The organism is Lentzea alba, assembly GCF_047445655.1.
Lineage (GTDB): Bacteria > Actinomycetota > Actinomycetes > Mycobacteriales > Pseudonocardiaceae > Lentzea > Lentzea alba_A.
Genome location: NZ_JAJAEG010000010.1, coordinates 222,701 through 279,718, shown reverse-complemented (window position 1 = coordinate 279,718; position 57,018 = coordinate 222,701). Strand labels below are relative to the sequence as shown.

The 57,018-nt window shown below is 69.7% G+C and carries 52 protein-coding genes (2 of these 52 only partly in view); 33 read left to right on the top strand and 19 right to left on the bottom strand.

Going from position 1 to position 57,018, the window contains the following annotated elements:
- From LFM09_RS18990 to LFM09_RS18945, 10 genes are all read left to right on the top strand, one after another.
- Positions 1-3,097, top strand: the 3' portion of a protein-coding gene (locus LFM09_RS18990; RefSeq protein ID WP_414097807.1) for an amino acid adenylation domain-containing protein. It extends 272 nt beyond the left edge of the window; 3,097 of the gene's 3,369 nt are visible here — the last part of the coding sequence; its start codon lies off the left edge, out of view; the stop codon is at positions 3,095-3,097.
- Positions 3,094-4,233: a hypothetical protein gene (locus LFM09_RS18985; protein ID WP_414097806.1), complete on the top strand. Its 1,140-nt coding sequence runs from the start codon at positions 3,094-3,096 to the stop codon at positions 4,231-4,233. Before LFM09_RS18990 ends, LFM09_RS18985 begins: the two co-directional genes overlap by 4 nt.
- Complete coding sequence (locus tag LFM09_RS18980; protein ID WP_414097805.1) at positions 4,230-7,766, top strand: type I polyketide synthase; 3,537 nt, start codon at positions 4,230-4,232, stop codon at positions 7,764-7,766. The genes LFM09_RS18985 and LFM09_RS18980 overlap by 4 nt, the downstream gene beginning before the upstream one ends.
- Positions 7,763-9,040: an MFS transporter gene (locus LFM09_RS18975; protein WP_414097804.1), complete on the top strand. Its 1,278-nt coding sequence runs from the start codon at positions 7,763-7,765 to the stop codon at positions 9,038-9,040. The genes LFM09_RS18980 and LFM09_RS18975 overlap by 4 nt, the downstream gene beginning before the upstream one ends.
- The gene (locus LFM09_RS18970; RefSeq protein ID WP_414097803.1) at positions 9,037-10,305 is read left to right on the top strand and encodes a cytochrome P450 family protein; all 1,269 of its coding nucleotides are present in this window, start codon (positions 9,037-9,039) and stop codon (positions 10,303-10,305) included. Before LFM09_RS18975 ends, LFM09_RS18970 begins: the two co-directional genes overlap by 4 nt.
- On the top strand, positions 10,302-11,015 hold the full coding sequence (locus tag LFM09_RS18965) for a thioesterase II family protein (RefSeq protein ID WP_414097802.1): 714 nt from the start codon (positions 10,302-10,304) through the stop codon (positions 11,013-11,015). Before LFM09_RS18970 ends, LFM09_RS18965 begins: the two co-directional genes overlap by 4 nt.
- Positions 11,012-11,836, top strand: a complete 825-nt coding sequence (locus LFM09_RS18960) for an SDR family oxidoreductase (RefSeq protein WP_414097801.1) — start codon at positions 11,012-11,014, stop codon at positions 11,834-11,836. Before LFM09_RS18965 ends, LFM09_RS18960 begins: the two co-directional genes overlap by 4 nt.
- A 22-nt stretch (positions 11,837-11,858) precedes the next feature.
- On the top strand, positions 11,859-14,294 hold the full coding sequence (locus tag LFM09_RS18955) for a non-ribosomal peptide synthetase (protein WP_414097800.1): 2,436 nt from the start codon (positions 11,859-11,861) through the stop codon (positions 14,292-14,294).
- Between the two features lie 270 nt (positions 14,295-14,564).
- Positions 14,565-15,770 (top strand): hypothetical protein, encoded by a 1,206-nt coding sequence (locus LFM09_RS18950; protein WP_414097799.1) that lies wholly within the window; start codon positions 14,565-14,567, stop codon positions 15,768-15,770.
- Positions 15,771-15,780: 10 nt separating this feature from the next.
- Positions 15,781-16,572: a pentapeptide repeat-containing protein gene (locus LFM09_RS18945; RefSeq protein ID WP_414097798.1), complete on the top strand. Its 792-nt coding sequence runs from the start codon at positions 15,781-15,783 to the stop codon at positions 16,570-16,572.
- 1 nt (position 16,573) lies between these two features.
- Here the strand turns inward: LFM09_RS18945 and LFM09_RS18940 are convergent, their stop codons facing one another.
- On the bottom strand, positions 16,574-17,179 hold the full coding sequence (locus tag LFM09_RS18940; RefSeq protein WP_414097797.1) for a hypothetical protein: 606 nt from the start codon (positions 17,177-17,179) through the stop codon (positions 16,574-16,576).
- A gap of 144 nt (positions 17,180-17,323) precedes the next feature.
- On the opposite strand from LFM09_RS18940, the gene LFM09_RS18935 reads away from it, so the two are divergent.
- Entirely contained in the window at positions 17,324-18,385 is a 1,062-nt protein-coding gene (locus LFM09_RS18935) for an agmatine deiminase family protein (RefSeq protein WP_414097796.1), read from the top strand.
- A 3-nt stretch (positions 18,386-18,388) separates the two neighbouring features.
- Entirely contained in the window at positions 18,389-18,946 is a 558-nt protein-coding gene (locus tag LFM09_RS18930) for a TetR/AcrR family transcriptional regulator (RefSeq protein WP_414097795.1), read from the top strand.
- On the opposite strand, the gene LFM09_RS18925 is transcribed toward LFM09_RS18930, so the two are convergent.
- Positions 18,938-19,930 carry a helix-turn-helix domain-containing protein gene (locus LFM09_RS18925; RefSeq protein ID WP_414097794.1) on the bottom strand — a complete coding sequence of 331 codons (993 nt, stop codon included), beginning with the start codon at positions 19,928-19,930 and terminating at the stop codon, positions 18,938-18,940. The genes LFM09_RS18930 and LFM09_RS18925 overlap by 9 nt on opposite strands.
- A gap of 202 nt (positions 19,931-20,132) precedes the next feature.
- On the opposite strand from LFM09_RS18925, the gene LFM09_RS18920 reads away from it, so the two are divergent.
- Positions 20,133-20,612, top strand: a complete 480-nt coding sequence (locus LFM09_RS18920) for a hypothetical protein (RefSeq protein WP_414097793.1) — start codon at positions 20,133-20,135, stop codon at positions 20,610-20,612.
- Positions 20,597-21,433 carry a hypothetical protein gene (locus LFM09_RS18915; RefSeq protein WP_414097792.1) on the top strand — a complete coding sequence of 279 codons (837 nt, stop codon included), beginning with the start codon at positions 20,597-20,599 and terminating at the stop codon, positions 21,431-21,433. The genes LFM09_RS18920 and LFM09_RS18915 overlap by 16 nt, the downstream gene beginning before the upstream one ends.
- Here the strand turns inward: LFM09_RS18915 and LFM09_RS18910 are convergent.
- The 4 genes from LFM09_RS18910 to LFM09_RS18895 all read right to left on the bottom strand — a co-directional run bounded on the left by LFM09_RS18910 (position 21,430) and on the right by LFM09_RS18895 (position 23,884).
- Positions 21,430-22,194 (bottom strand): alpha/beta fold hydrolase, encoded by a 765-nt coding sequence (locus LFM09_RS18910; protein WP_414097791.1) that lies wholly within the window; start codon positions 22,192-22,194, stop codon positions 21,430-21,432. The two genes, LFM09_RS18915 and LFM09_RS18910, sit on opposite strands and share 4 nt — an antisense overlap.
- An 82-nt stretch (positions 22,195-22,276) precedes the next feature.
- Positions 22,277-22,750 (bottom strand): hypothetical protein, encoded by a 474-nt coding sequence (locus LFM09_RS18905; RefSeq protein ID WP_414097790.1) that lies wholly within the window; start codon positions 22,748-22,750, stop codon positions 22,277-22,279.
- A 31-nt stretch (positions 22,751-22,781) separates the two neighbouring features.
- Positions 22,782-23,336, bottom strand: coding sequence for a GNAT family N-acetyltransferase (locus LFM09_RS18900; protein ID WP_414097789.1), 555 nt, complete (start codon positions 23,334-23,336; stop codon positions 22,782-22,784).
- Positions 23,333-23,884, bottom strand: coding sequence for a TetR/AcrR family transcriptional regulator (locus LFM09_RS18895; protein WP_414097788.1), 552 nt, complete (start codon positions 23,882-23,884; stop codon positions 23,333-23,335). Before LFM09_RS18895 ends, LFM09_RS18900 begins: the two co-directional genes overlap by 4 nt.
- An 87-nt stretch (positions 23,885-23,971) precedes the next feature.
- On the opposite strand from LFM09_RS18895, the gene LFM09_RS18890 reads away from it, so the two are divergent.
- Positions 23,972-25,186 carry an FAD-dependent monooxygenase gene (locus tag LFM09_RS18890; protein WP_414097787.1) on the top strand — a complete coding sequence of 405 codons (1,215 nt, stop codon included), beginning with the start codon at positions 23,972-23,974 and terminating at the stop codon, positions 25,184-25,186.
- A 9-nt stretch (positions 25,187-25,195) separates the two neighbouring features.
- On the opposite strand, the gene LFM09_RS18885 is transcribed toward LFM09_RS18890, so the two are convergent.
- Positions 25,196-26,854 carry a M14 family metallopeptidase gene (locus LFM09_RS18885; protein WP_414097786.1) on the bottom strand — a complete coding sequence of 553 codons (1,659 nt, stop codon included), beginning with the start codon at positions 26,852-26,854 and terminating at the stop codon, positions 25,196-25,198.
- 104 nt (positions 26,855-26,958) lie between these two features.
- Here LFM09_RS18885 and LFM09_RS18880 point away from each other — a divergent pair, with 104 nt between their 5' ends.
- Positions 26,959-27,681, top strand: a complete 723-nt coding sequence (locus tag LFM09_RS18880; protein WP_414097785.1) for a class I SAM-dependent methyltransferase — start codon at positions 26,959-26,961, stop codon at positions 27,679-27,681.
- 390 nt (positions 27,682-28,071) lie between these two features.
- On the top strand, positions 28,072-28,650 hold the full coding sequence (locus tag LFM09_RS18875; RefSeq protein ID WP_414097784.1) for a DinB family protein: 579 nt from the start codon (positions 28,072-28,074) through the stop codon (positions 28,648-28,650).
- A gap of 19 nt (positions 28,651-28,669) precedes the next feature.
- Here LFM09_RS18875 and LFM09_RS18870 read toward each other — a convergent pair whose 3' ends face one another.
- Positions 28,670-29,740 carry an epoxide hydrolase family protein gene (locus LFM09_RS18870; protein WP_414097783.1) on the bottom strand — a complete coding sequence of 357 codons (1,071 nt, stop codon included), beginning with the start codon at positions 29,738-29,740 and terminating at the stop codon, positions 28,670-28,672.
- Between the two features lie 63 nt (positions 29,741-29,803).
- Here LFM09_RS18870 and LFM09_RS18865 point away from each other — a divergent pair, with 63 nt between their 5' ends.
- Genes LFM09_RS18865 through LFM09_RS18855 form a run of 3 tightly spaced genes read left to right on the top strand, consistent with a single transcriptional unit; the run spans position 29,804 to position 31,814 of the window.
- Complete coding sequence (locus LFM09_RS18865; protein ID WP_414097782.1) at positions 29,804-30,733, top strand: helix-turn-helix transcriptional regulator; 930 nt, start codon at positions 29,804-29,806, stop codon at positions 30,731-30,733.
- The gene (locus LFM09_RS18860; RefSeq protein ID WP_414097781.1) at positions 30,726-31,304 is read left to right on the top strand and encodes a pyridoxamine 5'-phosphate oxidase family protein; all 579 of its coding nucleotides are present in this window, start codon (positions 30,726-30,728) and stop codon (positions 31,302-31,304) included. Before LFM09_RS18865 ends, LFM09_RS18860 begins: the two co-directional genes overlap by 8 nt.
- Before the next feature lie 33 nt (positions 31,305-31,337).
- Positions 31,338-31,814 carry an NUDIX hydrolase gene (locus LFM09_RS18855; RefSeq protein WP_414097780.1) on the top strand — a complete coding sequence of 159 codons (477 nt, stop codon included), beginning with the start codon at positions 31,338-31,340 and terminating at the stop codon, positions 31,812-31,814.
- Between the two features lie 364 nt (positions 31,815-32,178).
- On the opposite strand, the gene LFM09_RS18850 is transcribed toward LFM09_RS18855, so the two are convergent.
- Positions 32,179-33,465, bottom strand: a complete 1,287-nt coding sequence (locus LFM09_RS18850) for a M20/M25/M40 family metallo-hydrolase (RefSeq protein WP_414097779.1) — start codon at positions 33,463-33,465, stop codon at positions 32,179-32,181.
- A gap of 134 nt (positions 33,466-33,599) precedes the next feature.
- Between LFM09_RS18850 and LFM09_RS18845 the strand changes: the two genes are divergently transcribed.
- On the top strand, positions 33,600-34,112 hold the full coding sequence (locus tag LFM09_RS18845) for an RICIN domain-containing protein (RefSeq protein ID WP_414097778.1): 513 nt from the start codon (positions 33,600-33,602) through the stop codon (positions 34,110-34,112).
- A gap of 71 nt (positions 34,113-34,183) precedes the next feature.
- On the opposite strand, the gene LFM09_RS18840 is transcribed toward LFM09_RS18845, so the two are convergent.
- Positions 34,184-35,011: a M55 family metallopeptidase gene (locus LFM09_RS18840; RefSeq protein WP_414097777.1), complete on the bottom strand. Its 828-nt coding sequence runs from the start codon at positions 35,009-35,011 to the stop codon at positions 34,184-34,186.
- Positions 35,012-35,122: 111 nt separating this feature from the next.
- Between LFM09_RS18840 and LFM09_RS18835 the strand changes: the two genes are divergently transcribed.
- Genes LFM09_RS18835 through LFM09_RS18820 form a run of 4 tightly spaced genes read left to right on the top strand, consistent with a single transcriptional unit; the run spans position 35,123 to position 40,108 of the window.
- Positions 35,123-36,814: an ABC transporter substrate-binding protein gene (locus tag LFM09_RS18835; protein ID WP_414097776.1), complete on the top strand. Its 1,692-nt coding sequence runs from the start codon at positions 35,123-35,125 to the stop codon at positions 36,812-36,814.
- On the top strand, positions 36,815-37,765 hold the full coding sequence (locus LFM09_RS18830; protein WP_414097775.1) for an ABC transporter permease: 951 nt from the start codon (positions 36,815-36,817) through the stop codon (positions 37,763-37,765).
- On the top strand, positions 37,762-38,580 hold the full coding sequence (locus LFM09_RS18825; protein ID WP_414097774.1) for an ABC transporter permease: 819 nt from the start codon (positions 37,762-37,764) through the stop codon (positions 38,578-38,580). Before LFM09_RS18830 ends, LFM09_RS18825 begins: the two co-directional genes overlap by 4 nt.
- 4 nt (positions 38,581-38,584) lie before the next feature.
- Positions 38,585-40,108, top strand: a complete 1,524-nt coding sequence (locus LFM09_RS18820) for a dipeptide ABC transporter ATP-binding protein (protein WP_414097773.1) — start codon at positions 38,585-38,587, stop codon at positions 40,106-40,108.
- A gap of 683 nt (positions 40,109-40,791) precedes the next feature.
- On the opposite strand, the gene LFM09_RS18815 is transcribed toward LFM09_RS18820, so the two are convergent.
- A complete protein-coding gene (locus LFM09_RS18815; protein ID WP_414097772.1) occupies positions 40,792-43,539 on the bottom strand; it encodes a BTAD domain-containing putative transcriptional regulator in 2,748 nt (915 codons plus the stop codon).
- Between the two features lie 76 nt (positions 43,540-43,615).
- Between LFM09_RS18815 and LFM09_RS18810 the strand changes: the two genes are divergently transcribed.
- Positions 43,616-44,086 carry a hypothetical protein gene (locus LFM09_RS18810; protein WP_414097771.1) on the top strand — a complete coding sequence of 157 codons (471 nt, stop codon included), beginning with the start codon at positions 43,616-43,618 and terminating at the stop codon, positions 44,084-44,086.
- On the opposite strand, the gene LFM09_RS18805 is transcribed toward LFM09_RS18810, so the two are convergent.
- A complete protein-coding gene (locus tag LFM09_RS18805; RefSeq protein ID WP_414097770.1) occupies positions 44,083-44,466 on the bottom strand; it encodes a cupin domain-containing protein in 384 nt (127 codons plus the stop codon). The two genes, LFM09_RS18810 and LFM09_RS18805, sit on opposite strands and share 4 nt — an antisense overlap.
- Before the next feature lie 52 nt (positions 44,467-44,518).
- Between LFM09_RS18805 and LFM09_RS18800 the strand changes: the two genes are divergently transcribed.
- A complete protein-coding gene (locus LFM09_RS18800; protein WP_414097769.1) occupies positions 44,519-45,502 on the top strand; it encodes a GlxA family transcriptional regulator in 984 nt (327 codons plus the stop codon).
- On the opposite strand, the gene LFM09_RS18795 is transcribed toward LFM09_RS18800, so the two are convergent.
- From LFM09_RS18795 to LFM09_RS18775, 5 genes are all read right to left on the bottom strand, one after another.
- A complete protein-coding gene (locus tag LFM09_RS18795; RefSeq protein WP_414097768.1) occupies positions 45,441-46,514 on the bottom strand; it encodes a GrpB family protein in 1,074 nt (357 codons plus the stop codon). The two genes, LFM09_RS18800 and LFM09_RS18795, sit on opposite strands and share 62 nt — an antisense overlap.
- Before the next feature lie 38 nt (positions 46,515-46,552).
- Entirely contained in the window at positions 46,553-47,407 is an 855-nt protein-coding gene (ligD, locus tag LFM09_RS18790) for a non-homologous end-joining DNA ligase (RefSeq protein ID WP_414097767.1), read from the bottom strand.
- Between the two features lie 19 nt (positions 47,408-47,426).
- A complete protein-coding gene (gene ligD, locus LFM09_RS18785; RefSeq protein WP_414097766.1) occupies positions 47,427-48,872 on the bottom strand; it encodes a non-homologous end-joining DNA ligase in 1,446 nt (481 codons plus the stop codon).
- On the bottom strand, positions 48,873-49,697 hold the full coding sequence (locus LFM09_RS18780; protein ID WP_414097860.1) for a Ku protein: 825 nt from the start codon (positions 49,695-49,697) through the stop codon (positions 48,873-48,875).
- Between the two features lie 130 nt (positions 49,698-49,827).
- Positions 49,828-50,805 (bottom strand): tyrosine-type recombinase/integrase, encoded by a 978-nt coding sequence (locus LFM09_RS18775; RefSeq protein ID WP_414097765.1) that lies wholly within the window; start codon positions 50,803-50,805, stop codon positions 49,828-49,830.
- Positions 50,806-51,183: 378 nt separating this feature from the next.
- On the opposite strand from LFM09_RS18775, the gene LFM09_RS18770 reads away from it, so the two are divergent.
- From LFM09_RS18770 to LFM09_RS18755, 4 genes are read left to right on the top strand one after another with little or no spacing between them, the layout of a single operon-like run.
- A complete protein-coding gene (locus tag LFM09_RS18770; protein WP_414097764.1) occupies positions 51,184-51,849 on the top strand; it encodes a hypothetical protein in 666 nt (221 codons plus the stop codon).
- A complete protein-coding gene (locus LFM09_RS18765) occupies positions 51,846-52,340 on the top strand; it encodes a DinB family protein (protein ID WP_414097763.1) in 495 nt (164 codons plus the stop codon). The genes LFM09_RS18770 and LFM09_RS18765 overlap by 4 nt, the downstream gene beginning before the upstream one ends.
- Positions 52,341-52,355: 15 nt before the next feature.
- A complete protein-coding gene (locus LFM09_RS18760) occupies positions 52,356-53,156 on the top strand; it encodes an LLM class flavin-dependent oxidoreductase (RefSeq protein WP_414097762.1) in 801 nt (266 codons plus the stop codon).
- 36 nt (positions 53,157-53,192) lie between these two features.
- Positions 53,193-53,987 (top strand): LLM class flavin-dependent oxidoreductase, encoded by a 795-nt coding sequence (locus LFM09_RS18755; RefSeq protein WP_414097761.1) that lies wholly within the window; start codon positions 53,193-53,195, stop codon positions 53,985-53,987.
- Here LFM09_RS18755 and LFM09_RS18750 read toward each other — a convergent pair.
- Together LFM09_RS18750 and LFM09_RS18745 are read right to left on the bottom strand one after the other, a co-directional pair.
- Entirely contained in the window at positions 53,976-54,536 is a 561-nt protein-coding gene (locus LFM09_RS18750) for a TetR/AcrR family transcriptional regulator (RefSeq protein ID WP_414097760.1), read from the bottom strand. The two genes, LFM09_RS18755 and LFM09_RS18750, sit on opposite strands and share 12 nt — an antisense overlap.
- A gap of 10 nt (positions 54,537-54,546) precedes the next feature.
- A complete protein-coding gene (locus LFM09_RS18745) occupies positions 54,547-55,422 on the bottom strand; it encodes an SDR family NAD(P)-dependent oxidoreductase (RefSeq protein ID WP_414097759.1) in 876 nt (291 codons plus the stop codon).
- Positions 55,423-55,551: 129 nt separating this feature from the next.
- Here LFM09_RS18745 and LFM09_RS18740 point away from each other — a divergent pair, with 129 nt between their 5' ends.
- Together LFM09_RS18740 and LFM09_RS18735 are read left to right on the top strand one after the other, a co-directional pair.
- On the top strand, positions 55,552-56,070 hold the full coding sequence (locus tag LFM09_RS18740; RefSeq protein ID WP_414097859.1) for a cadmium resistance transporter: 519 nt from the start codon (positions 55,552-55,554) through the stop codon (positions 56,068-56,070).
- A gap of 30 nt (positions 56,071-56,100) precedes the next feature.
- Positions 56,101-57,018, top strand: the 5' portion of a protein-coding gene (locus LFM09_RS18735; RefSeq protein WP_414097758.1) for an NACHT domain-containing protein. 2,010 nt of this gene lie beyond the right edge of the window; only the first 918 of its 2,928 coding nucleotides appear in the window; the start codon lies at positions 56,101-56,103; the stop codon falls past the right edge of the window.

Genomic DNA, 57,018 nt, shown 5'->3' with positions numbered 1-57,018 from the left:
GCTCTCACCCACCCAGCGCGGCATGTGGATGATGGAGAAGCTGCTCGGCGGCTCCACCTACAACCTGGTCTTCACCTGCTTCGTGGACAGCGGCGCACTGGACCGGACGGTGTTCGAGCGCGCGGTCGCGGCGACCGCCGCCCGGCACGCCACGCTGCGCACCGTGTTCCGCGAGCACGACGGCGAGGTGGTGCCGGTCGTGCTCGACGCGCCCACGCCCGTCATCGCCGACGTCGAGCACGACGGAGACCCGGAAGGGTTCGACGAGTTCGTTCGCGCCACCGCCGCCGAGCGCGGCCGGGAGCCGTTCGACCTCACCGCGGCCCCGCCGCTGCGGTACCTGCACCTGTCCAACCCTGAAGGACGACAGGCGGTCGTCCTCGTCGCGCACCACATGATGCTCGACGGCTGGGCGGTCGGCCTGCTGCTCAACGAGACCTTCGCCCACTACAGCGCTCTGGTCACCGGCTCACCCGCCCCGTTCACCGGCTCCGGTCCCACGATGCGAGCCCTGGTCGGCGCGCAGGAGAAGGCCCGCCGGTCAGGACTGTGGGACGACCAGGCGGAGTTCTGGATCAAGCACCTCGACGGCGTTCCCACCGTGCTGGAGGTGCCCACCGACCGTCCGCGCCCGGCCGTGCAGAACCCGGCCGGCGCACGGGTCCCGCTCGACCTCGACGCCGACCTGAGCGCACAGGTCGCCGACCGGGCGCGCGAGCTGGGCATCACGCCGTTCGCGTTGCTGCTCGGCGCTTACGGGCTGGCGCTGAGCCGCTGGACCGGCGCCGGCCGACTGCTGGTCGGTGTCTCGCTGTACGGCCGCGACACCACCGAACTCGCCGACCTCATCGCGGTGGCGGGCAACCTGGTGCCGGTCCGGATCGACGTGGACGACGACGCGGCTCCGGCGGACTTCCTGCGCTCCGTGCAGGAGTCGTTGGCGCGCGGCATCGGCAACGGCGCGCTGCCGTTCGACGAGCTCGTCACCCGGCTCGGGGTCGAACGCGGCCTGGGCGCGCATCCGTTGGTGCAGGCATGTTTCGGCATGCACGACCAGCTCGTGCCGCACCGCGTCCTGGCCGAGGGCGCGGAGATCCGGGTGGAGGAGGGCCACGGCGGCGGCGCGCAGTTCGACCTGTCGCTCCTCTTCGGACGGTCCGAACCGGCGCTGGGCGCGCAGCTGGAGTACGCGACCAGCCTCTGGGACGCCGCCGACGCGCAGGCGTTCCTCGCCGGCTTCACCACCGCCGTGGAAGAGCTGGCCACCGCGGACGGCAGACTCGAGGACCTGCGCTGCCTGTCCGGCGACGGGCACCGCGTCCTCGACGCGCTCAACGCGACCCGCCAGGACTTCCCGGACGCCACCCTCGCCCAGCTGTTCCTCGACACCGCGCGACGCACCCCGGACGCGGTGGCCGTGCGCGACGGCGACACCGAGCTGACCTACGCGCAGCTCGTGGGCGCCGCCGCGGAACAGTCCCGGCGGCTGCGCGAACTCGGTGTCGGCCACGGCGACCGCGTCCTGGTCGCGGTGGACCGCTCGGTCGCCGAGATCGTCGCCGTGCTCGGGGTGACGTGGACGGGCGCGGCCTACGTCGGGGTGGACCTGAACGAGCCGGCCAGGCAGGTGGACCACATCGTCGCCAAGGCCGGGGCTAAGGCCGCACTGGTCTCCTCACCCGACCTCGTCGCGCGCCACGGCCTCCCGGTCTGCCCGACGTGGGACCCGTCGTGGGCACCCGCTGACGGCGAACCCGCCACCGGTGCGCCCGGCGACCTCGCCTACATCGCCTTCACCTCCGGCTCCTCGGGGCTGCCCAAGGGCGTCGCGGTGCCACACCGCGCCGTCGTGCGGCTGGTGCACGACGCCGACTTCGTGGCGCTGGGGCCGGGGGAGCGGATGCTGCGGCTCTCCCCGCTGGCGTTCGACGCCTCCACCCTGGAGGTGTGGGGGCCGCTGCTGGGCGGCGGCGCGCTGGAGATCTACCCGCCGGGCATCCCCTCGCCGACCGAGCTGGGCGGTTTCCTGCTCGACCGCGGGGTCACCGTCGCCTGGCTCACCGCGGGCCTGTTCCGGCTGGTGGAGGAGTTCGCACCGGCGGCGCTGGGCGGGCTGCGGCAGCTGCTCACCGGCGGCGACGTGGTGCCGCACGACCACGTGGCGCGCGCCTTGGCGCGGCACCCCGGCCTGGTCGTCACCAACGGCTACGGCCCCACCGAGAACACCACCTTCACCGCCACGTACTCGGTGTCCGCGCCTTCGGACGTGGACGGCCCGTTGCCCATCGGCACTCCGGTGCCCGGCACGCGTGTCCACGTGCTCGACGAGCGGCGCCGACTCGTGCCGCCGGGTGCGGTCGGTGAGCTGTACGCGGCCGGCGCCGGACTGGCCGACGGGTACGTGGACGACGAGGCCCAGACCGCGAAGGCGTTCGGCCGGTTCTCCCCGGACGTCCCCGAGCGCCTGTACCGCACCGGTGACCTGGTCCGCGTCGACACCTCCGGGAGGCTGCGGTTCCTCGGCAGGAGCGACGACCAGGTGAAGCTGCGGGGGTTCCGCGTCGAGCTCTCCGCGATCACCGACGTGCTGGCCGCCGACCCGCGGGTGCGCGACGCGGTCGTCGTGACGACGGAGGGCGACAGCACCGACAAGCGACTGCTCGCCGCGGTGGTCCCGGCAGGCGACGACCTGCGCACCGAGGAACTGCGCGACCTGCTGGCCGAGCGCCTGCCGTCCTACATGGTGCCGGTGCTGTGGGCCGTGGTGGACCGGATTCCGGTGACGGGCAACGGAAAGGTCGACCGCCGGGCGCTCGCCGCCGGCGCGACGCCCGCCGGGGTGCGGCCCGCGGCGCCGCCGGTGCGGCAGGACCCGCTGGGCCCGGTCCCGGACCTGTTCTCCCGTGCGCTGCAACAGGAAGTGGACCTGGAGGCCGACACCGACTTCTTCACCGTCGGCGGCAACTCGATGGGCGCGGTCCGGCTGATGCGGCTGGTGCGCGACGAGTTGGGCGTGACCGTGCGGCTGCGGGACTTCCTGCACACGCCCACGCCCGACGGCCTGCGCCGGCTCATCGAGAAGGCCGCGCGCTCGTGACCGGTCTGGTGCGCGACGACGTGCGCGGGATGCGGTGGGACGACGACCTGGAGTGCTGGATCGTCTCCGACCCGGAGCTGGCCCGCCAGGTCCTCGGCAACCCCGGTTTCTCCTCCCGCACCTCGCAGCGGCTGGGCGAGCTGTACATGACCGAGGAGTCGCGGCGCGAGTACCACGCGCTCACCGAGTTCCTGCGGCTGTGGTTCGTGCACACCGACGGCGCGGAGCACACCGCGTTGCGCCGGCCCGTGCAGCGCCTCTTCTCCGCCTCCGCGGTGCGCGCGCTCGCGCCGCGCATCACCGAGATCGTGGACGGGTGCCTGGACGACCTCGCGGCGGACGCGCGGCGCGACGTCGTGCCCACCGTCGCCGAGGGCGTGTCGGGCCAGGTGATGGCGCACCTCGTCGGCGTCACGCAGGAACCGTCGGTGCTGCACGGGTGGTCCAGGACCCTGTCGGGGTTCATCGCCGCGATGTACCGGCGCGACCACGCCGCCGCGGCGCACCGGGTGATGCTGGAGATGGAGGAGGCGCTGGCGAGCGCACCCGCCGTCGAGGGCTTCCCCCGCGACACCCCCGAGGACCGGGCCCGCACCACCGCGACGTGGGCGATGCTCCTGTTCGGCGGCCTGGAGACCACCGCGTCACTGCTGGGTTCCAGTCTGCTCGCGGTGCTGGGTGATCCCGCGCTGTGGGCAGCGGTCCGCGAGGACCGGCCCGGCGTCGTGGAGTCGATCGTCGAGTCGGTGCTGCAGCAACGTCCGCCGCTGCGCAACGTGGGCCGGGTGGTCGCCGACGACTTCGAGTTCGCGGGCATGCGGTTGCAGGGCGGCGACCTGGTGCTGGTGTCGCTGGAGGGCGACGGGCTCTTCGACGGCCACCGGCCGGGGCAGGAGCTCGCCCTGCCGCCCGCCGAGGAGCAGGGGCAGCGGCACCTGGTCTTCGGCCACGGCATCCACTACTGCGTCGGCGCGCCGCTGTCCCGGCTGGAGGCGGCGACCGTGCTGCGCCGGTTCGCACTGCGCTTCCCCGACGCGAAGCTCGCGGACAACGCCGCGGTGTGGGGTCCCAACCTGTCCTACGTCGGCCTGGACCACCTGTACCTCGACCTCGGCGACGGGGGACGACGACCGTGACCCCGAGCACGTCACCGAACGCCGTCGCCGTCGTCGGGATGGCCTGCCGCTACCCGAAAGCCCGCGACATCGCCGAGTACTGGGCGAACCTGCGCGCGGGAGTGGAGGGCATCACCCGGTTCGACCCCGCGGAACTGGTGGCACGCGGCGTCGACCCCGGCCGGGCCGCGCGCCCGGACTTCGTGCCCGCCAAGGGATACCTCCCCGCGTCGGAGAACTTCGACTGGTCGTTCTTCGGCTACAGCCGGGCCGAGGCGGCCGGGATCGACCCGCAGCAGCGGGTGTTCCTGGAGTGCGCGTCGGCGGCGGTGGACGACGCGGGCATCGACCCGGTGCGGTTCCCCGGCTGGATCGGCGTGTACGCGGGCGCCGACGTCGTCCCCACCTCCGCCGACGACGGACAGAGCGAGATGTCCAGGGTCATCGGGCTGGAGAAGGACTTCCTGGCCACGCGGGTGGCCTACAAGCTCGGCCTGCGCGGCCCCGCGGTGACCGTGCAGACGGCGTGCTCGACGTCCCTGACCGCTACCCACATGGCGGTGCGTAGCCTGCTGGGCTACGAGTGCGACGCCGCCCTGGCGGGTGGCGTGGCCGTGACCGGCCGCAACGACTGGGGCTACCTCTACGAGCAGGGCGGCATCCTGTCGCCGGACGGCCGGTGCCGTCCCTTCGACGCGCAGGCCGCAGGCACCGTGCCCAGCGAAGGCGTGGGCGTGGTGGTGCTCAAGCGCCTGGAGGACGCGCTGCGCGACGGCGACCGGATCGCGGCGGTCATCCTCGGCTCGGCGATCAACAACGACGGCGCGGACAAGATGGGGTACACGGCGCCGTCGTTGCGGGGGCAGAGCGAGGTCGTGCACTTCGCCCAGCAGGTCGCGGGCATCGACCCCGCGGACATCGACCACGTCGAGGCGCACGGCACGGCCACACGCATCGGCGACCCCGTGGAGGTGCAGGCACTGGCCGACGTGTTCGGCGGCACCGCCACCGGTTCGTGCCTTCTGGGCGCGGTCAAGAGCAACCTCGGCCACACCGGCGCGGCGGCGGGGGTGGCCGGGTTGATCAAGACGGTGCTGATGCTCGAACACCGCGAGATAGTGCCGACGCTGCACTACGACCGGCCCAACCCGTTGCTGGACCTGGATTCCACGCCGTTCCGGGTGGCGGCCGAGACGCAGCCGTGGCCGGACCGCGGGGTGCCACTGGCCGCCGTGAGCGCTTTCGGCGTCGGCGGGACGAACGCGCACGTGATCCTCCAGGCCGCACCGGAACGGACGCGGCCCGCGGCGCCGGGACACCGGGTCCTCGCGCTGTCCGCGGCTTCTCCGCAAGCGCTGGACGGGATCCGCGGCGCGCTCGCCGACCGGCTCCGCTCCACCGACTCGACCGTGGCCGAGGTGGCCCGCACCCTGGCCGACCGGCGCACCCACCGGCACCGGCGGGCCGTCGTCGCGCGGGACACCGCGGACGCCGCCCGGGTGCTGCACGACGACGCCGGGCACGACCAGCTGCCGAGTCCGCTGGGCCGGGCGGTGTTCCTGCTCCCCGGCCAGGGCACGCTCAAGCACGCCGCGGGCGCGGCCGCGCACCGGCTCCTGAGCGGGTTCCGCGCACAGTTCGACGAGATCGCCGACGCCGTCGGCACCGCGCACGGGCTCGACCTGACGCCCGTGGTGACCGACTCCGGCGCCCCGGAGTGGTTCGAGCACACCGTGCACCAGCAGGTCGGGCTGTTCGCGCTGGGCTGCGCGCTGGGCCGGCAGCTGCGCGACTGGGGTGTCGAACCGGCCGCGCTGTTCGGCAACAGCGTCGGCGAGTACGCCGCCGCCGTGCTCGCGGGGGTGTGGACGCCCGCCGACGCGGCCAGCCTGGTCCACGAGCGCGCCACCGCGATGTGGCGGACCGACCCCGGCGTGATGGCCGCGGTGTCCGCGCCCCTGGACGAGGTGCTGCGCCGCATCGAAACGCACGCGGAGGTCTCCGTCGCGGTCAACGGACCCGGCCGCGTGGTGCTCTCCGGCGGTCTGCCGGCGATGGAGAAGCTGCTGGCGAGCGACGACCTGCACGGCCTGGACGTGCGGCAGCTGGCCACGCGACGCGCGTTCCACTCGCCCGCCATGGACCCGGCCGCCGAGGCCCTGCGGTCCGCACTCGCCCGGACGTCCGCGGCCCCGCCGCGGGTACCGATGATCTCCAACGAGACCGGCGGCTGGTCCGCTCCGGACGCCGTGACCGCACCGGACTACTGGGTCGGGCAGCTGCTGCACCGCGTCCAGCTCGCCGACGGAGCCGCGACGCTGCTCGCCGCGGGCCACGACGCCTACCTCGAACTCGGGCCGGGCACGTCGATGATCAGCACGCTGCGCAGGCACCAGGACTGGGTCCCCGAGCACACCGCGCTCCCGCTGCTCGGCGGCGTCGACAGCGAACGCGACCTGCTGCGCGCCGTAGCGGCGCTGTGGGAACGAGGCGTTGACGGCGCGCTCCTCGACGTGACACCGGACTCGGCCACGCTGCGGTGCTCGCTGCCGCCGCACCCGTTCGCGGCCGTGAGCCCGGACGTCGAGCAGGAGTCCCGGCCCACCACGAAGATCACCGGACGGCCCGCCCGCACCACGCTCGCCGACCTGTGGAAGTCCGCACTGGGGGTGTCCTCGGTGGCGGCGACGGACGACTTCCTCGCCCTGGGCGGGGACTCGCTGATGGTGGTCGACCTGCTCGGCCAGGTCCGCGAACTCACCGGGGTCGCCGTGTCTAGTGTGGACTTCCTCGGCGACGCGACGTTCGGCGCGCTCACGGTGCTGGTCGGTCCGGGACGAGCCGAGGTGCCCGCCGGCGTGCTGGCCTTCGGCGCGGACCGTCCCGGCAGGCCGCTGTTCCTGGCCGCGGACGCGATGGGCACCGCCCTGGGCTACCGGACGCTCGCCGGCCTGCTCGACCGCCCGGTCTACGGCCTGGAACCCGTGGGACCGGTGACCGGGGTGGAGCGGTTGGCGGCGCAGCACGTCGAGCACGTCCTGGCGGTGCAGCCCGAAGGCCCGTACACGGTCGGCGGCTGGTCCTTCGGCGCGACCGTGGCCCACGAGATGGCCTGTCAGCTGACGCGCCTCGGCGCCGAGGTCGACGTGCTGGTCTGCCTGGACGGCTTCGTCCCCGCGATCGGCACCCCCGTCGGCGCCGACCTCGGCCACCTGGCCGGCGGAGTCCGGGCGCAGGCGAGCGCGCTGCTGGGCGTCGGCCCGTTCGGCCGGCTGGTGCGCCGGGCACCGCAGGTCCGGCGGCAGTTCGTCGGCAACATCGCCGCCCTGCTGCGGTACCGGCCAGGGCCGCCCGCGTTCCCCGCGGTGCTCTTCCGCGCCGGCAACGACCACCGCGACGCCGCCCGGCTGCGGGCGCGGCTGTCCCGCGTCTACCAGAGCGACGTCGGGGTCCACCTCGTCGGCGGCGACCACTGGTCGATCCTCGCCGATCCGCACGTCCACCACCTCGCGGACGGGCTGCGCGCAGCGCTTCGCACAGGGGAGAACCGATGACCAGCAATCCCACCGAGACCGACCGGCTCCAGGACGGCAGCCCGCCGCCGCTGGTCCCGTTGCGCCGCAACGCGAACTTCCAGGCGTTGTGGACGAGCGAGTCGTTCGCCGCGGTCGCCAAGGAGACAGCGGAGTTCGCCTACCCGCTGCTGATCCTGGCCACCACGGGCTCCGCGCTGTACGCGGGCACGATCGCCTCGATCCAGGTGGTGGTCGCCGGTCTGGTGTCCATCCCGGCGGGCAGCCTCGCCGACCGCTTCGACCGCAAGACCCTGCTGGTGGTGTGCAACCTGGTGCGGGTCGTGCTGCTCGGCCTGTTCGGCCTGGCCATCGCCTCCGACTTCGTCACCTTCCCGCTGGTGCTGGGCATCTCCATGGCGTCGGCGGTGTTCCTGAGCCTGTCCCAGCCCGCGGGCATCGCCGCCATCAAGTCGCTGGTGCCCCCGGAGCAGGTGACGACCGCGATCTCGCAGAACCAGATCAGGTTCTTCGGCGCCACGCTGCTCGGCCCGCCGATCGGCGGGTTCCTGTTCGGCCTCAACCGGGCGTTCCCGTACCTCGGCGCGGCGCTGGGGTTCGTGATCTCCACGCTGCTGCTGTTCCTCATCAAGAAGCCCCTGCAGTCCCCGGCCGCCACCGACAACGACGGCAAGCGGCACGCCAAGGAGGGCTTCAAGTTCATCCGGCACAACCCGATCCTGCTCGTGCTGCTCACGTGGGTCATGGGCTCGAACATGGTCTTCAACCACACCGGCCTGTTCATCGCGATCGCCGCCACCGCCCACAGCGCCGAGGCGAGCTCCGCCACCACCGGCGCGGCCGTCGCGTTCGCGGGCGGCGGTGGCCTGATCGGCTCGCTGATCGGCTCCTGGGTGATCAAGACGCTGAAGCCGCGCACGATCATGCTCTACGCCGCGTGGGTCGGCCCGGTCGCCGCGATCCTGCTGTCGTTCACCCCGCCGCTGATCGTCATGGGCGTGATCGTCGGCTTCGTGTTCCTGCGCGCGCCGATCGTCGGTTCGCTGTTCATCTCCTACGTGACCGTGTTGGCTCCGGACAAGCTCCAGGGCCGGGTGCTGGGCGCGATGTTCTTCCTGGCGATCATCGTGCAGCCGCTGGGGATCTTCCTGCTCGGCACGATCTTCGACTACGCCGGGCCCACGGCCGTGTTCCTGTTCATCTTCGCCGTCGCCGCGCCGACCGCGCTGCTCACCCTGACCCCGACCATCCGCAACCTGCGCCGTCCCAGCGAGCTCGAGGAGTCCAAGGCATGACCGCACTCGAAGGTGACACGACCGGCTCACCGGAGGAGGCGCTCGAGCGGGAAACGCTCCCGCCCGAGTTCTTCAACGACCCCGGCGACGACCCGCACGGCTGGAACGCGGCGCTGCGCGCGGGCTGCCCCGTGCACAAGATCAACCACCCGCCGGGCGCCGAGGCGTACGTCGTGGCCGACTACGCGAACACCCTCAAGGCGTTCAACGACCCCCGCCTGTCCAAGCGGATCGACGCCGCGCCCGCGTGGTTCCAGGAGCAGCTGCGCGACGCGTCACCGGTGCTGATCAAGAACATGATCACCGCCGACCCGCCGGACCACACCCGGCTGCGCAAGCTGGTCAGCCGGGCGTTCACCGCGCGCAAGATGGAGCAGTTGCGGCCGCGCATCCAGGAGATCACCGACGAGCTGATCGACGACCTGCCGGACTCCGGCGAGGTCGACCTCATGAAGCTGGCCTACAACCTGCCGATGCGGGTCATCTGCGAGTTCCTGCGGGTGCCTGACGACGACCGTTCGCAGGTGCAGCACGACGTGGTGATGCTCAGCGAGGCGCCCTACCCCGACGAGGAGCGCAACGCGCTGCTGAGGGTCGCCAGCGACAAGATCGAGCGATACCTGCTGGACCTGCTCGCCGAACGCCGCCAGGACATGGGCGACGACCTGGTCAGCGAGCTGATCCGGGCCGCCGACGAGGACGAGGTGTTCACCGAGGACGAGCTGGTCTCCACCCTCGTGCTGCTGATCATCGCGGGCCACAAGACCACCGCGAACCTGATCGGCAACGGCACCCAGGCGCTGCTGCAGCACCCGGACCAGCTCGCGCTGCTGCAGGCCGACCCGTCGCTCGCCGAGAGCGCCGTGGAGGAGTTCCTGCGCTTCGAGGCCCCGGTGTTCCGCGGCACAATCCGCATCGCCACCGAGGACATGCAGATCGACGGCGTGGACATCGCCAAGGAGAGCTTCGTCCACCTGCTGCTCAGCTCCGCCAACCGCGACCCCGAGGCGTTCACCGACCCCGACCGGCTCGACATCACCCGCTCGCCGAACCGGCACTTCGCGTTTGGCCACGGCGCGCACTTCTGCGCGGGCGCCCCGCTGTCGCGAGTGGAGGGGTCCGTGGCGTTCCCGACCCTGCTGCGCAGGCTGCCGGGCCTGAGGCTGGTGGACGATCCCGACAAGCTGGACTGGATCTTCGACAACTCCACCAGCCGCGGCCTGCGGTCGCTGCGGGTGGCTTATGACACCAGGCTGCCCCGATGACCGGGATCGCCGAGCCGACCGCGCTGGTGTGCCTGCCCTTCGCCGGGGCCGGCCCGTCGTTCTTCCACCCGTGGTCGGCGCTCGCGGGCGAGTCGTGGCGGGTGTTGCCGATGCAGCTGCCCGGCAGGGAGCGCCGCATCTTGGAGGAGCCACACCGCGAGGTGGGCGCCGCGGTGGACGAACTGCTGCCCGGCCTGCTCGACGCGCTGGTCGACACCAAGCGCGTGGTCCTGTTCGGCCACAGCCTCGGCGCCGTGCTGGCCTACGAGCTGGCGCACCGGCTGGTCGGTGTGTCCGACGTCGAGGTGCTGCGGCTGTTCGCCAGCGGGTCCCCGGAGCCGCACACCCAGCGGGCCAGGCGTGCCACCGGGATGTCGGATGACGAGTTCGTGGCCCGTGTCCGCGAGTTCGCGGGGTTCAGCGACGAGGCGCTGGACGACCCGGAGATGCGGGAGCTGATCCTGCCGACGCTGCGCGCGGACGTGGAGATGCACGAGACCTACGTGCCCAGCACGTCCAAACCGCTGCCCGTCCCCGTCACGGCCCTGCGAGGAACGCACGACGAGCTGGTCAGCGCCGAGCAGGCGGCCGGGTGGGCCACCGCCACCAATGCGGAGTTCGAGCTGGTGGAGCTCGCCGGTGGGCACATGTACCTCACCGAGGCCGGTCGGCAGCTGACCGAGTTGATCGATCGAACGGTCAACTCATGAGGCTGGCGGGCAAGACCGTGCTGGTGACGGGCGCGGCCCGCGGCCTCGGCCGGGCGTGCGCCCTGGCGTGCGCGGCCGAAGGTGCGGACCTGGCGCTGCTGGACGTCTGCGCCGATCTGCCGGGCGTGCCCTACCCGCTCGGCACGACGGGGCAGCTCGAGCACACCGCCGCGCTGTGCCGGGAAGCGGGTGCGGGCGTGCTGACCAGCATCGCCGACGTCCGCGACCCGCACGCCGTGGGGGAGGCCGTCGACCTCGCCCACGACCGGTTCGGCCGGATCGACGCGGTGGTCAACAACGCGGGAGTCGCCGCACCCTCCGGCAAGCCGGTGCACGAGATCAGCGAGGACGAGTGGGCGCTGATGATCGACGTCGACCTGGCGGGGGCCTGGAGGGTCATCCGGGCGGTCGGCAAGCGGATGTGCGCCGCGCGGTCGGGCAGCATCGTCAACATCGCCTCGACCGCGGGACTGGTGGGGTACCGGCACTTCGCGGGGTACGTGGCCGCCAAGCACGGCGTGGTCGGCCTGACCAAGGCCGCGGCGCTGGACTTCGCCCCGATGAAGGTCCGGGTCAACGCGGTCTGCCCCGGTTCGGTGCGCGACGACGCGGCGATGGAGGGGCGGATGCTCGCCGAGATCGCCCGCGCGCTGGACGTGCCGGTCGGCGAGCACGAGGAGACGTTCGTGCAGGCACAGCCGATGAACGCGCTCATCGAGCCGGCGGACATCGCCGCCGCCGTGGTGTACCTGCTGTCCGACGAGTCCCGGCAGGTGACGGGCTCGGTGCTCACGGTGGACGGCGGGTTCAGCGCGCGCTGAACCCGTGGATGGGGGGAAGACGATGACGGTGCACGCGGTGGGCGTCCGGTTGGCGGGGCCTGTCGACGCGGACGCGGTGGCGCGGCGGTTGCGCGACCTGACCGGCGCCCGGTTGTGGGTCGAGGACGTGCCCGCGGCCAGGCTGGCGCGGCGGCGGGCGGGTGAGTTGGCGCGTCCCGTCACCGACGTGCGGTGCGTGTTGCTGCGGTCGGCGGGGTCGGCGGACCTGGTGGTCGTGGCACGGCGGGACCTCCCCGTGCGGGAGCTGGCCGCCGCCTTGCTCGACCCGGCGGTTGCCGTGCGGTGGGAGTCGCGCGGGGTGACGGCCGTGCAGGTCGCCGATCCGCCGGAGTGGGGGTTGGGCGGCGGTTCCGGTGCGGCCACCCATCTCGTGCCGGTCTCCGGGGACGCCGACGAGGCGGCGTGGCGGGAGGCGTTGGCCGGCGTCGTGGCGTGGTACGGCGGTTCCGACGCGGTCGGGATGCTGTTCGACTCGGGACCGGACATTCCCGGAGCCGAGTACGTCCCTTGTCAGGAACCGGTTTTCCCCCTGACCGTGACGCTGTGCCGTGCTCCTGCCGGCTGGCAGCTGCGGTGCGACTACCTGCTGAGCCACTTCGCACCGGCTGTCGTGGAGCAGTTCGCCCGGCACCTCGTCGCCGCGCACGACTCCGGCTCGGTGCTGTCCGACGACGTCGTCGCCTCGATCGTCGCGTTGGGACGGTCACCCGTCGAGCTGCGGACCACCCCGATGTCGGTGCCCGACGCGTTCCGCGCCGTCGCCGCGGCCGACCCGGACGCGATCGCCTTGTGCGACAACGAAGTGCGGCTCACCTACCGGGAGCTCGACGAGCGGTCCGACGCGGTGGCGGGCGGGCTGCGGGCCCGCGGTGTCGCGCCGGGAGACCGGGTCGTCGTCTGCCTGGAGCGCACCGCGGAACTCGTGGTCGTGCTGCTCGGCGTGCTCAAAGCCGGCGCCTGCTACGTGCCGGCGGACCCCGCGTACCCGGCCGAGCGCCTGGAGTACACCGCGACGGACGCCGGTGCGGTGCTGGTGGTGACGTCGCTGGCGGAGTTCCCGTCGGGCCCGGTCGTCGCACCGGGTGACCTCGCGGGCGAACGGCTCGTCGAGGGCTGCTCGCCCGACTCGGCGGCCTACGTGATCTACACGTCCGGTTCCACGGGCCGCCCGAAGGGGGTGGTCGTGCCGCACCGCAACGTGATCGCGTTGATGGACGCCACCCGCGACGAGTACGGGCTGGGGCCGGGCGAGGTGTGGACGTGGTTCCACTCGAGCGCGTTCGACTTCTCGGTGTGGGAGATCTGGGGCTGCCTGCTGACCGGCGGCCGGCTGGTGGTCGTTCCCTACGCCGACTCGCGCGACCCGGAGCGGTTCCGCGACCTGCTGGTCGCCGAGGACGTCACGGTGCTCAGCCAGACACCGTCGGCGTTCGCGCAGCTGCTGGAGGTGGACCACACCGGCGTGGGCGTGCGGCTGGTGGTGTTCGGTGGCGAGCCGCTGGACGCCCGGATCCTGCTGCGCTGGTACGACCACCACGCCGGCTGCCGGGTGGTGAACATGTTCGGCATCACCGAGACGACCGTGCACGTCACCGCGCAGACCCTCGACCGCGGCCTGGCACTGGCCGCGACCAGGTCGGTCGGCCCCGCGCTGCCGGGCTGGCACGTGTACGTGATGGACGAGCAGGGGCTGCTGCTGCCCCCTGGCGCACCCGGCGAGGTGTACGTGGGCGGCGCGGGTGTGGCACTGGGCTACCTCAACCGCCCGGACCTGACCGCGCAGCGGTTCCTGCCCGACCCGCACGCCGACGGGCTGGTCTACCGCAGCGGCGACCGCGGGCGGCTGTTGCCCGACGGCACGCTGCACCACCTCGGCCGCATCGACAGCCAGGTGAAGATCCGCGGCTTCCGCATCGAGCTGGACGAGATCCGCGCGGTCCTGCTGGAGTCCCCGGACGTCCGGGCCGCCGCCGTCGTGGTCCGCCACCCCGGTACCGCCCAGGCCAGCCTGGACGCTTACGTCGTGCCGGCCGACCTGGACCCGGTTGACCTGCGCAAACGCACTATGAGCATCCTGCCCGAGCACATGGTCCCCGCGACCGTGACACCGCTGGCCGCACTGCCGCTGACGACCAACGGCAAGCTGGACCCGTCCCGTCTACCCACGCCGGTCGTCACCACGGGTGCGACCTCCGAGCGTGCCGGCGGCGACGGTGCGCTCGGCGACGACGGCTTGGCGACCGCGCTGTGTGAGGCGTGGAGTGCCGCGTTCGGCGTCGACGTGGGTGTGGACGACGACTTCTACGAGCTGGGCGGCAACTCACTGCTGGCCGTCCGGATCAGCGCACACCTGCGCGCCCACGGCCATCCCGCACCGAAGCTGCGTGACCTCTTCCGTGCACCGACCATCCGCGCACTGGTGGCGATCATGGTCTGACCGCTGATCCGGCAATGAGTGTCAGCGCACAGGCGGCAACCCCAGTCCCACCCACCGCGCAGGGGCTGGGGTTGCCGCCTGTGCGCTGACAGTTCGCGTGCGCATGCGGCTGTGCCTCACCCCCTGCAACGCAATGGTCCGGAAGGGGACAACTGTCTGATCCTGACCGCCGATAACGTTCACTTATCGGAGGTCAGCTCCTTCTCGCTCAATTGGGTAGCGTTGCGTTGGATAACGTAACTAAACACGTAATTCTGCTACGATATTGCTGTGGAGACGAGCTGCAACTACCCCGGCTGTGAACGCCCCGTTTTTCGAGGTGGCGGGCCGGGCAGGCCCTCGGAGTACTGCGACCTGCCCGAGCACACGCGCTGGCGGGCGTGGCGGGAGCGGCAACGGCTGGCCGCGGAGCCTGAGCAAAACCTGGAGGTCGTCACCGTGACGAATCTCCCGAGGGTCTCCGGTACGTCCAAGATCAGGGCCGAAGAGCTCCTCGACCGCTTCCGGGTGCTGTCCGAGCAGATGACGCAGACGCTCGGACGGGCCGTCGGCGAGCTCAACGCGATGGCGGACCCGAGCGTTGCGGAGAGCTTGGTCCAGGCCGCGGAGGCCGAGGCCGCGCGGCGGGTTGCCGAGGCGCAGTCCGAACTGGCGGCTGCTGAGCGGCGCCGGCACGAGGCGGAGCAGGCTCGCAAGGCTGCCGAGGAGACGACCGAGCAGGCGGTGCGGGCGGCGGAGGAAGCCGACGACGCGGCGGACACGGCGTTGACCGAGCGGGACGAGGCTCGGGAGGCGGCGCGGGTGGCCGATGAACGTGCCGAGGCTCTGGTGGCTGAGGTCCGGGTGCAGGCTGCGGCGTTGATCGAGGAGATCCGGGCCGAGGCTGACGAGAAGGTGCGGCTGGCCGGCGAGGCGGTGGAGCAGGCGCGGGCGGATGCGGTCAAGCACGCCGAGCAGGCGCGGCGGCAGGCGGCGAAGGAGATCGAACAGGCCCGCGCCGACGCGACTGCCCAGGTCGACCAGGTTCGTGCTGAGGCCCAGTCGCAGGTCGACCGCGCGCGGTCCGAGGCGCAGGCGGTGGTCGAGGGCGCGAAGGCTGAGGTGACCGCTGCCGTTCAGGCCGCTGAGCAGGCACGTTCTGACGCGGCAGCTCAGGTCGAAGAGGCCCGCCAGAAGGCCGCGGACACGGTCAGCCGGGCTGCGATGGCCCGTGACCAGGCCGTGGTTCGCGCCGAGCGTGCCGAACAGACCGCCTCCGATGCCCGCGCTGAGTTGGAGCGCACCCGTGGCGAGTTCGACGCGCGGCTCGCGCAGGCCAGGCGGGAGGGTGTGGACCAGGTTGCGGCGGTGCGGCAGGCGCTGACCGCGGTTGAGGACGCGCGAGCGCAGATGTTGACCCGTGCGGAGCGGGCGGAGCGGCAGTTGGACGAGGTGACGGCGGAACTGCGTGCCGTGCGCGCGGGGGCGGCGAAGTAGGCTGATCACGATGGACGAGCTCAAGGGCGACTGCGCCAACTGCTTCGGGTTGTGCTGCGTCGCGCTGCCGTTCGCGAAGTCGGCGGACTTCGCGGCCACCAAGGATGCCGGGACGCCGTGCCGCAACCTGCTGGCCGATCACCGGTGCGGCATCCACGACCAGTTGCGGCAGAAGGGTTATCCGGGCTGCACGGTCTACGACTGCTTCGGTGCGGGTCAGCGGGTGTCGCAGACGGTGTTCCGGGGCAACGACTGGCGCACCGGTGAGCGGCAGAAGATGTTCGCGGTGTTCCCCGTCGTGCGGCAGCTGCACGAGCTGCTCTGGTACCTCGCGGAGGCCCGGCGCCTCGACCCGCACACCGACCTCGACGCCGCGTACGCCGAGGTCGAGCGGCACACGGTCCAGGCCCCGGACGACATCCTCGAGCTGGACGTCGCGGAGATCCGGGCGAAGGTGAACGTGCTGCTGCTGCGTACCAGCGAACGGCTGCGGGCGAGTGCGAAGTCGTACCGGGGTGCGGACCTCATCGGCGCGCGGATGAGGAACAAGAATCTGAGCAACGCGGACTTCCGGGGCGCGTACCTGATCGGGGCGGACCTCACGAACGCCGATCTGTCGCGGGCGGACATGATCGGCGCCGACCTGCGCGGCGCGGACCTGGCGGGTGCGGATCTGAGCACCTGCCTGTTCCTGACGCAGCCTCAGGTCAACGCGGCTCGTGGTAGTGCTCGGACGAAACTGCCCGCCGTGTTGGACCGGCCGGTGCACTGGAACCAGGCAGGTGCCGGAAAGCGTCGCTGAATCAGACCAGGTTCAGGAAGATGACGGCCATGTCGTCTTTGATGGCGCTGACGAGTTTCGGATCGTTGATCTGGGACTCCTCGATTCCGAAGTGGTCCTTGGCGGAGCGGTGTTTGCCCTTCTGGTCGAGGACTTCACTGGTCGTCGTGAAGTTCTGTTCTCTTTCGTTCCACTTGTAGAAGACGTGGTTGTTGTGGGCGCGGGTCAGGGTGAGGTGGCACAGCTCCCACGGATCGCTGTCCGTGCGCAGGTCACCGACCGGTGACTTGGTGACGGTGATGTGGGCGTCGTATTCCTTGTCGAGGGTCACGACCATGCCCTCCAGATAGACCCACGCACCGTTGCCGCTGTATTTGACGTCGACCTTGTCCTCGTTGAACGAGATGACGCGCAGTTTGCGCTTTGTGGTGTAAGGGATCTTCCGCCAATTGTCCTCGGCATCGCGCATGGACGGCATTTGGCCACCTGCTTTCGCGTAGTCGGTCCGTGCGGAAGTCGTCGCGAATAGCAGAACCGTTACCCGAATTCCGGGCGACGTGTCAGGACGGTGTCGCTCCCGCCATTCAGCCTGATTGCTCCGTTTGGCGGGCAAGGAGGCGGCGGTCACGGCGTTCACGTTCACCGGCGACGGCATCAAGATCCGCATCCGGCCCGTGAACAAGGCGATGGTGGCCGTGCGCTGGGCAGACCCATCCGGCCTGAACAGGCGAAACGGTTTGACTGAAATTTTAGTCAGGATTACCTTGGGTCCATGAAGAGGCGCGCGTTCGTGCAGTCGGCGGCGGCCGCGGTGAGCGGTCTGTTCGCCGGCTGCACCGAAAAGGCCGGTGACTCCCGGACCTGGGTGATGCCCGAGGAGGGGCGGCCGCATCAGCGGACGTGGATGGCGTTCGCGGCGTCGGACCGGATCTGGGGCCCTGAGCTGGCGCCTCGGGTGAAGCAGGACCTGGCGCGGATCGCCACCACGATCGCCCGGTTCGAGCCGGTGTCGATGCTGGTACCGGCCACTGACCTGGAGCTGGCCCGTCAACTGGCCCCCGGCGTCGACCTGGTCACCGCGGAGCTCGACGACCTGTGGCTGCGCGACACCGGCCCGGTGTTCGTCAACGGCGCGGCGGTCGACTTCAACTTCAACGGCTGGGGTGGCAAGCAACGGCACAGCCGGGACTCGAAGATCGCGCGGTTCGTGGCCGACAAGGCCGGCATCGAGGCGATCAGCACGGACCTGGTGCTCGAAGGCGGCGCGCTGGAGGTCGACGGTGAGGGCACGGCGATCATCACCGAGAGCTGCGTGCTCAACGACAACCGCAACCGCGGCTGGTCCAGGCAGGAGGTCGAGGAGGAGCTCGCCCGGTTGCTGGGGATCAGGAAGGTGATCTGGCTGCCCGGTATCGCGGGCAAGGACATCACCGACGGCCACACCGACTTCTACGCGCGGTTCGCCGGTCCCGGCGTGGTGGTGGCGGGGTTGGACAACGACCCCGAGTCGTTCGACTACGACGTGACGCGCCGCCATCTGGAGATCCTGCGCGGCGCCACGGACGTGCACGGCAGGCCGTTGCGGGTCGAGGTGATCGAAGGGCCGTCGCGGACCCGTGTCGAGGACGAGGACTTCGCCGCCGGGTACATCAACTTCTACGTCTGCAACGGGGCGGTGATCGGGCCCGAGTTCGGTGACCCGGTGGCGGACGCGGCGGCGAAGGCGACGCTCGCGCGGTTGTTCCCGGACCGTACGGTGGTGCAGATCGACATCGACGGCATCGCGTCCGGTGGCGGTGGCATCCACTGCACGACGCAGCAACAACCGAGGTGAGCTTTGTCTGAGCGCAGGACCCAGATGCTGGAGGCCGCTGTCCGGGTGATCGCGCAGGACGGTGTGCGCGGGTTGCGCGTGGAGAAGCTCGCGGCCGAGGCCGGGGTGTCGACGGCGTTGATCTACTACCACTTCAAGGACCGCGCGGGGATCCTGCGAGCGGCGTTGGAGCACGTCAACCACCGTGCGCAGGTCTACACCGAGCCTCGCGACGGAGATGCGCGCCAGCGGGTCGAGCAGATGCTGCTGGGCGAGCTGCAGGACACCCCGCAGGTGCGTGAGACGAGCGTGGCGTGGGGTGAGCTGCGGGCCAGCGCCGTGTTCCACCCCGAGCTGCGCGAGGCCCTCGACGCGGCCACTCGCGCGTGGAACGATGACGTCGCGGCCCTGGTCCGCGAGGCAGATCCCGGCGTGGACGCGTCAGCCGCGGCCGAACGGCTCACCGCCCTGGTCGAGGGGCTGAGCGAACGCTGGCACAGCGGATCGCTACCGCTCGAACGGGCGCGTGAGCTGTTGGCCGGGGCCGTCCGCCAGGAGCTGGGCGCGACCGGGTCACCCTGAGGCGCTCGGTGGCGGCGCGCTGCTGCGGAACGGCTGGTCGCAGTGCTCCCAGTCGCGGAAGTCCTGGTGCCTGCTCCACGCGCGCCGTGCCGCCTGGATGTTCCACTCGGGGTCGTACGCCTGCCTCTGGGTGCCGGCGAACTCCGTCAGGAGCCGGTCGGAGAGCTGGAAGACGCCCCAGTTGCGGGTGCCGTTGGTGTTGGTCAGCACGTGCAGCGGATCGAGGAACGACTGGCAGCGGGCGATGCCGACCGCCCGGTCCGGCTCTTCTGGGAAGACCTCACGGATGCGCCGCTCGACCTCCTGCGGCGACCAGCCGGCCATGCTGACCTTCTGGTCGTAGAGCGCCCGTTTGGTGGCCTCGTCGACCACGCCGCGTGGTTGGAGGCCGGAGAGCACCTGGAACGCGGTGACCCGGCGCAGGGTCTGCGGACCGAAGTCGCCGTCGATCGAGATCTTGGCTCCGGCTCGGTGCAGGAGGGTCTGAACCTCCCGCACGCACTCGTCGTGCTGGCCCATGCCGATGACAGGCGGGCAGGCGGAGGACAGCAACATGGGGCCTTGCACCGCGGGTGGCTCGGATTGCCCGCCCGAGCTCAGCAGCAACACCGTCACGCCGCCTGTCACGAGCACGAGCGCCGCCGCACCGATCAGTGTGAGCCGGCGGCGGCGGGACCGTGACGGCGGTGGCTCCGCAGGCGGTTCGGCGAGTTCTGGTTCTGGTTCTGGTTGTCCTCGCCGGACGGCGTCGGCCAGCACCCACAGCCGGTGGAGCTCGCGCAGCTCGTCCTGGGTCGCGCCGCATTCTCTGGCGAATCGCTGGATCGAACCGTAGTCGGGTGGAATCTTCGTGCCCGTGCAATAGCGGTGCAGGCTCGAACTGCTCACTCCGGTTCGTCTGGCCAATGCCTCATAGCTGCGTTCCGTGCGGTTCTTGAACGTCCGCAAGAACGCGGCGAGTCTCTCCACCTCGACGGTGTGCATACGGGTTCCCCCACCCGATCAGCCGGCATCCCACGCCCATCCCACCAGGTCCCGCACGTCCCCACACCGGCGCGACCGGGTGCGTCCCACCATCCCAGGCTACGCCGATCCCTTGCCCGGCAAGGAATTTTCACTGAAGTCTCGGTGGGGCGGTCATCGGACCGGCAACAGAATTCCGATCTATCAGTTGAGGTGGTCTGGAATGAAACTCGCTCCCGCTCTGCTGGCAGCGGCACTCATGATCGTTGCTCCGCTCGCGGCGACCGCGGACACCGGTCAGGAGCCGAAGGCCGGGGAGCCCGCGAAGACGAAGGTGTCGCGGAGCACGGGCCCGTCGGTGGCCGGGGTCAACTGCCGCAACGGCTTCCACTGCCTGTTCTACACCGACGTGGCCTCGTCGAAGTTCGAGTACTTCGACTCCGTGGACCACTTCAACGGCAACAGGTTCTCCGGCGGCAACGGCGACGGCGCCGGCGAGCCCGTCGACAACAACTCGTGGGCGGCCAGCAACTCCTCCACCGGCAACCGCGAGAGCCACTGGTACGACGGGCAGTTCCACTCGGGCTTCCTGTTCTGCGTGAACCCCGGTGCGACCGTGCACGAGCTGCCGGACAACCTGAAGGACAGAGTCAGCTCCCTGCGCCTGCGGCCCAGGACCTCGGTGCGATGCCTGAGCAACTGATCCGCACGTCAGCACCACGGCCGCACGCGGTCGTGGTGCTGGTGATCGCGTTGGTCGCGCTGCTGTCGGGATCGGCGCCCCAAGCCGATGCCCGTGTGGTTCCGCCGATGTTCCGCATGATGTACCTGCCCGACGACCAGGACCGGAGCATCGCCGAGGCACGGGACTCACTCATCGCCGCCTGCATGGCCGCGCACGGCCACAGCTACTCCGTGCAGGTCGACGACATCACCGAGGCGGAGGCGCTGGCGGCGTTGCGGCCGTTCGGGCTTGAGTCGCTGGAGAACCTCATGCCCGAGCCGCAACCCGCGGAAGCCGTGCAGGGCGAGGACTACGCGCGGGCGTTGTTCGGTGACCCCGGCCAGCGCGTGAAGGCGAACGGCGAGCGGCTGGGGATGACGTTGCCCGCCACCGGTTGCCAGGCCGACGCCGAACGCCGCCTGCTCGGCGATCAGCGGCTGCGGGCACTGGAGCTGCGATTGCGGCTCTACGACGGCGAACGCGACGCCAGGGAACAGCTCGACCGCGACCCGGCGTTCGTCGCCGCCACGGAACGGTGGCGGCGGTGTGTCAGCGGGTTCGGTGTCGACGCCCGCACTCCGGACGAGCTGCTGAGCGCGCTGTCTGGCGACGCCGACCTCGCCGCGGAACCGGCGGTGCGCGCGGACGTGCGGTGCAAGCACGTCACCGGCTACCTGGGCACCGCTTACGCCCGGCTCGCCGCGTGCCAGCAGAACTGGCTGGACGAGCACGCGGACCTGGTCGCCGAGTGGCGCGCGCTGAGGCAACGGCAGCACGCCGTGGCGCAGCGGGTCCTCTAGACGGAGAGGCGCTGCTGGGCGACCGCGCGGGCGAAGCCCTCGACGTTGTCGATCATGATGTTGTGGCCGGTGTTCGGCACGGAGACGAGCTGGACACCGGCCGTGGTGAGCTCGCGGGCGCCGCTGGGCGGGGCTTCCTCGGGGTGCAGGAAGACGCGCGGGATCTCCAGTTCCAGCAACAGCTTCCGCATCGTCGGGGACGTGCCGCGGACGAGGTCGACGGCGCTGCGGTAGAGGGCTTCGCGGCCGGCCATGCGCATGGTGGCGGCCCAGTGCGGGCCGACGTCGCGCAGCACCCGCTCGTAGCCGTGCGAGAGGAAGTCTGCCTCACCGTAGGCGGCGATGCCACGGCTGCCGGGGGCGCCGAGCGCGGGCTTGGCCGGGTCGACGTGGGGGTCGACGAGGACGAGTGAGCGCACCATCTCGGGGTGGCGGGCGGCGAGCACGATGGCGACGGCGCCGCCCATGCTGTGGCCGATGATCTCGCTGCGCCGCAGCCCGATCTTGGCCAGCGCGACGGCGAGTGCGTCGGCGTGACCTTCGAGGGAGTAGGCGAAGCCGGCGGGGCGGTCGCTGATGCCGAAGCCGAGCATGTCCATCATCAGGCTGCGGCGGCCGGTCAGCAGGGGGTGCGCGACGGCTTCGGCGTAGTAGGGCGCCGACGACGCGCCGAGGCCGTGCAGGTACACGCGGGCAGGCGAGGCACCGGGCACCTCGACCCAGCGGATCCGGACCCCAGGTCTGATCTCGACGGCGCGCATGTCTCTCCCCGCGTGCGATTCGGTTGCCGGACCCTACCTCGCGGGCCCGTGCTGTGAGGACCGTTTCGAGAGCCGGTTCTCACTAGTCGACGAGCCGCGCCGAGAGCACTGCGAGAAGCAGCGTCACGGCGGTGAACACGAAGGTGTACCCGAATCCTATGACCGCGTGCAGCCGTCGTGATCGCGCTCCCTCGCACAGGTTCAGTTGCCAGTGGGCGGCGCTCACTCCGAAGATCAGCCACGGTACGACGATCAGCGGATCCGTTGGTCCGCCGAGCAGTCCGCTGACCGCGAACGGCATTGCGGCGGTGAGGACTCCGGTGGCGGCGGCGATCAGCCACGGCCTGTCGGCGGGCTCGCCGGAGATTCGGCCGGCGGCTGTGGCCACGATCCCCGCGAGAGCCAGTGCGGTGATCGCCAGGCCGAGCAGCCAGGGGCGTTCGTCGCCGGTGGCCGTGATCGGGACGAGGGCGACCGCGATGAGCAGCACGACAGCGATGGGTGTCAGTGGGAGCACCCAGGCGTGGCGGAGGGGCACGGCGTGATGTTCGCTCATGCAGGCGTTGATCGGCAGAGGCTGAACGGGCCTACTCGTCGTTGAGCGCGGCCACGCGCACATGCCGGTGTCCGTTGTCCGAGAAGGCAGGGGGTGCGGCCGGTAGCAGGTCGTGCAGGCGGTATCCGCACTTCTCCGCCACCCGGCAGGATGCCCGGTTGCCCTTCGCGTGCAGCAGGTCCAAGCGGGTCAGCCGGACCAGGTTCTGCGTGCCCAGTGCCCATCGCGACGCGGTGTCCAGGGCACGGACCGCGATGCCTTGACCCCGGGCCGCGGCCGCGGTCCAGTACCCGACCTCCGCCACGCCGGCGGACGCGACCTTCACCACCACGTGCCCGATGGGCGGGCAGTCGTCCTCGTCGGCCACGACGGCGAAGCTGAACCGCGTCGCAGAGGCCCAGCCGGCGTCTTGTGCGTCGAGCCAGTGCCGCGCCTCGGTCTCGTCCGCCAGCGAGGTGGCCAGCCAACGGCGCAGCACCGGGTCACGATGTGCCGTGAGCAGCGCGGGCAGGTCGTCCCGCCGCCACGGGCGCAGCCGCAGGGCGAGTGCCGACTCGCTCCGCGGCACGGAAAGAGTGATCGTCACGTCGTGGTGCCCTGGTCGAGGCCGAGCGCGTCCCAGGCGGCCTGGACCGTGGCGGCGCGCAGCTCCTGGACCGGTGTGTCGGGGAACTGCAGGCAGCAGTCCTGCATGCCGCCGAACGCCAGCACCGCGCGGGTTTCCTGGGCCAGCGTCGCGTCGGGACCGAACACGAGCCTGGTGAGGCGGGCGCGCCAGGACAGGATCGTGTCGACCAGGCCGAGCTCGGCGAGCGTGGTCATCTCGGTGAGCAGCAGCAGGATGTCCGCGCGGTGGCGGTGGTTGAAGTCGAAGAAGCCCTCGACCAGGTCGCGCAGCGGCACGTCCTGGCGTTGTTCCATGCGCGCGACGAACTGCTCGCCGTCGTCGAGGAGGGGCTGCACGATGCTGCGGACCAGGTCCTCGCGCGAGGCGAAGTGGTAGTAGAGCGCGGGTTTGGTGATGCCGAGGCGGTCGGCGATCTCCTGCAGGCTGGTCTGCTGCACGCCCTTGGTCGCGAACAGCTCCCGAGCGGTCTGCAGGATCCGCTGCTTCGTGTTGGACGGTCTGGCCACGGACGTGAATCTTACTTAACAGTCGGTAAGTCTGCGTGTAGTGTCGCCTTCAGGGGACTTACCGACCGTTAAGTAAGGGGGTTTGACGTGCGGATTCTCGTTTCTGGGGCGAGCATCGCGGGTCCGGTGCTGGCGTACTGGCTCACGCGGTACGGGCACGAGGTGACGGTGGTCGAGCGGTCGCCGGTGCTGCGCAAGACCGGTGGGCACGCGGTCGACCTGTTCAAGCCGGCGATGGACATCTCGGAACGGATGGGGGTGCTGCCGCGCATCGAGTCGCTGGCGACCGGCACCGAGCGGATCACGTTCGTGCGGGAGGGGACGCGCAAGCCGATCCACGCGGACGTGACGAAGCTGTTCGCGGCGGCGTCGGACCGGCATGTCGAGGTGATGCGCGACGATCTGAGCGAGATCTACTACGAGGCGACGCTTCCCGATGTGGCGTATCTGTTCGGCGACTCGATCACGTCGATCGGTGACGACGGCGCGGTGACGTTCGACAACGCGGCGCCGCAACGGTTCGACCTCGTCATCGGCGCCGACGGCCTGCACTCGAACGTGCGCAGGCTGGTGTTCGGCGAGGCCGAGAAGACGTTCACGGGCGCGTATCTGGCGGTGTTGTCGGTGCCGCGAGAGCTGGGTGTGCCGGGCGAGATGACCGGGCACATCGGGCCGGGGCGCAGTGCGGCGGTGTACGGGGCACGGCACGTGGACGACGCACGGGCGGTGTTCCTGTTCCGCAGCGCCGAGGAGCTGGACTACCACTACCGGGACGTCGCGCGGCAGAAGCGGCTGCTGAGGGAGGCGTTCGCCGGCTTGAGTCCCGAGGTCGACGAGTGGCTGGAGTTCCTGGACAGCGATCGGGTGTTCTACTTCGACTCGATCACGCAGCTGCAGGAGGACACCTGGTCACGCGGGCGCGTGGCGCTGGTCGGGGACGCTGCCTACTGCCCCGGCCCGGCGATCGGCGGCAGTACGAGCCTGGCGGTGCTGGGCGCGTACGTGCTGGCGGGTGAGCTGGCCGGTGGCGGCGACCACGAGGCGGCGTTCGCGCGGTACGAGTGCGAGATGCGCGACCTCGTGCACGCGAGCCGGAAGCTCGCGCTCGGGGTGGCCAAGACGCTGATCCCGACGACTGCGGCGGGCGTGTGGGCGTTGACGCGGGGCGCGCAGCTGCTGACGTCGTTGCCGTCGTGGGTGCTGCGGCCGCTGGCCAAGCTGAACTCGCAGAGCGTCAGGCTGCACGACTCGATGGTGGTGAAGGACTACGGGCGTCAGGGCGCCGGCGTACCGGCGCCCTGACCCGCTAGCTCAGAACTGCAGGCTCCACTTGTCGAGGAACCCGGTGTCCTGGGCGGCGTTGTCGTTGACTCGCAGCTGCCAGTTGCCGTTGGCGACTTCGCTGGAGGCGTTGACGGTGTAGGTGGTGTTGATGTTGTCCGTACCGCTGCCGGTGCGGTTGTGCAGGACGTAGACGGTGCCGTCCGGGGCGATCAGGTCCACCTTCAGGTCGCCCTGGTAGGTGTGCTTGATGTCCACGGCGACCTTGAGCGTCGACGGCGCGTTGCCCGTCACCTCGGACACCGCGATCGGGGAGTTGATCGTGGTGTTGTCACGGATCTGGAAGTCCGTGAGGTTCTCGAAGTACTTGCCCGGGTTCGGCGGGGTGCCGCCGCAGTACTGCGCTTCCTTGCCGATGGCCTCGTAGGGGCAGTCGGCGCGTTCGAGCAGCTGCAGCACGGCTTCCTTGTTGCGGGAGGTCTGCGCCGGGATCACCTCGTCGGGCGGGTAGAAACCGCCGCCGCCGGCACTGCCGGGGTACATCTCGAAGGTGTAGGCGAAGATGCCCTGCGCGCCCCACAGCCAGTCAGGAATCGACCCGTCGGTGATGTACAGGTCGCTGGACTGCTCGGGCGTGTAGTTGTTGCTCGCCGCCATCTGCTGTCCGATGGTGGCGAACGTGTCGCGCTGGTCCTGGGTCAGGCCCGGTGCGACGTCGTCGTAGGTCCAGCCCCACGGCCACAGGATGAGCTCGCTGTAGGTGTGGAAGTCGATGGACGCGGTGATCTGCTGCTTGCCGCCGACGTTGCGGCCGCGCACGAAGTCGGCCACGACCTTCACCTCGGGCGCGGACTCCGCGCTCGGCCCGCGGTAGGTGTCACTGCCGGTGCTGCCGCTGGAACCGCCGCAGCAGCCCCACTTGTAGTTCCAGTTGCGGTTGAGGTCGGTGCCGACGTTGGCGGAACCGGCGTTGGGCTGCCGGTTCTTGCGCCACGACCGGTAGGAGCCGGTCGCGATGTCGTACTCGCCGCCGTCGGGGTTGACGTCCGGGATGATCCAGATCTCACGGGTGTTCACCAGGTCGGTCAGCCGTGCCTCGCTGCCGTACTTGGTGGTGAACTCCTTGATCAGGTACAGCGCCATCTCGACGGTGAGGTGCTCACGGGCGTGCTGGTGGTGCGTGAACAGCACCTCCGGCTCGTTCTCGTCGGTGGTGACGTTGTCGCTGATCTTGAGCGCGATGATGTCGCGGTTCTCGTACGACTTGCCGATGACCTGCTTGGAGAGCAGGTTCGGGTACGCGGCGACGGCGCTGTTGATCTCCGCGGTCATCTCGGCGTAGTTGTGGTAGTTCGAGTCCGCGGCGGGGAAGTCGAACGGCCCGATCGCCGAGTTCGCCTCCAGCCGCTTCGGGAGCTCGGTGACCTCGAAGCCCTGGGCCTTGAGGCTCTTGACCTCGCGCTCGGTCGCGGTGATCACGACGATGCCGTGCTCCTCGACCGAGTCGATGGCGGCGCCGGATTTGGCCAGCTTGGACCGCTGTTCAGCGCTGCGGACGTTGCTGACCTGGTAGTTCGTCGTCGTCTCCTGAGCGCCGGGAGCAGCGCCGGTGGGCACGCCTCCCATGGTGAACACGACGCTCGCGGCGACGGTGACCCCGATCAGGGGTCTGAGATGGCTCTTTCGCATGCAGGGCAACCCTTTCGGACCACGGCAGGGACATGGCTTTGATCTGTGTAGTCCGTGTTAAGGCTCACTGTCATCCCGCCATCCGTATGGGCTTAGCTGGTGAGATGACGCGCTACGACGCTGTGGAGGCCGCCTCGTACCGGGTGGCCCGTGAGATTTCCTTGTCCGGGTTGTCGTCGTGGCGGGATGCGGTGGCGCCGTATTTCGCGCCGGGGTCGACGGTGCTTGATCTGGGGGCGGGGACCGGGTTGTTCGTGCGCGCGTTCGCGTCGTGGTTCCCGTCGGTGTCGGTGGTGGCGGTGGAGCCTTCGGAGTCGATGCGGTCGGCGTCGGGGCTGCCGATGCTCGCCGGCAGCGACACGGCGATTCCGCTTGCGGACGCGTCGGTCGACGTCGTGTGGATTTCGACTGTGGTGCACCACTTCCGGGATCTGCCCGCGGCTGGGGCGGAGTTGCGGCGGGTGCTGCGGCCGGGCGGGGTGGTGGTGTTGCGGTCGTTGTTCCGGGAGCGGCATCAGGGGGTCGGGTTGTTCCGGTTCTTCCCGGAGGCTGCTCGGGCGTTGGCGTCGTTCCCGACTGTGGACGAGGTGGCGTCCGGGCTCGGGTTCGCGGTGGCCCGGTTGGAGGCGGTGCCTCAGGTGACCGCGGAGTCGTTGGCGGAGAAGGCCTCCAACGTTCGGTGGGAGGCGGACACGTTGCTGCGGTCGTTGTCGGCTGAGGAGTTCGAGGCTGGGCGTGCGCGGCTGGTGGAGGCGGCGGCGGTGGAGACCGGGCCGGTTGTCGATCACCTGGATCTGCTGGTGCTCGAACCTGCCGGCGCCGTCTGAGTCGGCAACCCGTCGCGCCGTCCGGGTCGGCAACCTGCCGCGCCGTCCGAGTCGGCTTCCTCGTGTAGCCCGCGTGCCCGGCTGGGCCGTCCCGGACGGCTCCACTGTGCTGCTCGGTGGTGGGTGGTCGGTGGTGGTCGGCGTGCCGGTGTCGTTCGCTGTCATGCCGCCGCGCCGCCCGCCCCTTCCTCCTGCGGGGAGGTTGATGACCATGGTTTCAGGACATTGACCAGAGGGGCTCAGGCGTGGATCGGGACAGGGTTCACCCGGCCGGGTGAACGGGTGGGCGTGTGATGGTGCGGTGCTGGTCGGCGGCGCGGTGGTCGAGGACCGCGCCCGGCTGGAGGAAATCGCTGCTGCGTCCGGGCGGGCTCTGGAAGGCTGAGCGGTATGGCCTCTGATCCGAAAGCCGACCTGCACCGCTACTTGAAGGCGGCCCGCGAGGCGTTGTTGTGGAAGCTCGAAGGTTTGTCCGAGTACGACGTGCGGCGGCCGTTGACGCCGACCGGCACGAACCTGCTGGGCCTGGTCAAGCACCTGGCGAGCGTCGAGCAGGAGTACTTCGGCATGTGCCTGGGGCGGCCGTTCGGCGAGACGTTGCCGTGGATCGACAACGGTGACCCGCAGGCGGACATGTACGCCACGGCGGACGAGTCGCGGGAGGAGATCCTGGCGCTGCACGCTCGTGTGTCGGAGTTCGCGGACACCACGATCGCGGAGCTGCCGCTGGACGCGCCGGGTGTGGTGCCGTGGTGGCCTGAGGAGCGGCGCTACGTGACGTTGCACCTGCTGCTGGTACACATGATCGCGGAGACGAACCGGCACGCCGGGCACGCGGACATCCTGCGTGAGGGGCTGGACGGGGCGGCCGGGTTGCGGGAGGCCGTGTCGAACCTGCCGGACCAGGACTGGGCGGCTTATCGGGAACGGGTGGAGCAGGCGGCGAAGGAGGCCGCGGCACGGGCGTGACCGCGGCCTCCACCCCGCTTCAGCTGAACGCGGAGAAGTACTTGAGGACGTCGGCGGCGTAGAGGTCGGGTACCTCGATGGCCGGGAAGTGGCCGCCGCGGTCGTACTCGGTCCAGTGCTCGACCTCGTGGTCCGGGTCGAGCAGGGTGCGGATGCCGGTGTCGGCGGCGAAGGTCGCGAAGCCGGTGGGTGCGGCGGCCGCGCCCCAGGTGCCAGGGGCGTTCATCGACTCGTGGATGAACTCGGCACTGGTGGCGCCGGTGCCGGTGAACCAGTAGATCGACACGGCGGTGAGCAGCGCGTCGCGGTCGATCACGGAGCACCAGGCCTGGAACTTCTCGTAGATCCACGCCAGCAGCCCGACTGGTGAGTCCGTCAGCGAGTAGCCGATGGTCCAGGGCTTGGTGGACATCAGCTGCAGGTAGCCGAGGCCGGTCGCGACGAGGTCGTTGAACCGCTCGGCGCGCGCGAGCTCGGTGCCTTCCAGACCGTCGAGTGGCAGGGCGCCTCCGAACGGGTGGGCGCTGGGACCGTTGATGTGCATGGCCGCCACGGCGGGCGTGAGGCGGCTCATCGCGCCGGCGATGCCCGCGCCGACGTCGCCTGCCTGCACGCCGTAGCGGGTGTAGCCGAGCGAGTCCATGAGCTCTGCGAACGCGGCGGCGGTGCGGGAGACCTCCCACGCGCCGTTGACGGGCGTGGAGAAGCCGAAGCCGGGGATCGACGGCACGACGACGTGGTGGTCGCGGGAGAGTTCCTCGATCGCGGCGGTGTACTCGGCGAACGTCGAGGGCCAGCCGTGGATCAGCATCAGCGGCAGGGCGTCGGGGCGGGCGCTGCGGACGTGCACGAAGTGGATCGGCTGGCCGTCGATCTCCACCCGGAACTGCGGGAAGGCGTTGAGGCGGGCTTCCGCGGCGCGCCAGTCGAAGCCGTCGGCCCAGTACCCGGCGAGCGACCGCAGCTCTGAGACCGGCACGCCGCGCCGCCAGCCGTCGCCTGCGCCCTGCACGGGCCACCGGGCGGCGTTGAGGCGCAGCCGCAGGTCAGCGAGGTCGGACTCGGGGATCTCCACGCGAAATGTGTTCATGGCTGCCACACTAGGAACCATTGCGGAAAGGTTCGTTCCTCATTCGCGGGCAGGATGACACGCATGTTGGAGACGTCGGCGCGGTTGCTGAGGCTGTTGTCGTTGCTGCAGTCCCCGCGCGACTGGACGGGCCCGGAGCTGGCTGAACGCCTGGGTGTGACGACCAGGACCGTGCGCAACGACGTCGATCGGCTGCGGAACCTGGGTTATCCGGTGCACGCGACGCCCGGTGCCGCGGGTGGCTACAAGCTGGGCGCGGGCGCGAAGCTGCCGCCGTTGCTGCTCGACGACGACGAAGCGGTGGCGATCGCGCTGAGCCTGAGCACCCACGACTCCGAGACCGCGGCACGGGCGTTGAAGAAGCTGGAACAGGTGCTGCCCAGCAGGTTGAGGCACCGCCTGAGCACGCTGCAGGACTACACGTCGGCCATCCCGCACGCGGAGCTCGACCCCGAGGTGGCGACGGTGATCGCCAACGCCTGCCGCGCGCGGGAACGCCTGCGGTTCGACTACGTGAAGTTCGACGGCTCCGAGGACCGCCGCGACGTCGAGCCCCATCGCCTGGTCCACACGCGGGGCCGCTGGTACTTGGTCGCGTGGGACGTCGGCAGGCAGGACTGGCGCACGTTCCGGGCCGATCGCGTCCGGCCGCGCGTCCCGACCGGCCCCCGGTTCACCGAACGTCCGCTGCCGGACCTGGAGACCTACCTGTCGCAGGGCCTGGCGACCGCGGCGTGGCGGTTCCGCGCTTCCGTCACGGTCCACGCCCCGGCGCACGAGATCGCGGCCCGGATTCCGGCCGCGCTCGTCGAGGCGATCGACGACACGACCTGCCGGATGACCGCGGGCTCGGACACGCCGGAGATGCTGGCGCTGTACCTGGGCATGCTGGGGTGCGACTTCGAGGTCGACGGCCCGCCCGAGCTCGTTCAGCACCTGGGAATCACTGCTGACAGGTTCCGCAGGGCCATCGATACTGGCGATCATGGGTAAGGAATACGAGCGCATCGAGCCGCGGCTGTGGGAGTTCATCGAGAGCCAGAAGGTGTTCTTCGTGGCGAGCGCTCCGCTGGCCGGCGACGGGCACGTGAACCTCTCGCCCAAGGGCCGGCAGGGCACCCTGCGGATCCTCGACGACCGCACGGTGGCCTATTTGGACTTCGGCGGCAGCCACGCCGAGACGATCGCGCACCTGCGGGAGAACGGTCGCATCACGTTGATGTGGTGCGCGTTCGAGGGCCCGCCGAACATCGTGCGCATCCACGGCCGGGGTGAGGCCGTGTTCCGCGACGATCCGCGTTTTGTCGAGCTGGTCGCGGGGTTCGGTGAGGCGGACGGGCCGGCGCTGCGGGCGGTCATCGTGGTGACGGCCGAGCTGATCAGCGACACGTGCGGGTTCGCGGTGCCGTTCATGGACTACCGCTCTGAGCGTGAGCTGCACGCGGACTACTTCAACCGCAAGAGCGACGAGGAGTTCCGGGAGTACACCGGTAAGAAGCCGTACAACATCGCGAGCCTCGACGGGCTTCCGGCGGTTCCGCTGCCGTTGCCGCCGCGGGTGTGAGCCCGGTTCGCCTACGCCGTCTCGATCAAGGGTGTGGTGGTCCGCGACGGCACGGTGTTGCTGCTGAAGAACGAGCGCGACGAGTGGGAGCTGCCGGGCGGTCGGATCGAACCGGGCGAGTCGCCGGAGGAGTGCGTTGCTCGCGAGGTCGCCGAAGAGACGCAGTGGCAGGTCACGGCCGGGCCGGTCCTCGACGCGTGGATGTACTACATCGACGTTGCCGCGAAGAACGTGTTCATCGTGACCTGCGGATGCCATCCGCACGGCGACAGCGAGCTCGTGCTTTCCCATGAGCACAAGGAAATCGGCCTGTTCGCCGAGGGCGAGGTGCCCGGCCTGGACATGCCTGAGGGCTACAAGCGCTCGATCTCGGCGTGGTTCGAGCGGCTGCGCGCGGACGCGGTCCGGCCGGTAAGCCACAGATCGCGACGGCAGCGAACAGAGTTCGCGCTTCTCGCTCTGGCGCGGGCGAGCACGGCGACTTCGCCCGAAACGGGCACCTCCTCGTGATGTGCACGCCGCGAACACCGTGGCCCACATGCAGGTCAGCCGCTCGCGCACGAAGCCCGGTCACCCGGACGGGTGAACCCTGTCCGGATCCACGCCTGGGGTCGTCTGGTTGATGTCCGGAAACCATGGTCATCTTCCTCCCCGCAGAAGGAAGGGGCGGGCGGCGCGGCGGTATGGCGGCCAACGGCGCAGGGGCAACGGAAAGGGGCCGGACGGCGTGGGCGAACAGGCAGGGCCGGACGTGGGCGTAGGCGTGGACGAAGGTGATCGGCTTCGAGTCGGCGCGGCCCGCGCGGAGCGGGGAGCCGATGTGCCGCGGTCAGGCGGGCAGGAAGCGGGGAGCGGGGAGCTGATGTGGCCGTGGTCAGCTGGACAGGAAGCGGTCCAGCACCCGCACGCCGAACTCGAGGCCCTCGACGGGGACGCGTTCGTCGACGCCGTGCGCCATCGCGCGGTAGTCGAAGTCGGCGGGCAGCGACAGCGGCGAGAAGCCGTAGCAGTGGATGCCGAGCCGGCTGAACGCCTTGGCGTCGGTGCCGCCGCCCAGGCAGTACGGGACGACGACCGCGGCGGGGTCCTCGTCGCGCAGCGCCTCGGCCATCGCGGTGAACCACGGGGTGTCGATCGGCGCCTCGACGGCCGGCTGGTGTTCGAGGAACTCGCGGGTCACGCCGTCGCCGAGCAGCGAGTCGATGGTGGCGACGAGCTCGTCGACGGTGCCCGGCAGGGTGCGGACGTCGAGCTGGGCGGTGGCGGTGCCGGGGATGACGTTGACCTTGTAGCCGGCCTGCAGCATGGTCGGGGTGGTCGAGCAGCGCACCGTGTTCTCGACCAGTTTGGCCGCGGGGCCGAGGCGGGCGATCGTGGCGTCGACGTCGTCGAGGTCGACTTCGACGCCCAGGGCCTTGCCGGCACCGACCAGGAACGCCTCGACCGTGGGGGTCAGGCGCACGGGGTGGTCGTAGGCGGCGATGCGGGCCAGTGAGGTGACCAGGGCCGTCACGGCGTTCTCGGAGTTCCTGCGCGAGCCGTGGCCCGCGCGACCGACGGCGGTGAGCTTCATGTGCGAGGTGCCGCGTTCGGCGGTGCCGATCGGGTACAGGCGGGTGCCCTCGACGTCGTAGGAGAAGCCGCCGGACTCGCTGATCGCGGCCTCGACGCCGGCGAAGTACGCGGCGTGGTGCTCGACGAGCCAGTGGGCGCCGTACTCGCCCTGGTCCTCCTCGTCGGCGACGAACGCGAGCACGACGTCGCGGCGTGGGCGGCGGCCTTCGAGGTGCCAGCGGTTGATCACCGCGAGGGTCATGGCGGCCATGTCCTTCATGTCCACGGCGCCGCGGCCGCAGACGTAGCCGTCGCGGATCTCGCCGGCGAAGGGGTCGAAGCTCCACTCGGCCGGGTCGGCGGGCACGACGTCGAGGTGTGACTGGACCAGGACGGCCGGGAGGGTGGGGTCGGTGCCGTGGATGCGCGCCAGGACGTTGGTGCGGCGGGGGGCCGGTTCGAGCAGCGTGGGTGGTACGCCGTTGTCCTGCAGGATCGCGGCCACGTGTTCGGCGGCCTCGCGTTCGCCCGCACTGGCACCGCCACCGCGGTTGGTCGTGTCGAAGTGAATGAGCTGCGCGCACAGCTGCGCCACGTCCAGCGTCATGGCCGCCACCTTACGCACCGGGTGTGGCGTGAATTTCCCCGGTCCGCTGAACGGGCCCGAACCTTCCGCTGGATCCGTGATCCACGGCAATCTCAATGGGCGGGGAATTTCCACGAGAACCGTTGAGGGGAAACATGTCGAGAACGAAGCGGTTCATCACGTCCATTGCCGCGAGCGCGCTTGCTTTTGGTGCGTTGTTCGTCGCGGCGCCTGCGAACGCGGAGGCGCCGGCGGGGCCTTACTCGATGATCAACCGCAACAGCGGCAGGTGCATCGAGGTCAACAACGCGAGCCTCGCCGACGGTGCCGGTGTGCTGCAGTGGACGTGTCACCGCATGAACCACCAGCTGTGGCGGGTCAACGACCTGGGCAACGGCTACGTGCAGCTGCGGGTGGAGCACAGCGACAAGTGCCTGGAAGTCAACAACGCCAGCCAGTCTCCGGCGGCGGGCGTGCTGCAGTGGCTGTGTCACGGTGGCACGCACCAGCAGTGGAAGCGGATCGACCGGGGCAACGGCTACTTCCAGCTGCAGGCCCGGCACAGCTCGCAGTGCTTGGAGATCGACCACGCGTGGACGCACAACGGCGCCGGGGCGCTGCAGTGGCCGTGCCACGACGGTCTGCATCAGCAGTGGCGACTGAGCTGACGAACGACTAGAAATGCGTGAATGGAATTGTGGGGTCGCTTCAGCGGAGCAGGTGAAGCGACCCCACAGTTTCAGCCGTAAATGCCTTCGATCGCGCCCGCGGCGACATGGGTGACGATTTTGAACGCTTTCATCGCCTCGGTCATCGACACGGCGTCGAACCCGACCCGCCGCACCCCGATGAGCTCCACGGTCGGCACCACCGCGGCGGCGTCGGCGAGGTGCGAGGCGTCGAACTCGACCTCGATCCGATGCGCCGACACCACCCCCTCCGAACGCCCTGCCGACGCCATCGCGGACACGGCGGCTTCTGTGATCTGTGAAAAAGACAAGGCAGGTGGGAGACACACGGCGGCGTAGCGCGACACGCACTCCTTGACCGCCACGAGCCCGGCCGACGGCGCGTAGGTCGCCGCGTCGGCACACGTGAGGTCGTCACCGGTCACGAGCAGGACCGGCACGCCGTACTCGGCAGCGAGCGCGGCGTTGAGCCGTCCCTCGGAGGCGAGCACGCCGTCCAGCCACACGCCGGTGATCGAATTTTCCAGGTAGGTGTGGGCGAGCACGCCCGCGGAGCCCGCACCGGTGTGGTAGCCGAGGAACACGACACCGTCCACATCGGAGTCGATGCCCTGCATCATGGACAACGGCTTGTGCCGGCCGGTGAGCAGGCGCGCGCCCGTGTGCAGCTCTTCGAGCAAAAGGTTGCGTTGCGAGGAGTGTGCTTCGTTGACGATTACCTCTTTTGCTCCGCCTGCAACCAGGCCGGTGACGCACGCGTTGACGTCTCCTGTGAAGAGGTGCCGAAACCGTTGCCACTGCTCGGTGCCGGGGATGACGTCCCCGGTCCAGGTGACTCCGGTGGCGCCTTCCATGTCCGCCGAGATCATGATCCGCACATCTCGGTAACGTAGCGGCGGGCTTGCCTGGGGAGAGGGATTTTCATGCGGGTTAAGTTGTGCGCGTTGCTTGCCATCGCAACGACACTGGGGCTTGCAACACCACCGGCAGTGGCTCAAGGGCCGGCGATTCTCAAGGTCGCGATCGTCCAGCAGATCGACTCGATGAACCCGTTCCTGGCGGTGTTCCAGTCGAGCACCGAGGTCAACAGGTTGATGTACGACTACCTGACCGCCTACGCGGCCGGCGACCAGAGCGTCACCGAGGGCCTGGCGAACAGGTGGGAGCCCTCGGCCGACAAGCTCACGTGGACGTTCACCGTCCCCGAGGGCAAGAAGTGGTCCGACGGCGCGCAGATCACGGCGCAGGACGTCGCGTTCACCTACAACCTGATGCTGTCCAACGAGGTCGCGAGGACCGCGAACGGCAGCTTCGTCACGAACTTCGACAGCGTCACCGCGCCGGACGACCGGACCGTGGTGATCAAGACGAAGGCGCCGCAGGTCACCATGACGGCGCTGGACATCCCGATCGTGCCCAAGCACGTGTGGGAGAAGGTCACGAACATCAAGGACTACGCCAACGACCAGGTGCCGGTCGTGGGCTCGGGCCCGTTCGTGCTGACCGAGCACGTGGCCGGGCAGTTCATCAAGCTCAAGGCCAACAAGAACTACTGGCGCGGCGCGGCGAAGTACGACGAGCTGCACTTCGTGTACTTCCAGAACTCCGACGCCGCGGTGCAGGCGCTGGGCAAGGGCGAGGTCGACCTGGCCAACCGGATGGCACCGGCCCAGTTCGACTCGCTGAACGGCAAGGACGGCGTCACCCGCAACAAGGCGCAGGGCCGCCGCTTCACCGAGCTGCTGATCAACCCCGGCGCGCAGACGAAGAGCGGCGAGCCGATCGGTGACGGCAACCCGGCGCTCAAGGACGTGCGGGTGCGCCGGGCGATCGCGCAGGCCATCGACCTGGACGCGCTGGTGCAGCGGGTGAACCTCGGTTACGCGGAGAAGGGGGCCGGGCTGGTGCCGCCGGTGTTCGGCAAGTGGCACTGGCAGCCGGGTGAGCAGGAGAAGCGCGTGTACGACCGGGCCGCGGCGATGGAGGCGCTGGACGCCGCCGGTTACCGGCCCCAGGGCGAGAACGGCACGCGGCTCTCGCTGCGGCTGGTCGGCAGAGCCGGGCGGGCGTACGACGAGCAGGCCAGCGAGTACCTGAAGCGGCAGCTGGGCGACATCGGGATCGCGTTGGACGTGCGGCTGGTGTCGGACAACCAGCTCAACGAGGCGACCACGGTGGCGACCTACGACCTGGCGTTCTCCGGGTGGGCGACGAACGTGGACCCGGACTTCATCCTCGGCCTGCACACCTGTGCGCAGCGTCCCGGTGCGGACGGCAAGGGCGGCACCACCGACTCCTACTTCTGCGACGAGACCTACGACCGGCTCTACGCTCAGCAGCTCTCGGAGTTCGACGAGGGCAAGCGCGTCGAGATCGTGAAGCAGATGCAGGCCCGGTTCTACGACCAGGTGCCCGCGGTGGTGCTGGCGTATGAGAACGCGCTGGAGGCCTACCGTTCCGACCACTTCGCACGGTTCACGACGCAGCCGGCGCAGGGTGGCGTGATCATGGCGCAGAACGGCATGTGGGGTTACTACGGCGCCGAGCCCGCACCCCGCGTCGCTCAGGCGTCAGGCCGCAGGTGGCCGTCGTTCGTGGTCGGCGGCGCTGTGGGGCTCCTTCTGGTCGGCGCGTTCGTGCTGGCCCGCAGGCGCAGGGCCACGGCCGGGGAGCGCGAGTAGGTGCGACTTGCTGGACGCCTCGGCGGTGCCGCGCTGAGCCTGGTCATGGTGGCGGTGCTGGGTTTCTTCCTGTTCCGGGTGGTGCCCGGCGATCCCGTGGTGTCGATGACGCGCGGCCGCCCCACGACGGCGGCGATGCAGGCCGAACTGGCAGCCCAGTTCGGCCTGGACCGCCCGTTGCACGAGCAGTTCTGGAGCTACTTCACCGGTCTGCTGCAGGGTGATCTGGGGACGTCGTTCACGTTCCGGCGGCCGGTGGCGGACGTGATCCTGGAGCGCCTCGGCCCGACGCTGCTGCTGGTCGGCACGTCGACGCTGATCGCCGTCGGGCTGGGACTGTGGCTCGGGATCAGGGCGGCGTGGCGCCGTGACTCGGCGTTCGACCGGGTCACGACGGGGGTGTCGCTGACGTTGTGGGCGGTGCCGACGTTCTGGCTCGGCATGCTGCTGATGATGGTGACGGGTGACCTGTTCCCGTCGCGCGGCATGAGGGACACCGACACGGCGCCGGACTTCCTGTCGCAGGCCCTGGACGTCGGGCACCACTTGGTGCTGCCGTCGATCACGCTGGTCGCGGTGGTGTGCGCGGAGTACATGCTGGTGATGCGGTCGTCGTTGTTGGAGGAGACGCACGCGCCGTATCTCGTCACGGCGCGTGCGAAGGGCCTGCGGGACGATCTGGTGCGCCGCCGGCACGCGGTGCCCAACGCCGTGCTGCCCGCGATCACGCTGGTGTTCCTGCGGTTCGGGCTGGTGGTGGCGGGGGCGATCACGACGGAGACGGTGTTCTCCTGGCCGGGCCTGGGGTTGCTGTTCTACGACGCGCTGACCGGGCCGGACTACTTCCTGCTGCAGGGCCTGCTCGTGGTCACGGCGGGCGCGGTCGTGGTGATGAACCTGCTGGCCGACCTGCTGCACGGAGTTCTGGATCCACGGGTGAAGGTCGTATGAGCAGGCTCAACAGGTCGGGTGTGGCCGGTGCCGCGGTCCTCGTGGTCGCGGCGCTGGTCGCCGTCGTCGCGCCGTTGCTGATCTCCGCGGACGCGTTGGACGTCACGCGGGTGACGGCGGCGCCGTGGCAGGGGCCGAACGCGGAGTTCTGGCTGGGCACCGACCACACCGGACGGTCGGTGGCGCTGCTGATGGCGCAGGGCGCGGGCACGTCGATGTTCGTCGGGCTGACGGCGGCGGTGCTGGCGGTCGGCATCGGCGCGCTCGTCGGGATCCTGAGCGGTCACTTCGGTGGGCTCGTCTCGGGTGCCCTGCTGCGGGTCACGGACTTCTTCCTGGTGGTGCCGGCGCTGGTGCTGGCGATCGCGTTGTCGACGGTGCTGCCGCGGGGCCTGGGCACGATCGTGCTCGCGATCGCGCTGACGAGCTGGCCGTCGACGGCGCGGATGGTGAGGGCGCAGACGCTGACGATCGAGGCACGCCCGTTCGTCGAGCGCGCACGGGCGTTGGGCGGCGGGCACGGGCATGTGATCGGGCGGCACGTGTTGCCGTCGGTGGTGCCGCTGATCCTGGTCAACGCGACGCTCGCGGTGGCGTCGGCGATCGTGATGGAGTCGACGCTGGCGTTCCTCGGGCTGGGTGATCCGACCCGGATCTCGTGGGGCGCGATCCTGCACCAGGCGCAGCTGCACGGGGCGGTGCCGCAGCGGGCGTGGTGGTTCCTGCTGCCGCCGGGCCTGGCGATCGTGGTCGTGGTGCTGGCGTTCACGCTCGTCGGGCGCGCCCTCGAAGCCGTTGTGACGCCGAAGAGGTGACCCCGTGCTGCAGCTGAACAACCTCACCGTCCACTACGGGCACAAGCGCGTCGTCAACGACGTGAGCCTGGGCCTCGCGCCCGGTCAGACCCTCGGGCTCGCGGGCGAGTCGGGGTCGGGCAAGTCGACCGTGGCGATGTCGGTGCTGCGGCTGCTGCCCAAGACCGCGCGGGTCGACGGCGAGATCCTGCTGGACGGCGAGGACGTGCAGACGATGGCCTGGGGGCGGCTGCGGGCCGTGCGGTGGGCGTCGGCGTCGATCGTGTTCCAGGGCGCGATGCACTCGCTCAACCCCGTGCGGCGCGTCGATGACCAGATCGCCGAGCCGATGCGCCTGCACGGCACCTCCGGCAGCGTCAACGACCTCTTGGAGCAGGTGGAGCTGCCGCAGGAGAAGGCGCGGGCGTACCCGCACGAGCTGTCGGGCGGGCAGAGGCAGCGGGTGATGATCGCGATGGCGCTGGCGTGCGCGCCGAAGGTGATCATCGCCGACGAGCCGACGACGGCGCTGGACGTGGTCGTGCAGGCACAGGTGCTGTCGGTGCTCAAACGCCTGGTCGCCGAGCAGGACCTCGGTCTGCTGATGATCAGCCACGACCTGTCGGTGCTGGCCGAGACGTGCGACGACCTCGCGGTGATGTACCGGGGCGAGCTCGTCGAACGCGGCGGCACCCGTGCGGTGATCGCCGATCCGCAGCACCCGCACACGGCGGCGCTGACAGCGGCGTTCCCGGTCATCGGCGACCCCGCGCACCGCTGGGCCGAGACCACCTCACCCCCCGAACCGCTGCTGCGGGTGAAGGACCTGACGGTGGACTACGGTCGGACGCGCGCGGTCGACGGAGTGGACCTGGAGGTCGGCCGGGGCGAGATCGTGGCGCTGGTCGGGCAGTCCGGATCCGGTAAAACGACACTGGCTCGTACCATAATGGGGCTGCGAAAGCCGTCCTCCGGTCGGGTGATCTTCGACGGCGTCGAGGTGCCGCTCAAAGGCAAGTCGCTCAAGGCGTTCCGCCGTCAGGTCCAGCTCGTCCTGCAGGACCCCGCGAGCGCCCTGAACCCGCGTCACAAAGTGCTCGACGCCGTCGCCGAGGGACTGCGCGTCCACAGCATTCCCGGCGACGAGGAATCGCAGGTCACGGCCGCTGTCGAACGGGCGGAGCTCCGGCCCGCGAACCTCTACCTGGAGTCCCTCCCGCACGAGCTCTCCGGGGGTCAGCAGCAGCGGGTGGTGATCGCCGGCGCACTGGTGCTGCAACCCCGTCTGCTGGTGGCCGACGAGCCCGTCGCGTCGCTCGACGCCTCGGTGCGCGGGGAGATCGTCGCTCTGCTGCTCCGGTTGCGGCGTGAGCTGGGCCTTGCTTCATTGATCATCACGCACGACCTCGGGCTGGCGTGGCAGATCGCCGATCGGGTCGCGGTGATGCATCAGGGGAAGATCGTGGAACAAGGCTCGGTGGAACAAGTGCTGCTCAATCCTTCTCACGACTACACGCGCGCACTGCTGCGCGCGGTCCCGCGGGTCTGACGTGATCCCGATCGAACACGCCCGTTATCGGGCCTCGCTGACGCCTGCCGAGATCGGCAGGGGCGGCGCGGACGGCTGGGTGGCCGTCGACGACGTACCGACGCTGGCCTGGCTGGCGTGGCACGACCTGGGGTGCCCACCGGGAGTCCTGGGCGAGCTCGCCGAGGCCACGGAACCCGAGCACGTGCTGGAGCTGTGCCGGATCCTCGCCTCGACCTCCCGCACCGACACGGCGGCGGTCTGGCGGTACTTAGCGGCGGACTGGGAACGCACGGGGGAGCGTTCCGACGGCAGGCAGCGTTTCCTGCTGGACCGCGCGAGCCGGGGTGAGGGCATGAACTGGCGGAACTTCTCCGCACTGATGGGCACCGACCGCCCAGAGGAGGTCGACGCGGCGTTCGACCGCGGCGAGGACATGGTCGGGGTGTCGGTGATCGGTCTGTCGCTGTCCTACCCGGACCCGTGGGTGACGCTGGCACGGGTCGCGCGGGCGCTGGACCACAACCGCATCGAGGTCCGCCGGCACGGCGCGACCGCGCTGGCGCACGTGGCGCGCATCCACGGGGTGGTGTCGCGGGAGTGCCTGGAGGTGCTGCGCCGCCACCCCAACGAGGTGGCCGAGGACGACCTGTGGACGTTCATCGCGCACCGCCGGCTGCCGGCGTGGCTGTGGTGGCGGCGGATCAAGGCCCGAGTGCGGCGAGTTCCGCGCGCACCGCGGTCTCGGTTACGCGGTTGCGTTGTCCCAGGGCTCGCCGCAGCGCGTCTTCGAAGTGCGCGCGGGCCTGGACGAGGTCGCCTTCGGTCTTCGCGATGCGGCCCCGTTGCACCGCGATGTGGCAGCGCATCTCGTCCGGCCCGTACCAGCCGCCGGGCGTCAGTTCCCACGCCTTGTCGCACTCCGCGTAGGCGGTCGCGCAGTCACCGGTGAGACGGGCCAGCTCGGCGAGCCCGAGATGCCCGCCCGCCTGCACGGACGTCGCTCCGGCACGGCGCGCGAGGGTGAGCGCCACGTCGAAGTCGGTCTTCGCCCGCTCCCGATCACCCGCGGCCAGCCTCGCCTGGGCCTGGCCGATCATCGCCTCGGCGGTGTCCTCGGTCGCGCCGAGCTCGTCGAGCAGGTCACGCGCCCGTCCGATGTGGACCAGGGCGCTCGCGGCATCGCCTTCGGACAGCGCGATCTCGCCGAGCTGGTTGAACGCCAGCGCCGCACCCCACCGGTCACCGATCCGTTCGAACGCCGCGGCGCCCTGCCGCAGCAGCTCCTGGCCACGGGCCTGGTCACCTTCCATGCGGGCCACGAGGCCGTCGCCCACGAACACGAGCGCCGCGCTCCACGGGTCGTCGCCGAGCAGCCGGTTCCGGCGCTCCCACACCTGCGAGTCGTTCTCCGGCGCACCCAGCGCCATGCCCCACATCATCGTCATGATCGGGTAGCGCGGCGGCTCCCGCAGCTCGGCCAGCAGCTCGTCGGCCTGCCGGATGCGCCCGGTCTGGTCGCCGGTCGCGACCGGCCACGCGATCAGCAGACACATCGCGTACTCCTGCATGTATCCGTGCGGAACTGTCTCTCCGCACGCGTGCAGCACGGCGTTGGCCTGATGCGCGGCCTCGGTGCGCAGGCCACGGCACCAGTAGTAGGTCGCGAGCGCGGCGACGAGCTCCAGCGCCAGCCCGACGTCGTTCGCGGTGGCCCACGTGACGGCGGCGACGAGGTTGTCGTGATCGGCCGCGAGGTCGGTGAGCCACTCGACCTGTTCGCGCGCACGCAGATGCGGTTCGGCTTCCTGCGCTCTCGCGAGGAACCAGCGGGCGTGCTCGTCACGCAGGTCGGGTGCGTGGGTGGCGCAGAACGCGCGGATGGTGTCGAGCATCCGGTACCGGTCACCGACGACTTCGACGAGTGACTTGTCCACCAACGAGGACAGGGTGTCCCCAGCGGGATCCAACACTGCGGACTCGCACACGGCCGTGACGGCGTCGAGCGACGCACTGCCGTGGAAGACGGTGAAGCGGGCGGCGAGGTCGCGTTCGGCGTCGGTGAGCAGGTCCCAGCTCCACTCCACGACGGCGTGCAGCGTGCGGTGGCGAGGAGCGGCGGTGCGGCTGCCCTTGGACAGCAACCGGAACCGGTCATCGAGCCTGGCCGCGATCTCGGTGATGGGCAGTGACCGGACGCGCGCGGCGGCCAGTTCGATGGCGAGCGCGATCCCGTCCAGGCGCCGGCACACCTCGGCGATCACGGCGTGCTCGGCGGTGAAGCCCGGTTTGACGGCCTGCGCGCGGTCGCCGAACAGCCGGACCGCGGCCTCCTCGTCGAGCGCGGTGACCGGGCTCAGCGTCTCGCCGGTGATGCCGAGCGGCTCCCGGCTGGTCGCGAGCACCCGCACGTCCGGACAGGCGGCGAGCACCGTGCCGAGCACGCGGGCGGCGTGGTCGATGACGTGCTCGCAGTTGTCGACGATCAGCAGGATCGTCCGGCTGGCCAGCGCGGCGCGAAGCCTGTCTTCAACGCTGACCGGCGCCGCCAGCAGTCCGGCCTCCCGCACCCCGACACCGTCGAGCAGCGCCCGTGCCACGTCGGTCGTCGCGCTGAGGTCGACGAACGCGACCTCGCCCGGTTCGCGGTGGGCAACTTCGACGGCCAGGCGGGTCTTGCCGGTGCCGCCGGGCCCGATGAGCGTGACCAGGCGGTTCTCGCCGAGCCACTTGGTGACGCGGCGCAGGTCCTCGTCGCGGCCGACGAAGCTGGTCAGCTGCGCCGGCACACCCCGGTGCGGCGCCTCGGCCTTGAGGACCTCCAGGTGGGCGGCGGCCAGGTCAGGGGAGGGGTCCACACCGAGCTCGTCGGCCAGCAGCGCGCGACCCTGCGCGAACACCTCCAGCGCCTCACTCTGCCGGCCGTCGCGGTGCAGGGCCCGCATCAACGCCGCCCGCACGTCCTCCCGCAGCGGATGCTCGGCAAGCACCTGGCGCAGGTCCGTGGGGGTCCCGCCGGAAAGTGCGCAGTTGATGAACACTTCTGACAGCCGCTGCCGCGCCGCGTCCGCGAAGGGCGCGTCGACGCCGGCCAGCGCCTGGCCACGCCACAACGACAGCGCGTCGGCACCCCGGCCGGCGTCGAGCAGCTCCACGCACTCCAGATAGTCCACTTCGGACGGATCGCAGACCAGCCGGTAGCCGGCGGGGTGGTGCTCGATCACCAGTCCCGGCACCGTTTTGCGCAGCCGCGAGACCTGCGACTGCAGCGCGTTCGCCGCACCCGCGGGTGGCTCGGCGTACAGCCCGTCGAGCAGTCGGGCGTGACCGACGATCTGCCCGGCGTCCAGGGCGAGCATCGCGAGCAGGGCGCGTTGCCGGGGCGCGGCGACCGTGATCACCGTCCCCGACTCGTCCCGCACCTCGACCGGCCCCAGCACCCCGAACCACACGGATCGTGATTCTTCCGCACCGCGACCACCGATATCGCGTTGTCAGCACACCCGACCGATTGCTACCTATTCGCTCGTGTCTGTGTTCGTGTGTGTGGAGTGCGGCAAGCCGCTGACCGAGGACGTCCTCGCGCTCCCGGAGATGCCGCAACGCCCGCACCACACCGGTGAGCACGGCAACTACCGGGCCACGGCGACCGTGCCTCGTGGCCGGTACGCGATCGACCCGGAGCCGTTCGGCGCACCGTTCGTGCCGTCGTCAGAGGACATGCCGTGCTACCGCGGCGGCAGCCTCTACATGTACGACGAGAACGACCACGACGTCTGCCTGAGGTCCGACGGGCCGCGCGACACCTACGTGCTGCACCCGCAGGACGCGAACCTGGTCTCCATCTGGCACCGGGGCTCGTGCCACGGCATGAGCCACTTCCCGGAGGGCTGGAACAAGGCCTGCGCGTGCGGCGCCGTCGTCGGCGAGGAGATCAGCGAGTGCTACACGCACTACGAGCTGCACCTGGACCCGGCGAAGGTGCGCCGCCGCGACTAGAGCGCGTGTCCCGTCGTGGCGTCCACATGGTCCGGGATCTCGTCGTGCTGATCCCCGACGGTCAGCGTCCCGGTCGGCTCGAACAGCAGGATCGACGCCCCATCGGCGGACGACGGCTTGTGGAACGTCCCGCGCGGCACGGTGAACACCTCACCCCGCCCCAACACGACGGTGCGCTCACCGGAAGCCTCCCGCAACCCGATGCGCAGTTCGCCGTCCAGCACCAGGAAGAACTCGTCGGTGTCCTCGTGGACGTGCCAGATGTAGTCGCCGACGACCTTGGCGACGCGCACGTCGTAGTCGTTGACGTGGGTGACGATCCGAGGGCTCCACACCGCGTCGAACGAGGCCAGAGCCTTATCAAGAGAGATGGGGTTCACGAGACAAGCCTCGCCGCTAGCGCACCCCGAACGTGAGTGCTAGGAATCGCACATGTCGCAAGAATCCTCGCACCGGGTGGTCGTGATCGTGGACGAGAACTCCAACCCGTTCGAGCTCGGCTGCGCGACCGAGATCTTCGGCCTGAGCCGCCCCGAGATCGGTCGCGACCTCTACGACTTCCGGCTCTGCTCACCCGAACCGGACACGCTCATGCGCGACGGGTTCTTCACCCTCACCGGAGTGGCGGACCTTCAAGCGACTGATCACGCCGACACCCTCATCGTCCCCAACCGGCCCGACATCGACACACCCCGCCGACCGGCCGTGCTCGACACCATCCGCCGCGCCCACGCCCGCGGCACCCGCCTCGTCGGGTTCTGCAGCGGCGCCTTCACCCTCGCCGAAGCCGGAGTCCTCGACGGCCGCCGCGCCACCGCCCACTGGCAGTGGGCAGAGAACTTCCGCACGAGATTCCCCGACGTGCAGCTCGAACCGGACGTGCTGTTCGTCGACGACGGCGACATCCTCACCGCCGCCGGCAGCGCGGCCGCCCTCGACCTCGGCCTGCACATCGTCCGCCGCGACCACGGCGCCGAGATCGCCAGCGCCGTGTCGAGAAGGCTCGTCTTCGCCGCCCACCGCGACGGCGGGCAACGCCAGTTCGTCGAACGGCCCGTGCCCGACCTGCCCGACGAGTCGCTGGCCCCCGTGATCGCCTGGGCCCAGGAACGCCTCGACACCCCGCTCACCGTCGCCGGGCTGGCGGCACAGGCCGCGGTCAGCCCCGCGACACTGCACCGCCGCTTCCAGGCTCAGCTCGGCACCACACCGCTGGCGTGGCTCACCGCCGAACGCATCACCCTCGCCCGCCGCCTCATCGAGCTCGGCGAGACCCGCCTCGACGTCGTCGCCCGACGCACCGGACTCGGCACCACCGCCAACCTCCGCGCCCTGATGCGCCGCGAGACCGGCCTCAACCCCTCGGCGTACCGGCGCAGGTTCGGACCTCGGCCGACTCCAGCCCCCGCAGAATGAGCCGCTCCACCACCCGCGTCTTCGCGTCCGCGTAGTCCTGGCCCCGCCCCCACGTCCGCGCCGCCAGCTCCCGCTTCACCGCCTCGTACTCCGCCCGCGCGTCCGCATCCGCCCGCAGCAGGTCCCGGAACACCAGCATCCGCTCCACGTCCTCACACGCGGGGGAGTAGACGTGCAGGTTCACCTCCGGACCGTGATCCTTCAGCAACCGGTGCGCGTACCAACCCGGCTCCCGCAACCGCAGGTAGTAGCCCGCCTCCACCAACGCCGGCACGTACGCGTCCTCGTCGGCAGAATCCGGCACCACCAGCACGATGTCGATCAGCGGCTTCGCGGCCAGACCGGGAACCGAGGTCGAGCCGACGTGCTCCAACCGCAGCACCTTCGAGCCGAGCGCACCCCGGATCCGCGCCTCCTGCTTCGCATACCAGGCAGGCCAGTCCGGGTTGTGGTCCTCCAGCGTGATCCGCACGTTCCCCACCTGCGACGGCGTCACGTACTCCACATCGCTCGGCAACGGCGACCCGACATACGCCCGCGCCAGGATCTCCAGCACCACCGCGCTCTTGGCCCGCGCGTAGTCCTGCACCCGCTCCCACTCCCGCGCCGCCAGCTCCCGCTTGGTCCGCGCGTACAGCTCACGGTCCTCGACGTTGGCGCGCAACCAGTCACGGAACAACAGATGCCGCCGCACCTGCGCACACCCACGCCCGAACACGTGCAGGTTCACGTTGGTGTCCGGCCCCTTGAGAATCCGGTGCAGATGCCAGTCGTCCTCCCGCACCTGCACCCAGTACCCGGCCGACTCCAACGCCGGCACATACGCCGCCTCGTCGTCCGGATCGTCGACGACCAGCAGCAGATCGATCACCGGCTTCGCACACAACCCCGGCACCGACGTCGACCCGACGTGCTCCAGCTCCGCACCCGGCAACACCGACAGGACCCTGTCGCGTTCACGCTGGTAGAGGCCCGGCCAGGCAGCGTCGTAGTCGGCCAGCTCGATGTTCATCACGTCCCCCAAGGACCTGTAGGCAGTCGGCCAGAATATCAACTGCCGAACAGATCACCCGCGGAATCCACCCGCTCCAGCACCTCGTCCGCCGTGAACACCAGATCCTCCGGCACCTGACAGTCCTCGACCTCGTCCCACGTGATCGGCGTCGACACCGTCGGCCGCTCCCGAGACCGCAGCGAGTACGGCGCCACCGTCGTCTTCGCCGGGTTGTTCTGCGACCAGTCGATGAACACCTTCCCGGTCCGCTGCGCCTTCGCCATCGTCGCCACGACCAGCTTCGGATCCTCCTTCGCCAGCCGCTGCGCCACCGCCTTCGCGTACTCCGAGGTGTCCTTCGCCGGCGCGTACGCATACACCTGCATGCCCTTGTTGCCCGACGTCTTCGCCCACGAGTCCACACCGTCGTCATCGAGCACCACACGCACCTGCTCCGCGACCCGGCAACACTCCACCACCGTCGCCGGCGCACCCGGATCCAGGTCGAACACCAGCAGATCCGGATCCCGCTTACCCCCGCGCGGCCCCACCGTCCACTGCGGCACGTGCAACTCCAGCGCCGCCAGGTTCGCCAGCCACACCAACGTCGCCAGCTCGTCCACCATCACGTAGTTGACGGTCTCGTTGCCCTTCGAACTGCCCGGCGACTCCAGCCGCATCGTCCGCACCCAGTCCGGCCGGTGCTCCGGCGCGTTCTTCTCGAAGAACCACTTCCCGTCCACACCGTTCGGATACCGCTTCAACGTCACCGGCCGGTCCTTGAGATGGGGGAGCAGCACCGGCGCGATCCGGGTGTAGTAGTCGATCACCTCGCCCTTGGTGAACCCGAACTCCGGATACAGCACCTTGTCCAGATTGGTCAGCTTGAGGATCCGGTCCTCGACTTTCACTGTGACTTCTTTCGGGGCATCACTCGACAACGCGACGCACCTCCTCAGGCGTCTTGTCCGGACGCAGCCCCCGCCACGCCGGAAACCGCATCCGCCCGTCCGGCGTCCACTGCCGGAACACCACCTCCGCCACCAACTCCGGCTCCACCCACCTCGCGCCCTTCGACCGCTCCCGCGGCATCTCCGTCACGAACGGCGACGACTTCCGCGCCAACGCCTTCAACCGCGGCGTCAACACCGCCAGCTCCGCGTCGTTGAACCCCGTCCCCACCGAACCCGCGAACGCCAGCCCGCCGTCCTGCGGAATACCCAGCAACAACGCACCCACCACACCCGCACGCTTGCCTTCACCCATCCGCCAGCCGCCGATCACCACCTCCTGCGCCATCAGGTCGGTGATCTTGCGCCACACCGGCGACCGCATCCCCGGCTGATAGGCCGAGTCCAGGCGCTTCGCCACCACACCCTCCAGCCCCTGCTCCCGGCTCGCCGCCAGTACCGCGGCGCCATCGGTGTCGTAGGACGGGGGAGTGAGCCAGTTCGGGCCCTTCAGCTCCAGCTCCCTGAGCAGCTCACGACGCTGCCGGAACGGCAGCTGCAGCGTCGATCGACCGTCGAGGTGCAGGAGATCGAACAGAAGAAGGGTGATGGGGTAGAGCCTCGCGGCCCTGCGCGCGGCCTCCGCCTTGCTCACATGCATCCGGTTCTGCAACGCGCTGAAGCTGGGCCGGCCGTTCTGCAACGCGACGATCTCACCGTCCAGAAGCGCTTCAGTGGAGCCGAGCTGCTCGCCGACGCCTTGGAGCTCGGGGTAGGCGACCGTGATGTCGTTGCCCAGACGCGACCAGGCCTGCACCCGGCCGCCTTCCACACGCAAGATCGCCCGGACGCCGTCCCACTTGAACTCATAAGCCCAAAGATCATCATCGTCCTGGGGGAGGGGACCGGGCACCGCCAGCATCGGCTTCAGCAGCTCAGGCAACATCTTCCAGTCCGGACGCGCCGGAGCGTGCCGACGCTTCATCATCCAGTTCTTGCCCTCGTTGCCCGAACGGAAGAACACGAACTGCCCCTGCACACGGTGACCGTGCAAGATCACATCGACCTCGCGGTCCGACCACTTCACCGTCTCGTAGCGACCGCGATCCCAGATGAACATCTCGCCGCCGCCGTACTCACCCTTCGGGATCTCCCCGGAGAACTCGGCGTATTCGAGCGGGTGATCCTCCGTGTGCACAGCAAGCCGGATGACATCCGTCGTAGGCGGCAAACCCTTCGGCACCGCCCACGACACCAAAACCCCATCACGCTCCAACCGCACATCCCAATGCAGGCTGCTCGCGTGATGCTCCTGAATCACAAACGTGTCGTTGTTGCCCCGAGGCAGCTCATCCGCAGCTGCGGGCACGGGCTCCGGAGTCCTCCCCGGATCCCGCTTGCGCCGGTACTCGTCGAGCCCGGCCATCTACGCCGACGAGGCCTTCTTCTTCGGCGGAGCCTTCTTCGTCGTGCTCTTACGCCCGGCCTTCGCCTTCTCCACACTGCGCTCCAGAGCCGTCATCAGATCGATGACATCGCCCTTCTCCTCGGCCTCAGGCTGCTCGGGCAACTCCGCACCCTCCGCCTTCGCCGCGATGACCTTCTCCAAAGCGTCCCGGTAGTCGTCGGTGAACGTGTCCGGATCGAAGTCCCCGGCCATCGACTCCACCAACGACGTCGCCATCTTCAGCTCCTGCGGCCACACCTCGACGTTCTGGTCCAGGAAGTCGAACTCCGCCTTGCGGATCTCGTCCGGCCACAACATCGTGTGCATCACCAGCACGTCATCACGCGCCCGGATCGTCGCCAGCGTCTCCTTCTGCCGAATCGTGATCTTCACGACCGCCAGCTGACCCGTCTTGACGAGAGCATCCCTGAGCAGCACGTACGGACGCGCAGCCGCCTTGTCCGGCTCCAGGTAATAAGTCTTCTGGAAGTAGATCGGATCGATCTCCTCCGCCGGCACGAACTCCAGGACGTCGATCGACTTGTCGGTCTTCACCGGCAACTTCTCGAAGTCCTCGTTCTCCATGATCACCATCCGGCCGTCGTCCAGCTCATAGCCCTTGGTGATGTCGCCGTACTCCACCTCTTCGCCGCACACCGAACAGACGCGCTTGTACTTGATGCGCCCGCCGTCCTCCCGGTGCACCTGGTTGAAACGGAAGTCGTGCTCCTCGACAGCCGTGTAGAGGCGCACGGCGATCGTCACCAACCCGAAGGAGATGGCCCCACGCCACACGGATCTCATTCTCATTGGGTACCCCTGAAATGCGGTTTTCGCACTATCAGGTCACCCACTCGGCCTAACGATCCGGCAACAGGGCGACCCCCGGCTTGTGGTCTGTCAGCCGAGAGTGCCGCATCGTGGTCAAGCCTGGCTAGATGTCTTTGAGCGCCCGATACGTCCGATTGCTCGCCACCGCGGCACGGCGTTCCCTTGCCGTCGCCTCGATGTAGTTCTGACTCGTCGCCAGACTCGCGTGGCCCAGCAGCGCCATGATCTCGCTCGCCGACGCGCCGTCCTCGGCCAAACGGGTGGCGAAGGTGTGCCTCAGGGCGTGCAGGTTTGCTCCGGTCGGCACACGGTCGTTCAACCCGGCCCACCTGAAGCACGACTTCACCAGGTACTCCAGACCGCCCCTGCCGATGGGCTCACCGTGCCGATCCCTGAGCAACGCGCTGTCGCGGTCGAAACGGCCCTGCGGGAAACGGGACCTGCAGCTTTTCAGGTACGCATCGACGATGCGTTCCATCGGGGGCTCGATGGGGACACTCCTGTCCCGGTTGCCCTTGCCCTTCACGTGCAGCCTGCGGTCACCCTCCCTGCCGACGATGCTCGCCAGCGTCAGCGTGCGCATTTCCGCACTTCGCAGGCCTGCGACCAGGCCGAGCGCGATGACGAGCACGTCCCGTTCGGGCCACGGGTCACGCCCCTTCCTGGCACCTTCGGCCGCGGCCGTCAGGAGCTGTTCGGGCGTGTCCTCGCCCCTGAGCGGCTTGGGGACCAGCGGAGGGGTCTTCGGGCGTGCGACGGCACCCATCGGGTTGCCGGCGATGAGGTCCTCGGCCACGCAGAACGTCAGGAACTGGTTCCAGGTCGACCAGGCCCGCAGCACCGAGCTCTTGGCGTGGGTGTCGGCGAACAGCCCGAAGGCCTGGCGGAGGTTGGCCCCGGTGAGGTGGGTGATCGTCAGGTCCTCGACGGGGGAGAGGAGTGTCTCGGCCAGGAGTGTGTTCACGCCGGAGAGATCGCGCTGGTAGGCCGCCGTTGTGTGCGGCGAGTCCTTGCGCGTCCGGCGAGCGAGGAAGAAGGCGTCCTGGGCGGCGAGCACGTGCATATGGATCTTGTACCGCACAGCACCGACAATCCCGTGTTCCGTGCTGGATAATGGCGATTATGCATGAAATGTCCGTTTCGCCGGATTGCGGACGGGCACTGGACCAGGTGGCGTCACTTGTCGGGGATCGTGAGCGTAATGAGCCCACTGTGCGTACGTCTCACTGACGAGTCGTCGGTGTCGACCGCGCTCCGACATCGCCGGTGTTTGGAAGTTGTGGCGTCTGCAAGTGCGGCCAGCCTGCCCGCTGGAGGTGCTTGCAGACGCGTCAACAAGGCCGTTTCAGCCCCTTCTGAGGTGATCTTCGCAGGTCACCTGTTTTGCCGATAATCTACATTATGTCAAGTAACGCGGATCCGGCCTTGCTGGAGGGCCTCTCCTGCCATGCTCGGCGGCATGTCTGACTGGGGTCGGTTCCTGGAGTGCGTGCCGTGGTTCGTGGAACCGGGACAGAGCGTTGAGGTCGGCTCCGCTTCGTCCTGGACGCGTGGACCGCTGCCTGGCTTGCCTCGGCTGTCCGCTCTGCTGAGTTCTGCTCGTGTGACGCCGGTGTCCGTGGCGGGCCGTTCGTACGAACTTCTGGCGTGGGGTTCTGACGGTTCGTGCTGTGGATGGCTCTGTGAGACGCCTCAGGACGCCGGTTCGGAGTTCCCCGATGCGTTGCGCCGGTTCTGGGGCTTGTTCGGCGGGACTGTCGAGCAGTTCTACGGGCCGTCGACGCTCTGGCTGAACCAGAACGAGGTGCTGACGGTGTCCGCGGCCGGGACGGCGGTTGCCGACGTCATCGTCGACTACAGCTGGGCCTGGGAGGACGAGGGGCTGCCGGTGCCGGTCGAGGAGATGCGGGATTACGTCACCGTGGCGATAGAGGCCAACGGGAACCTCACGGCCGCGCACCGCGAGACCGGGCGTCTTGTGCTGTTTGCGCCTGACCATTCGTTCGACGCCGTGTCGCCGTTGCGTGGTTGTCCTGAGTATTCGTTGTACTCGTTCGACGAGTTGCCGGACTTGGCGTCGTGGATCGAGTCGTGTGCCGGCGCCTGGCAGGCTTGGGTCTCATGATCGATGAATTCGCCAAGGAGTACTTGCACAGCGATCTGCGGGAGCTGCGCGAGGTGATGGTGTGGAAGCTGGAAGGTCTGTCCGAAGAGGACGTGCGCCGGCCGTTGGTGGCGAGTGGGACGAATCTGCTGGGGTTGGTGAAGCACCTCGCGTTGTCGGAGTCGCGGTACTTCGGTCTCGTGTTCGGGCGGCCGTTTCCGGAGCCGATGCCGGCGTGGGACGACCCCGAGGCGCGTGGTCAGAGCATGTGGGCGGCCGAGGACGAGTCGCGTGAGGACGTCGTTGAGCGGTATCGGCGGGTGTGGGCGCATTCGGATGCGACGATCGCGGCTCTTTCGGTGGACTCCCCCGGGTTTGTGCCGTGGTGGCCGCGTCCGGACGTGATGTTGTTCAACGTGCTGGTGCATGAGCTGACCGAGACGGCTCGGCATGCGGGGCACGCGGACATCTTGCGGGAGCAGATCGACGGTGCGACAGGTGAGGGTCGGTGAGGCAGACTCCCCCGCATGCGTTTTGCGATCTACGTGCCCTGTTACGGCGACACCTATGGGGATCCGGCGGTGTTGTGTTCTCTTGCCGTGGAGGCGGAGGCGGCTGGGTGGGACGGGTTCTTCATGTGGGACCACGTGGTGGCGCAGCCTTTGGTGGCTGATCCGTGGGTGACGTTGGGGGCGGTGGCGGCGCGGACGTCGCGGATCACGTTGGGGCCGATGATCACGCCTGTCCCCCGTCGTCGGCCGTGGAAGCTGGCGCTTGAGGCGTCGACGTTGCAGCGGTTGTCGGGTGGGCGGTTGGTTCTTGGTGTGGGGATGGGGGTGCCTCGGGATTTCACGTCGTTCGGTGAGGCGTCGGATGCGCGGTCGCGGGCGGCGCGGATGACCGAGGGTGTGGAGTTGGTGCGGAAGTTGTTGTCGGGTGAGCCGGTGGAGCATCAGGGGGCGGTGTTCGAGGCTTCTGGGGTGCGGTTCGCGCCGGTGGAGGTGCCGGTGTGGACGTCGGGGATCTGGCCGCGGAAGGTGCCGTTCCTGGCTGCGTCGCTGGCGTCGGGGTTGTTCCCGATCATTCAGGACGGGTCGGGTGGGTTCGCGGTGGCCTCCCCTGCTGACGCGGCTCGGATGAAGACTGATTTCGTGTCTGCTGGTGGGCCTGCTGATGGTGATCTGGCGATCTGGGGTGGCGGGGCGCGGCCGTCGGCGGCCACGGTGTCGGAGTACGAGGACGCTGGGGCGACGTGGTTGTTGCTGGACGGGTGGAAGGCGTCGCTGGAGGAGCTTCGTTCGTACATTTCCGCTGGTCCGCCGCGTTAGAACGATCTTGTCGGGGGTGCTTGCGACACTCGGGGCATGCGCTATGCGATCTATGTTCCGAATTTCGGTTCGTCGCTCGGTGACCCGTCGGTGCTGGTTTCGCTCGCCGTGGAGGCGGAGGAGGCCGGGTGGGACGGGTTCTTCCTGTGGGACCACGTGGTTCGGCCGGATGAGACCGTCCTGGCTGATGTCTGGGTGACGTTGGGTGCGGTGGCCGCGCGTACTTCGTCGATTCGGCTGGGGCCGATGGTGACGTCGCTGGGGCGTCGGCGGCCGTGGAAGGTGGCGTTGGAGGCGTCGACGTTGCAGCGGTTGTCCGGTGGGCGGCTGGTGCTGGGGGTCGGTGCGGGGGTGCCTGATGACTTCGTGCCGTTCGGTGAGCCGGCCTCGCGGGCGGAGGCGCTCTCGGAGGGCGTCGAGCTGTTGCGGGCCTTGTTGTCGGGCGAGGTGGTGGAGCACCGGGGGCCGTTGTTCCAGGCGTCTGGTGTGCGGTTCGCGCCGGTGGAGGTGCCGTTGTGGATCGGTGGGAACTGGCCGCGTGAGGTGCCGTTCCGGGCGGCGGCGCACGGTGCGGGTGTGGTGCCGGCGACGTTCGTGGACTACGAGTTGGTGCGGATCTCCCCCGATGACGCTGCTCGGATGAAGGCGGCGTTCGTGGCTTCCGGTGGGCCGGCTGATGGTGATGTGGCGATTTGGGGTGGCGTGTTGCCGGAGGAGGTGAAGGAGTACGAGGACGCCGGGGTGACGTGGATGTTCACCGATGGTGGTGCGTTGTCGTTGGAGGAGCTGCGGTCGTATGTGGCTGCTGGTCCCCCGCGTTCAGGCGCTTAGGCCGCGCAGCAGGGTGTCGAGGTAGCGGCGGGCGGTGGGTAGCCGGTCGTCGGGTCCGTCGCTGTGGACGTAGGTGGCGTAGGCGACGCCGCACATGAGTGGCACGAGGTCGCGGTCGTCGAGGTCGGGGCGGACGGTTCCGGCTTTGCGGGCGCGTGCGAGCAGTTCGGTGCCGGTGGCGATGATCTGCTGCTTGAGTTCGGTGGTGCGTGGCAGCACGTCTTGCGCGGTGGCGGCGACTTTGGCGAGTGCGGGGTCGCTGACCTGGGCTTCGACGAGCCTGGTGAGGAAGCCGGAGAAGGCGTGCCAGGCGTCGTCGTCGCGCAGCGCCTTGTCGCCGTGGTCTGCGATCGCTTCGAGGCAGGGTGTGGCGACGGTTTCGAGGAGTGCTTCGGTGGTCGGGAAGTGCCGGTAGACCGTGCCGACGCCGAGTCCTGCGCGGCGGGCGACGTCGTTGAGCTGCAGCGGGGTGCCTTCGTCCACGAGCTCTCGGGCGACGGTGAGGATGCGGTCCCAGTTGCGGGCGGCGTCCTTGCGCAGCGGCGTCATGCCTTCCAGCCTAATTGGATATCTGATCCGGAACGTGGCTGAGCGGCGCGTGCCGCTCACTCAGTCTGCGCACGGCGGCGACCACCAGTGGGTCGGTCGCTGCTTTCATCGGTGCCGCGGGTGCTCCGTGGTCGTCGATCAGCAGGCCCGTCTTTCCGGCGAGTGCCTCGTCGGTGGCGGCGATGATCGACGACCGTGCCGCCGTCTCGGCGGTTTTGGAGTCCAGCTGCTTGAACCTGCGCCGCACCAGCGGCCAGAGCAGCCGCAGCGCCGGTGAGACGATCTTCGGGTTGCGCAGTGAGTCCTTGGTCATGGTGGTGTTCGCTCCCCCGGGATCCGCGGCGAACACCGACACGCCACTCCCCTCCAGTCGCTGGGCGAGGTCGAGCGCGTAGGCCTGGTTGGCGAGCTTGGCGCGTCCGTACCAGTGGAACCCGTAGTACCCGCCGGGAGGCTCGACCTGGTCGAACACCTTCTTGGCGAGCACTGCCGCTCCTGAGGTCACGTTCACGACCCGGCTGGGTGCGCCGGTTCGGAGCACGGGCAGCAGCAGCTCGGTCAGCAGGTACGGCGAGAGGTGGTTGACCACGAACGACGCCTCGACGCCGTCGAAGTCCGTGCGGTTCTCGAACATCGCCCCGACGTTGTTGACCAGCACCGCCAACTCCCCCTCGGCGGCGATCTTCTCGGCCAGTGCCCGCACGTCGCTCAGTGAGGCGAGGTCGGCCCGCAGGAAGCGTGCGGGCTCCCCGATCTTCTCGACGGCCCGTGCCCCGCGTTCGGCATCGCGTCCGACGACGGTGACCGCGTACCCGGCGCGGGCCAAGCCCTTCGCCGTCTCGAGTCCGATGCCTCCGGTTCCTGCGGTAACCACTGCCCTGCGCACCAAGACCACCTCAATTCGGATAACCGATCCGCTTCATTCCGACGGTAGCACACATCCGGATGGGCTATCCGTTTCAACCTGCGCGAGAATGCGGCGGTGGATCTTGGGGTGATCGGCCAGGCGGCGGGCATGTTCGCCGTGACGAACGTCGACGACCTGGTGATCCTGGCGTTGTTCTTCTCGCGTGCCCGGTCGGTCTGGCAGGTGGTCGTGGGCCAGTACCTGGGTTTCGCGGGCATCCTGGCCGTCGCGGTGGTGGGTGCCCTGGGCGCGTCCCTGCTACCGGAGCAGTTCAGGCCGTGGCTGGGTTTGATCCCGCTGGCGCTGGGTCTCAAGGCCGCGTGGTCGCTGTGGCGCGACTCCGACGACGATGACGAACCCGCCGCCGCTCCCGGCATTCTCGCGGTCGCTGGGGTGACGCTCGCGAACGGCGGCGACAACATCGGCGTCTACGTCCCGGTCTTCACCGTGGCGGACTCGTTGTGGGTGTACGTCGTGGTGTTCCTGGTGCTGGTCGGCGTGTGGTGTCTGGCCGGGTGGTTCCTGGCGTCACGTCAGGTGGTGGCGAAGGCGCTCGCGAAGTGGGGTCACATCGCGTTGCCGGTGGTGCTGATCGTGATTGGGCTGTTGGTGTTGTTCTCGGGATGAGCGGGTGCCCGGTCGTGTAAGACACTTCGGGTGCGAAAGAGGTACAGCTACACCGAGGCCGTGAAGATCCTCGGAGGCAAGGAGCACCCGGCCGTCGCCGCCCTGGACAAGGTGCTGGGTGGTGCGCTGCTGGCGGGTTCGCTGGGGCTGTGGCAGGTCCTGGACCTCTTCGACGCGAAGCCGGACTTCACGCGGTTGTTCTCCGAGCTGGCCGCGAAGGTGTCGGAGAAGCGACGCGGTCTGAGCCGTTTCGATCGCACGCAGCAGTTGCACGCCGCTCACGCCGTGATCGTGGTGACGGCGTACTTCGAGGCGTTCCGCGAGCTGGAACTGCCGTTCGTGTTCACTCCCCAGGACGACGAGCACGTCCTGCAGTTCTCGCCGTTCGACCTCGGCCTGCCGCTCCCCTCCACCAGCCGCCCGTACGAGCAGAACCTCAAAGAGATCTACGAGTTCTACCGGGACCTCATCTCCGACACCCAGACGCTGATGGAGTCGCTCGCGCAGTGGGACCGTCTCAACGAGACCGAACAGGACCGGCTGCTGAGGTCGCTCGACCCGCTGGCCGACCGGGCGCTTGAGCGGTACCAGGAGTTGTTCCGGCGGCTCGCGGCGGAGTTCCCCGAGGTCGCGTTCTGGTGCTCGATCGAAGACCACCGAGCGACTCGCGCGGCACTGGCCCGGCTGGAAGACGTGCTGCGGGAGACCACTACCGATCTCACCGCCGACGCGCGGCTGGCCGAGCTGGCCGGGGTCTACCGCGACGCGTTGAGCAGGCCGTTGGTGGTGTCGGCGGACCTGAGAGTCCCGACGCTGGGTGAGGCCTACGTCGACCCGCGGTTCCAGTTGCTGGAACCCACCGACCATTCCACGGTGCCCTCGATGGCCGAGTCGTGGCGGCACGTGCCGGTGCGGGCGGACCTGTACGGCTGTCTGGTCGGCCATTTG

Excerpts from the sequence above, each read along its gene's own strand:
- LFM09_RS18955 (WP_414097800.1), top strand. The coding sequence starts at position 11,859 with ATGACGGTGCACGCGGTGGGCGTCCGGTTGGCGGGGCCTGTCGACGCG.
- LFM09_RS18760 (WP_414097762.1), top strand. The coding sequence starts at position 52,356 with ATGCGTTTTGCGATCTACGTGCCCTGTTACGGCGACACCTATGGGGAT.
- LFM09_RS18880 (WP_414097785.1), top strand. The coding sequence starts at position 26,959 with ATGACGCGCTACGACGCTGTGGAGGCCGCCTCGTACCGGGTGGCCCGT.
- LFM09_RS18780 (WP_414097860.1), bottom strand. The coding sequence starts at position 49,697 with ATGAGATCCGTGTGGCGTGGGGCCATCTCCTTCGGGTTGGTGACGATC.
- LFM09_RS18915 (WP_414097792.1), top strand. The coding sequence starts at position 20,597 with ATGCCTGAGCAACTGATCCGCACGTCAGCACCACGGCCGCACGCGGTC.
- LFM09_RS18970 (WP_414097803.1), top strand. The coding sequence starts at position 9,037 with ATGACCGCACTCGAAGGTGACACGACCGGCTCACCGGAGGAGGCGCTC.
- ligD (WP_414097766.1), bottom strand. The coding sequence starts at position 48,872 with ATGGCCGGGCTCGACGAGTACCGGCGCAAGCGGGATCCGGGGAGGACT.
- LFM09_RS18875 (WP_414097784.1), top strand. The coding sequence starts at position 28,072 with ATGGCCTCTGATCCGAAAGCCGACCTGCACCGCTACTTGAAGGCGGCC.
- LFM09_RS18740 (WP_414097859.1), top strand. The coding sequence starts at position 55,552 with ATGTTCGCCGTGACGAACGTCGACGACCTGGTGATCCTGGCGTTGTTC.
- LFM09_RS18960 (WP_414097801.1), top strand. The coding sequence starts at position 11,012 with ATGAGGCTGGCGGGCAAGACCGTGCTGGTGACGGGCGCGGCCCGCGGC.
- LFM09_RS18755 (WP_414097761.1), top strand. The coding sequence starts at position 53,193 with ATGCGCTATGCGATCTATGTTCCGAATTTCGGTTCGTCGCTCGGTGAC.
- LFM09_RS18795 (WP_414097768.1), bottom strand. The coding sequence starts at position 46,514 with ATGAACATCGAGCTGGCCGACTACGACGCTGCCTGGCCGGGCCTCTAC.
- LFM09_RS18885 (WP_414097786.1), bottom strand. The coding sequence starts at position 26,854 with ATGCGAAAGAGCCATCTCAGACCCCTGATCGGGGTCACCGTCGCCGCG.
- LFM09_RS18975 (WP_414097804.1), top strand. The coding sequence starts at position 7,763 with ATGACCAGCAATCCCACCGAGACCGACCGGCTCCAGGACGGCAGCCCG.
- LFM09_RS18925 (WP_414097794.1), bottom strand. The coding sequence starts at position 19,930 with ATGCACACCGTCGAGGTGGAGAGACTCGCCGCGTTCTTGCGGACGTTC.
- LFM09_RS18965 (WP_414097802.1), top strand. The coding sequence starts at position 10,302 with ATGACCGGGATCGCCGAGCCGACCGCGCTGGTGTGCCTGCCCTTCGCC.
- LFM09_RS18905 (WP_414097790.1), bottom strand. The coding sequence starts at position 22,750 with ATGAGCGAACATCACGCCGTGCCCCTCCGCCACGCCTGGGTGCTCCCA.
- LFM09_RS18920 (WP_414097793.1), top strand. The coding sequence starts at position 20,133 with ATGAAACTCGCTCCCGCTCTGCTGGCAGCGGCACTCATGATCGTTGCT.
- LFM09_RS18845 (WP_414097778.1), top strand. The coding sequence starts at position 33,600 with ATGTCGAGAACGAAGCGGTTCATCACGTCCATTGCCGCGAGCGCGCTT.
- LFM09_RS18910 (WP_414097791.1), bottom strand. The coding sequence starts at position 22,194 with ATGCGCGCCGTCGAGATCAGACCTGGGGTCCGGATCCGCTGGGTCGAG.
- LFM09_RS18860 (WP_414097781.1), top strand. The coding sequence starts at position 30,726 with ATGGGTAAGGAATACGAGCGCATCGAGCCGCGGCTGTGGGAGTTCATC.
- LFM09_RS18765 (WP_414097763.1), top strand. The coding sequence starts at position 51,846 with ATGATCGATGAATTCGCCAAGGAGTACTTGCACAGCGATCTGCGGGAG.
- LFM09_RS18800 (WP_414097769.1), top strand. The coding sequence starts at position 44,519 with ATGTCGCAAGAATCCTCGCACCGGGTGGTCGTGATCGTGGACGAGAAC.
- LFM09_RS18825 (WP_414097774.1), top strand. The coding sequence starts at position 37,762 with ATGAGCAGGCTCAACAGGTCGGGTGTGGCCGGTGCCGCGGTCCTCGTG.
- LFM09_RS18870 (WP_414097783.1), bottom strand. The coding sequence starts at position 29,740 with ATGAACACATTTCGCGTGGAGATCCCCGAGTCCGACCTCGCTGACCTG.
- LFM09_RS18750 (WP_414097760.1), bottom strand. The coding sequence starts at position 54,536 with ATGACGCCGCTGCGCAAGGACGCCGCCCGCAACTGGGACCGCATCCTC.
- LFM09_RS18945 (WP_414097798.1), top strand. The coding sequence starts at position 15,781 with ATGGACGAGCTCAAGGGCGACTGCGCCAACTGCTTCGGGTTGTGCTGC.
- LFM09_RS18770 (WP_414097764.1), top strand. The coding sequence starts at position 51,184 with ATGTCTGACTGGGGTCGGTTCCTGGAGTGCGTGCCGTGGTTCGTGGAA.
- LFM09_RS18865 (WP_414097782.1), top strand. The coding sequence starts at position 29,804 with ATGTTGGAGACGTCGGCGCGGTTGCTGAGGCTGTTGTCGTTGCTGCAG.
- LFM09_RS18850 (WP_414097779.1), bottom strand. The coding sequence starts at position 33,465 with ATGACGCTGGACGTGGCGCAGCTGTGCGCGCAGCTCATTCACTTCGAC.
- LFM09_RS18935 (WP_414097796.1), top strand. The coding sequence starts at position 17,324 with ATGAAGAGGCGCGCGTTCGTGCAGTCGGCGGCGGCCGCGGTGAGCGGT.